The organism is Candidatus Laterigemmans baculatus (genome assembly GCF_010367455.1).
Classification (GTDB): domain Bacteria; phylum Planctomycetota; class Planctomycetia; order Pirellulales; family Pirellulaceae; genus Laterigemmans; species Laterigemmans baculatus.
On sequence record NZ_WRPR01000019.1, the window covers coordinates 1 to 48,953 of the forward strand.

Annotated in this window: 43 protein-coding genes; 36 read left to right on the forward strand and 7 right to left on the reverse strand. The window is 64.8% G+C overall.

The genetic code is table 11. The annotated features are described in order from the left end of the window. Nucleotides 1–145 precede the first annotated feature (145 nt). Nucleotides 146–1,123, reverse strand: coding sequence for a threonine dehydratase (locus GNK13_RS03960; RefSeq protein WP_164101147.1), 978 nt, complete (start codon nucleotides 1,121–1,123; stop codon nucleotides 146–148). 47 nt (nucleotides 1,124–1,170) lie between these two features. Between GNK13_RS03960 and GNK13_RS03965 the strand changes: the two genes are divergently transcribed. Continuing rightward, on the forward strand, nucleotides 1,171–1,380 hold the full coding sequence (locus tag GNK13_RS03965; RefSeq protein ID WP_164101148.1) for a DUF542 domain-containing protein: 210 nt from the start codon (nucleotides 1,171–1,173) through the stop codon (nucleotides 1,378–1,380). Nucleotides 1,381–1,540: 160 nt separating this feature from the next. Here the strand turns inward: GNK13_RS03965 and hmpA are convergent, their stop codons facing one another. Further along, complete coding sequence (hmpA, locus tag GNK13_RS03970; RefSeq protein WP_164101149.1) at nucleotides 1,541–2,791, reverse strand: NO-inducible flavohemoprotein; 1,251 nt, start codon at nucleotides 2,789–2,791, stop codon at nucleotides 1,541–1,543. A 90-nt stretch (nucleotides 2,792–2,881) separates the two neighbouring features. On the opposite strand from hmpA, the gene GNK13_RS03975 reads away from it, so the two are divergent. The 7 genes from GNK13_RS03975 (at nucleotide 2,882) to GNK13_RS04005 (ending at nucleotide 18,953) form a co-directional block, all read left to right on the forward strand. After that, on the forward strand, nucleotides 2,882–3,319 hold the full coding sequence (locus GNK13_RS03975; protein WP_164101150.1) for an Rrf2 family transcriptional regulator: 438 nt from the start codon (nucleotides 2,882–2,884) through the stop codon (nucleotides 3,317–3,319). 234 nt (nucleotides 3,320–3,553) lie between these two features. Then, a complete protein-coding gene (locus GNK13_RS03980) occupies nucleotides 3,554–4,696 on the forward strand; it encodes an Lpg1974 family pore-forming outer membrane protein (protein WP_164101151.1) in 1,143 nt (380 codons plus the stop codon). Between the two features lie 321 nt (nucleotides 4,697–5,017). After that, nucleotides 5,018–5,629 carry a lysophospholipid acyltransferase family protein gene (locus GNK13_RS03985; RefSeq protein WP_164101152.1) on the forward strand — a complete coding sequence of 204 codons (612 nt, stop codon included), beginning with the start codon at nucleotides 5,018–5,020 and terminating at the stop codon, nucleotides 5,627–5,629. Next, nucleotides 5,626–6,696 (forward strand): phosphatidate cytidylyltransferase, encoded by a 1,071-nt coding sequence (locus GNK13_RS03990; RefSeq protein ID WP_235934763.1) that lies wholly within the window; start codon nucleotides 5,626–5,628, stop codon nucleotides 6,694–6,696. Before GNK13_RS03985 ends, GNK13_RS03990 begins: the two co-directional genes overlap by 4 nt. Nucleotides 6,697–6,730: 34 nt before the next feature. Then, a complete protein-coding gene (locus GNK13_RS03995) occupies nucleotides 6,731–7,507 on the forward strand; it encodes a TatD family hydrolase (protein ID WP_164101153.1) in 777 nt (258 codons plus the stop codon). Nucleotides 7,508–7,815: 308 nt separating this feature from the next. Next, the gene (locus tag GNK13_RS04000; protein WP_164101154.1) at nucleotides 7,816–11,403 is read left to right on the forward strand and encodes a hypothetical protein; all 3,588 of its coding nucleotides are present in this window, start codon (nucleotides 7,816–7,818) and stop codon (nucleotides 11,401–11,403) included. Between the two features lie 479 nt (nucleotides 11,404–11,882). After that, nucleotides 11,883–18,953 (forward strand): hypothetical protein, encoded by a 7,071-nt coding sequence (locus GNK13_RS04005; RefSeq protein ID WP_164101146.1) that lies wholly within the window; start codon nucleotides 11,883–11,885, stop codon nucleotides 18,951–18,953. Nucleotides 18,954–18,987: 34 nt separating this feature from the next. Here GNK13_RS04005 and GNK13_RS04010 read toward each other — a convergent pair whose 3' ends face one another. Further along, complete coding sequence (locus GNK13_RS04010; protein ID WP_164101155.1) at nucleotides 18,988–20,424, reverse strand: phytoene desaturase family protein; 1,437 nt, start codon at nucleotides 20,422–20,424, stop codon at nucleotides 18,988–18,990. 278 nt (nucleotides 20,425–20,702) lie between these two features. Here GNK13_RS04010 and GNK13_RS21625 point away from each other — a divergent pair, with 278 nt between their 5' ends. Then, a complete protein-coding gene (locus tag GNK13_RS21625; RefSeq protein WP_235934764.1) occupies nucleotides 20,703–21,059 on the forward strand; it encodes a hemin uptake protein HemP in 357 nt (118 codons plus the stop codon). A 143-nt stretch (nucleotides 21,060–21,202) separates the two neighbouring features. On the opposite strand, the gene GNK13_RS21630 is transcribed toward GNK13_RS21625, so the two are convergent. After that, nucleotides 21,203–23,917, reverse strand: a complete 2,715-nt coding sequence (locus GNK13_RS21630; protein WP_235934765.1) for a DUF5722 domain-containing protein — start codon at nucleotides 23,915–23,917, stop codon at nucleotides 21,203–21,205. 264 nt (nucleotides 23,918–24,181) lie between these two features. Here GNK13_RS21630 and GNK13_RS04025 point away from each other — a divergent pair, with 264 nt between their 5' ends. The 3 genes from GNK13_RS04025 to GNK13_RS04035 all read left to right on the forward strand — a co-directional run bounded on the left by GNK13_RS04025 (nucleotide 24,182) and on the right by GNK13_RS04035 (nucleotide 29,903). After that, complete coding sequence (locus GNK13_RS04025) at nucleotides 24,182–25,744, forward strand: DUF3375 family protein (RefSeq protein ID WP_164101156.1); 1,563 nt, start codon at nucleotides 24,182–24,184, stop codon at nucleotides 25,742–25,744. Next, complete coding sequence (locus GNK13_RS04030) at nucleotides 25,741–26,382, forward strand: DUF4194 domain-containing protein (protein ID WP_164101157.1); 642 nt, start codon at nucleotides 25,741–25,743, stop codon at nucleotides 26,380–26,382. The genes GNK13_RS04025 and GNK13_RS04030 overlap by 4 nt, the downstream gene beginning before the upstream one ends. 92 nt (nucleotides 26,383–26,474) lie before the next feature. Further along, the gene (locus tag GNK13_RS04035) at nucleotides 26,475–29,903 is read left to right on the forward strand and encodes an ATP-binding protein (RefSeq protein ID WP_164101158.1); all 3,429 of its coding nucleotides are present in this window, start codon (nucleotides 26,475–26,477) and stop codon (nucleotides 29,901–29,903) included. 23 nt (nucleotides 29,904–29,926) lie between these two features. Here the strand turns inward: GNK13_RS04035 and rlmN are convergent, their stop codons facing one another. The 3 genes from rlmN to GNK13_RS04050 all read right to left on the reverse strand — a co-directional run bounded on the left by rlmN (nucleotide 29,927) and on the right by GNK13_RS04050 (nucleotide 33,646). Next, entirely contained in the window at nucleotides 29,927–31,021 is a 1,095-nt protein-coding gene (rlmN, locus tag GNK13_RS04040; protein ID WP_235934766.1) for a 23S rRNA (adenine(2503)-C(2))-methyltransferase RlmN, read from the reverse strand. A 311-nt stretch (nucleotides 31,022–31,332) separates the two neighbouring features. Then, the gene (locus GNK13_RS04045) at nucleotides 31,333–31,866 is read right to left on the reverse strand and encodes a DUF1269 domain-containing protein (protein WP_164101160.1); all 534 of its coding nucleotides are present in this window, start codon (nucleotides 31,864–31,866) and stop codon (nucleotides 31,333–31,335) included. Nucleotides 31,867–32,086: 220 nt separating this feature from the next. After that, complete coding sequence (locus GNK13_RS04050; protein ID WP_164101161.1) at nucleotides 32,087–33,646, reverse strand: bifunctional GNAT family N-acetyltransferase/carbon-nitrogen hydrolase family protein; 1,560 nt, start codon at nucleotides 33,644–33,646, stop codon at nucleotides 32,087–32,089. Nucleotides 33,647–33,943: 297 nt separating this feature from the next. On the opposite strand from GNK13_RS04050, the gene GNK13_RS04055 reads away from it, so the two are divergent. From GNK13_RS04055 to GNK13_RS04170, 24 genes are all read left to right on the forward strand, one after another. After that, a complete protein-coding gene (locus GNK13_RS04055) occupies nucleotides 33,944–35,146 on the forward strand; it encodes an RICIN domain-containing protein (protein WP_164101162.1) in 1,203 nt (400 codons plus the stop codon). Nucleotides 35,147–35,603: 457 nt separating this feature from the next. Next, nucleotides 35,604–35,930 carry a 30S ribosomal protein S10 gene (gene rpsJ, locus GNK13_RS04060; protein ID WP_164101163.1) on the forward strand — a complete coding sequence of 109 codons (327 nt, stop codon included), beginning with the start codon at nucleotides 35,604–35,606 and terminating at the stop codon, nucleotides 35,928–35,930. 343 nt (nucleotides 35,931–36,273) lie between these two features. Next, nucleotides 36,274–36,927 carry a 50S ribosomal protein L3 gene (gene rplC, locus GNK13_RS04065; RefSeq protein ID WP_261345388.1) on the forward strand — a complete coding sequence of 218 codons (654 nt, stop codon included), beginning with the start codon at nucleotides 36,274–36,276 and terminating at the stop codon, nucleotides 36,925–36,927. A gap of 65 nt (nucleotides 36,928–36,992) precedes the next feature. After that, complete coding sequence (gene rplD, locus GNK13_RS04070; protein ID WP_164101164.1) at nucleotides 36,993–37,676, forward strand: 50S ribosomal protein L4; 684 nt, start codon at nucleotides 36,993–36,995, stop codon at nucleotides 37,674–37,676. A 119-nt stretch (nucleotides 37,677–37,795) separates the two neighbouring features. Beyond that, nucleotides 37,796–38,137, forward strand: a complete 342-nt coding sequence (gene rplW, locus GNK13_RS04075; RefSeq protein WP_164101165.1) for a 50S ribosomal protein L23 — start codon at nucleotides 37,796–37,798, stop codon at nucleotides 38,135–38,137. A 35-nt stretch (nucleotides 38,138–38,172) separates the two neighbouring features. Further along, on the forward strand, nucleotides 38,173–39,033 hold the full coding sequence (gene rplB, locus GNK13_RS04080; RefSeq protein WP_164101166.1) for a 50S ribosomal protein L2: 861 nt from the start codon (nucleotides 38,173–38,175) through the stop codon (nucleotides 39,031–39,033). Nucleotides 39,034–39,116: 83 nt separating this feature from the next. Then, nucleotides 39,117–39,386, forward strand: a complete 270-nt coding sequence (gene rpsS, locus GNK13_RS04085) for a 30S ribosomal protein S19 (protein WP_164101167.1) — start codon at nucleotides 39,117–39,119, stop codon at nucleotides 39,384–39,386. A gap of 84 nt (nucleotides 39,387–39,470) precedes the next feature. Further along, the gene (gene rplV, locus GNK13_RS04090) at nucleotides 39,471–39,827 is read left to right on the forward strand and encodes a 50S ribosomal protein L22 (RefSeq protein WP_164101168.1); all 357 of its coding nucleotides are present in this window, start codon (nucleotides 39,471–39,473) and stop codon (nucleotides 39,825–39,827) included. 101 nt (nucleotides 39,828–39,928) lie between these two features. Beyond that, nucleotides 39,929–40,639 (forward strand): 30S ribosomal protein S3, encoded by a 711-nt coding sequence (gene rpsC / locus GNK13_RS04095; protein WP_164101169.1) that lies wholly within the window; start codon nucleotides 39,929–39,931, stop codon nucleotides 40,637–40,639. Then, nucleotides 40,587–40,994 carry a 50S ribosomal protein L16 gene (gene rplP, locus GNK13_RS04100; protein WP_261345389.1) on the forward strand — a complete coding sequence of 136 codons (408 nt, stop codon included), beginning with the start codon at nucleotides 40,587–40,589 and terminating at the stop codon, nucleotides 40,992–40,994. The genes rpsC and rplP overlap by 53 nt, the downstream gene beginning before the upstream one ends. A gap of 51 nt (nucleotides 40,995–41,045) precedes the next feature. After that, a complete protein-coding gene (gene rpmC / locus GNK13_RS04105; RefSeq protein ID WP_164101171.1) occupies nucleotides 41,046–41,264 on the forward strand; it encodes a 50S ribosomal protein L29 in 219 nt (72 codons plus the stop codon). A gap of 39 nt (nucleotides 41,265–41,303) precedes the next feature. Then, the gene (gene rpsQ, locus GNK13_RS22050; protein WP_164101172.1) at nucleotides 41,304–41,693 is read left to right on the forward strand and encodes a 30S ribosomal protein S17; all 390 of its coding nucleotides are present in this window, start codon (nucleotides 41,304–41,306) and stop codon (nucleotides 41,691–41,693) included. A 10-nt stretch (nucleotides 41,694–41,703) separates the two neighbouring features. Further along, complete coding sequence (rplN, locus tag GNK13_RS04115; protein WP_164101173.1) at nucleotides 41,704–42,072, forward strand: 50S ribosomal protein L14; 369 nt, start codon at nucleotides 41,704–41,706, stop codon at nucleotides 42,070–42,072. A gap of 133 nt (nucleotides 42,073–42,205) precedes the next feature. Then, nucleotides 42,206–42,553: a 50S ribosomal protein L24 gene (rplX, locus tag GNK13_RS04120; RefSeq protein ID WP_164101174.1), complete on the forward strand. Its 348-nt coding sequence runs from the start codon at nucleotides 42,206–42,208 to the stop codon at nucleotides 42,551–42,553. A 77-nt stretch (nucleotides 42,554–42,630) separates the two neighbouring features. Next, entirely contained in the window at nucleotides 42,631–43,209 is a 579-nt protein-coding gene (gene rplE, locus GNK13_RS04125) for a 50S ribosomal protein L5 (RefSeq protein ID WP_164101175.1), read from the forward strand. A gap of 67 nt (nucleotides 43,210–43,276) precedes the next feature. After that, nucleotides 43,277–43,462: a type Z 30S ribosomal protein S14 gene (locus GNK13_RS04130; protein ID WP_164101176.1), complete on the forward strand. Its 186-nt coding sequence runs from the start codon at nucleotides 43,277–43,279 to the stop codon at nucleotides 43,460–43,462. 20 nt (nucleotides 43,463–43,482) lie between these two features. After that, entirely contained in the window at nucleotides 43,483–43,884 is a 402-nt protein-coding gene (rpsH, locus tag GNK13_RS04135) for a 30S ribosomal protein S8 (RefSeq protein WP_164101177.1), read from the forward strand. Between the two features lie 107 nt (nucleotides 43,885–43,991). Then, nucleotides 43,992–44,537 carry a 50S ribosomal protein L6 gene (gene rplF / locus GNK13_RS04140; protein WP_164101178.1) on the forward strand — a complete coding sequence of 182 codons (546 nt, stop codon included), beginning with the start codon at nucleotides 43,992–43,994 and terminating at the stop codon, nucleotides 44,535–44,537. A gap of 117 nt (nucleotides 44,538–44,654) precedes the next feature. Beyond that, the gene (gene rplR, locus GNK13_RS04145) at nucleotides 44,655–45,023 is read left to right on the forward strand and encodes a 50S ribosomal protein L18 (protein ID WP_164101179.1); all 369 of its coding nucleotides are present in this window, start codon (nucleotides 44,655–44,657) and stop codon (nucleotides 45,021–45,023) included. Between the two features lie 40 nt (nucleotides 45,024–45,063). Next, complete coding sequence (gene rpsE / locus GNK13_RS04150; RefSeq protein WP_164101188.1) at nucleotides 45,064–45,555, forward strand: 30S ribosomal protein S5; 492 nt, start codon at nucleotides 45,064–45,066, stop codon at nucleotides 45,553–45,555. Nucleotides 45,556–45,620: 65 nt separating this feature from the next. Beyond that, on the forward strand, nucleotides 45,621–46,121 hold the full coding sequence (gene rplO / locus GNK13_RS04155; RefSeq protein ID WP_164101180.1) for a 50S ribosomal protein L15: 501 nt from the start codon (nucleotides 45,621–45,623) through the stop codon (nucleotides 46,119–46,121). Nucleotides 46,122–46,286: 165 nt separating this feature from the next. Further along, nucleotides 46,287–47,660 carry a preprotein translocase subunit SecY gene (gene secY / locus GNK13_RS04160; RefSeq protein ID WP_164101181.1) on the forward strand — a complete coding sequence of 458 codons (1,374 nt, stop codon included), beginning with the start codon at nucleotides 46,287–46,289 and terminating at the stop codon, nucleotides 47,658–47,660. Between the two features lie 89 nt (nucleotides 47,661–47,749). Next, on the forward strand, nucleotides 47,750–48,322 hold the full coding sequence (locus tag GNK13_RS04165) for an adenylate kinase (protein WP_164101182.1): 573 nt from the start codon (nucleotides 47,750–47,752) through the stop codon (nucleotides 48,320–48,322). 46 nt (nucleotides 48,323–48,368) lie between these two features. Next, on the forward strand, nucleotides 48,369–48,842 hold the full coding sequence (locus GNK13_RS04170) for a TfoX/Sxy family DNA transformation protein (RefSeq protein WP_164101183.1): 474 nt from the start codon (nucleotides 48,369–48,371) through the stop codon (nucleotides 48,840–48,842). Nucleotides 48,843–48,953 lie beyond the last annotated feature (111 nt).

Consider the following 48,953-nt stretch of genomic DNA (forward strand, 5'->3'; position numbering starts at 1 on the left):
CCTTCGGCTTGCCGTTAAACGACTTGGTAGCCAACTGCTGGGCACTGCTGACTTTATGGCAATTCAGCGTAAGAAAGTGGCGCTGTCCAGTTAGCGCCCGGCGGCTGATGAATAATCCGGACTAACGCGTTGCGGCTGATAACAACTAGCGTGAGCCCTGCCGTTCGTGGAGGATTGCGTGCAGGGTGGGCATGTCGAGATTCCCGCCGGAGAGAATCCCCACGACGGTTTGGTTCTGGAACCGCGTGCGTTGCTGATAAGCCGCCGCAAGGGCCGCGGCCCCGGCGGCTTCGGGCAGGTTGTGGGTTCGCTGCAGAATCTCATACACCGCATGCCGCATTTCTTGGTCGTCGACCAGGATCACGTCGTCCATCAGCTTCCACATGATCTCGAGGGTCATCTCTGCGGGAACGCGAGTGGCGATTCCTTCGGCGCAGGTGTCGACGCGGGGGCGAGTGACGATTTTTTTTGCCTGCCAGGAGGCGGCGACGGCATCGGCCCCGGCGGCCTGGACGCCGATGATTTGCGTTTGGGGGCGGAGATGCTTGGCGACGATACAGGTGCCACAGACTCCACTGCCGAGTCCGATCGGAACGAGAATCACGTCGGGTGCGGGGAGGGTTTGGAAAATCTCCCAGGCCATCGTGCCGACGCCGGCGACCAGCAGGGGCTCGTTGGCCGAATGCACGTAGCGGCCGCCCCGCTGGCGAACGATCTCCTCGACGCATTCCCGCGCCTCGTCAAAATCGTCTCCCGCTTCGATCAGCTCCGCGCCGAGGGCACGAATGGCGGAGTTCTTGTCAGGGTTGTTGCCTCGAGGGACGACGATCGTGCAGGCGACTCCTGCACGCCCCGCGGCGTAAGCAAGCGATTGCCCATGGTTTCCGGTAGAGACGGCGAGAATCCCCGCTTCCCGCTCCCGCGCGCCGAGCGTGCCGACGAGGTTCACTCCGCCGCGAATCTTGAACGCGCCCGTCGGTTGGTGGTTTTCGTGTTTCAGATAGAATGGAAAGCCGAGCAGCGAACCGAGACCGGGCCAGCGATAAAGAGGCGTCTGCGGGAGCAAAGCATGGACTCGCGGCAATGCGTCGAGCACATCGCTGTAGCGGACCGGTAACTCCATCGTGACTGCTCCCTTTCAAAGATTGCGTTTCGTCTTAGCCGCCGCGCATGAACGACCTCGACCTCCACTCCAACATCATCGACTGGTGCATCGAGCACCCCGAGTCGCTGTCGCTATTCGAGCGACTCGGGATCGACTATTGCTGCGGTGGAAAGTCGCTCGCCTACGCCTGTGAGCAACGCGAATTGGATCCCGAAGCGGTCCTCATCGAGCTCCAAAGAGTGATTGCATCCGGCGAGCAAACCGACGCGTCCTGACCCAATGCCGCCATCACCCTCCCCCCGGGAGGGTCGCGAGGAACGAGCGGGGAGGGCGCGGGAGATGAAGCCGAAGGAGCGTACGTCGCACTGAGGTTTCGCTGCCCCTCCCCGGGCCTGAGAGCCCGACCCTCCCGGGGGAGGGTAAAGGTGGGGGGACTCAAACCGGACAAGCCGCCGATTCGGAGGTCATGTCCTGCAGCGGGCCGAAGAATTCGAAGTTCAGCTGACTCTCAGGCACGTCGGCGTGGCGAAGTGCATTGTAGAGTCCCGCCATGAACGGCTTGGGCCCGCACAGATAGTACTCGCAATCGAGCGACGGCAGAATTTCGTTCAGCAAGTCCACGTTGATGAAACCTTGGCTGTCGCAGCGGTTTTCCGCCACGTCAGGCTCGCGCGGCTGGCTGTAACAGAAATGGGTCTGCACCCGGTCGTGCTGGGCCGCCAACGCTCGGGCTTCGTCGCCGAACGCATGCAGCCGACCGTTGACCGCCCCATGGATGAAGTAGATATCCCGCTCGAGCTTTGCCTCGACCGCCTCGTGCAACATCGACAGCACGGGCGTAATCCCCACCCCGCCGGAAAGGAACACCAGCGGGCGAGACTCTTCGGCGGCCGCTTTGACATCCAAAAAGAACTCGCCACAGGGCGGTCCCACTTCCACGATTCCCCCCTCCTGCACGTGGTCGTGCAGGTAGTTTGAGACGTGGCCGGGCTGACCTTCCGGCGTGAGCGGCCCTTCGCGTTTGACGCTGATCCGGTAGTAGCCCACGCCGGGTCGCGCCGAGAGACTGTAGTTTCGCATCGTGGTGTACGCCTCTTGGCCGGGCACGCGGATCGTCAGGTACTGCCCCGGGCGGTGCGGTGCGAGCGGACTGCCGTCGGCCGGTTTGAGGTAGAACGAAGCGATGCAGTCGCTCTCGACCACTTTGCGATCGACCACAAAATCCTTAAAGCCCTCCCAGCCGTGCTGCTCCCGATGACTCTCGTACAGTTCCCCTTCGCGGCCGATCAGCACGCCCGCCAAAAAACCATACGCCTCGGCCCAAGCGTCGATCACCTCGTCGGTCGCGGCCTCCCCGAGCACCTCGCGAATCGAAGCCAACAAGTGTTCGCCGACGATCGGGTAGTGCTCGGACTTGATGCCCAGCGAGACATGCTTCTGCGCGATCAACTCCACCGCCGGCCCGAGGACCGTCAGGTTGTCGACGTTGGCGGCAAACGCGCAAATCGCCCCGGCCAGCGCTTTTTGCTGCGTTCCTTTGACCTGGTTGGCGGGGTTGAAAAATTCCCCCACCTCGGGGTTGCCCGCGAACATCCGGCGGTAGAAGTGGCGGGTCAGTTCCTCGCCCCGCTGGGCCAAGACGGGGGCGGTGGCTTTGACGGTCGCGATCGTTTCGGGAGTCAGCATCGTGGCCTCGAGAAAGCAAAGCGGTATTTGAGATACCCGTTTTATTCGGTATGTTAAATACCTATTCTGAAGTGTCAAGCGGAGAGTTCGATGCACCTGACCACCCATACCGATTACTCGCTGCGGCTGTTGATCTACCTGCAGGCCTTGGCCCCCGAAGCGGCCTCGGTCCGACAGGTCGCCGAAGCCTACGGGATCTCGGTGAATCACTTAGCCAAAGTCGCCCAGCGGCTGACGCAACTCGGCTGGATTAGCAGCCGCCGGGGGCGAGGCGGAGGGTTGGTTCTGGGACCAAATGCCGCAGGGCTCAAGCTCGGCCAGCTGATCCGCACGCTCGAGCCGTCGACCGCCCTGGCCGAGTGCCATACGGCCGACTCGCACTGTCCGATCGAGCCGGTCTGCCACTTGAAATCGATCCTCAGCGAAGCCCAGCAGGAATTCTTTGCCGCGCTCGACCGGTACACGCTCGGCGACCTCGCCCAGCAGCGCGACGTGCTGGTCCCGCTGCTGGTCCCTCAACGTCATTGAGGGGGGCCTCTGTACAGACTGCACGGTCTGTACAACCTAGTGAACGGACGACGGTCGAGCCGGTTGTCGCGGTGCCGACAATTGGAGGCGGTCGGTCGGCGGCGGGGAACCGATTCCCTGAAGACCCCGGATGAGACCCAGCAGGCGAGCCTTCCTGGAGTCCAGACGGGGTTCATGCATGCCGCCACGGATGGCTGCTGCCGGTGCGACCCACGGAGTACGGAGATCCCCCCCTTGAAACGCTTTGCCCTGCTGACGCTCTTGTTCGCTCCCGCGACCGTTGGATTTTCCTTGCAGGCCGTCGCCGAGGAGCCGCTCCCACGAGTGGCTGGATACGCCGCGAGTCCTTCCGACACGGTGCTGCCTCCGCTAGTCGATGACGCCGAGTGCTTTGAATATGCCCCCCCGTCGCAGGCGGGTTGGTTTGGCGACATCGGGTTCTACGTGCTGACGCCCCAGTGGACCAACAACCCGGCGTTCCAAGTCGTCGAAGAACCCGCTCTCGGGGCGGTGGCCGAGGGCGAGCAGATCGACTTCGACCACGATGCCGACTTCGCTCCGCTGGTCTCGGTCGGCTACTCGGGTGACAAAGGGCTGGGAGCTCGCGTCCGCTGGTGGACGCTCGGTTCGGGGACTCGGGTGAGCGATTCGACCGACGATCCCACGACCGATATCCTGCTTCAAACCCCGTCGCTGCTCGGTGCCGGGGGCTCGTTCGCCGGAGCACCGGGAGTCGGTGAAACGCTGTCCGCTGGAGCCACCCACCGGCTCGACTTGGACGTGATCGATCTGGAAGGAATTTGGGACACCGAGCTCGGCCGTACCTCGCTGCTATTTTCGGCCGGGATTCGCTATGCCCACCTGGGGCAGCGGTACGATGCGACGATTGCCGTGAGCGACACGGCCACCGGCACGGTTCTGGATTCCGCTTCGTTCCAGGCTCGCAACACGTTCAACGGAGCTGGCCCCACCACGTCGCTGCAGGCTTACCGCCAGATCGGCCAGACCCAGCTGGCGATCTACGGGCTCGGCCGCGGATCGCTGCTGTTCGGGGAACGGCGGCAGAGAGCGGCCAACCTGAATCCCGCCGGACCGCTGGGCGAATTCTCCAACGAAATCATCAACGATGGCGTGATGCCGGTGGTGGAACTCGAAGTCGGTGCCAACTGGACACGGCGGATGGGCTGCTACGATCTGTTCGTCGAAGGGGGACTGGTCGGCCAAGCCTGGTTCAACGCTGGCAATGCGGCGAACTCCGATAGCCTCGGCTTCGACATCATCGGCATCGGCACCGGCATGGGAGCCACCGGAAGCAACGACGCCGAGCAAACGATGGGGCTGGTCGGGCTGAAATTCACCAGCGGCGTCCGGTTCTAGGGGAGGCGAGGTTTGAGGGAGCAGGTTGCAGGGAGAACCGTGCCGCTCTTGCTCACTCGTACTCAGCGTCAGCGGTACTCGTACTCGTACTCGCACTCGAATCCGGGCCCCTGCTCTGGGAAAACGCCGGATTCGAGTACCGCTTCGCTGAGTACGAGTACTGCTTCGCTGAGTACGAGTACGAGTACTGAGTTCTGAGTTCGAGCACCGGGAGCCTGCTCCCTACCCTCCCGGCTACCCGCTCTTCGCTTGCGGGCTTAAACTCCGGGGGCCTGGTTTGCTGTTCGCTTCGTTCACCGCTTCGCCCCCTGCTGCGCCCGCATGAAACTGACCGGTCACGCAATCGTGCTGCTGGCGCGGCTGTTGAGCGGGTATACGGTGCGATGGGTCGATTGCCAACCGGACACCTGCCAGCGGGTCTACTTCGCCAACCACACCAGCCATCTCGACGCGGTCGTGTTGTGGTCGGCGCTGCCGCGGCACCTGCGGGCAATCACCCGACCGGTGGCCGCCAAGGACTACTGGTCCGGCGGCTGGGTCAAGCCGCGGTTGGCCAAAGCCTTCAACGCGATGCTGATCGACCGCAAGGAGATCAAGGTCCACCAGAGCCCGATCGACTTGATGATCCGCGAGATGGGAGACGTTTATTCGCTGATCGTATTTCCCGAGGGAGGGCGGACGAGCGGCGAAGAGATGGGGCAGTTCAAGAGCGGACTCTACTACCTGGGCAAGAAGCGGCCCGATTTGGAACTGGTCCCGGTGTACATCGACAACGTCAACCGCGTCCTGCCGCGGGGCGAGATCCTGCCCGTCCCACTGCTGACCTGCATCACGATCGGGCCGCCGATCTTTCTCGAAGCGGGCGAGCCGAAAGCCGACTTTCTGAACCGCGCGCGAAGCGCCGTTCGGGCGCTCAAAGGAGATGAGGGGTGAGCGGTGCAAGCTGGACGCTCTGGGCGCAAGCGGTGGACGCGGCGTCTGGCGATGACGGAGCCGTCTGGCTGACGCTCCGCACCTACATCCTGCTGGCAGTCGTCTTCGGCGTGCTCGGGATCGCCACGCTGGTCGGGATCATCCTCGAGCGCCGCGAGCGGCTGGCGATCGAACCGGCGATGCTGCGGCGGTTCAACCATCGCCTGCGGGTGTGGTGGATGATGTTCGCGATCCTGGTGTTCGGTTTCCTGCTGCACCGCGTCGGGGTCGTCGTCCTGTTCGGGCTGATCTCGTTCTGGGCGCTCCGCGAGTTCATCACGATGACGCCCACGCGGCGCGGTGATCACCGCACGCTGTTCTGGGTGTTTTTCGTCTTCACGCCGCTGCAGTACATCCTGATCGGACTCGGCGAAAACGCTCCGGAGTGGCTCACACGGGGCCGCGAAATCGACTTCTACGGCTTCTACAGCATCATGATTCCGGTCTATGCCAGCCTCTTCATCCCGGCCCGGATCGCGATCGCTGGCGACTTCAAACGCTTTTTGGAGCGGAGTGCAAAGATCCAAGCCGGGCTGCTCGTCTGCGTCTATTCGCTCAGCTACGCCCCGGCCCTGCTCGACCTCGATCTGCGGCTGAGCGACGGCGGGGAGTGGACCGGGAGCAACGTCAGCGTGCTGTTCTTTCTGATCCTGATCGCCCAGATCGCCGACGTCCTGCAGCAGGCCTGGAGCCGCGTGGCGGGGAAGAACGTGATCGCGATCGAGATCAACGCCAGCCGCACTTGGGAGGGGGTCGTCGGTTCGATGATCACGACCGGCCTCTGCGGAGCGGCCCTCTCCTGGGCGACGCCGTTCGCCTGGTGGGAGGCCGGGATGATGTCGATGGTCGTGGCCGTAATGGCGTTCGCCGGAGGGATGACGCTGAGCGCGATCAAGCGGGACCGCGGGGTCAACGACACCGGCACGCTCGTCCAGGGCCACGCCGGATTGCTCGACCGGATCGACAACGTCTGCTTCGCCGCCCCGGTCTTCTACCACCTGACCCGGTTCTATTTTTCCGCTGCCTGAACGAGCGGGATTCCCCACACGAGTTGGATGCGACGTGAAATTGTTTGACACCCACGCCCACTTGGACAGCGAGCCGTTCGACGAGGATCGCGAGGGGGTGCTCGAACGGGCCCGCGGGGCGGGGCTGGTGGGGATCTGCGTCGTCGGCTGTACCGTCCCGTCGAGCCAGAAGTGCTGCGAACTGGCGGCGGCTCACCCCGATTTGCTGTGCGCGGCCGTCGGCATCCAGCCCAACTACGTCAGCTCGGTCGAGCCCGCCGCCATGGAAGCGATTGCCGCGCTGGCCGAGCGACCGGAAGTGGTGGCGATCGGCGAGACGGGGCTCGACGGCTACTGGCAGGACGCCCCGATGGACCTCCAGCGGGAGTTTTTTGAACAGCACCTCGAGCTGGCCGCCCAGCTCGACAAACCGTTCATCGTCCACATGCGGGACAGCGGCGAGGAGATTCTCCAAGTGCTCACCCCGCGGGCAGCCGGCGGTCCGCTGCGGGGGATCATGCATTCGTTCACCGGCGACTGGGAGCTGGCCGAAGCGTTCCTGGCGATGGGGCTGCACCTGAGCTTCGCGGGGATGGTGACCTTCAAAAAATCGGCCGAACTGCGGCACGTCGCCTCGCGCGTCCCGGCCGATCGGCTGCTGATCGAGACCGACTCGCCCTACCTCAGCCCCGAACCGCTGCGTGGCAAACGCCCCAACGAACCGGCTCGGGTGGTCCACACCGCCCGCTGCATCGCCGAAGCGCGAGGGGTGTCGCCCGAGAGTCTCGCGGAGCTGACCACGGAAAACGCGGTCCGGTTATTCCGAAGATAACGCCCGGGGCAGTCGCAGCGAGCCATTTCGACCGTTCCTGCGTACTCTCTGCGGAGCTGGTTGCTATTACCGCTTGGGCAGTCTGCTTAGAATAGAGCGGGCCTCATCCTAACCGCCTCTCGCCCCCTTCGGACCAGCCCTGCGCGCAAGCCAGTCCTGCACGCACGGCGGAGTCTGCCGGTATTTTCGACGGAAAAGCGAAACTGACAGTGCCCCACGCACAAGTTCGCCGATGCTCGCGTTTCCCCTCGCCCCGACAGCGATGGCTGGGATGGTCGCTGAAGGTGCGGAAGCATGGGCCCGTCGCGGTGCCTGCCGTCGCGTTGCCTGCCGTCGCGGTGCCTGCCGTCGCGTTGCTCGGGGGCGCCGCGCTGCTCCTGGTCCTCGCAGCCGCTCCCCCGGCCGCGGCCCAGCCTCCTGCGCCCCCGGCAGAGCTGCCCGAAGTGATCGGTGGCGGGATCCATCCCGACGCGTTCTACCTGCTCGACGAAAACGGCAATCGGTTGATGATTCCGGGCGTGGGGTTTGAGGATTTCGAGCGGTGGCGGAAAGTCGAATCGGGTTGGGTCCAGCCCTCGAAGCCCTACACCTTTGAATCGATCGCAATCGAGGGGACCGCTGGCGAGGATCGTGCCGAGCTGTCGGTCACGGTCAAACTCAAAGTCTCGCCGACGCCCGGCCAGTGGATCTCAATCCCGCTGCAGATGGAGGGCTTTCACCGCCTTGGCCCGGCCGACGTGGCGGGCGTTGAGATGTACCAGATGGACCTCGACCCGCAGCAGGGAGGGCATTTGCTGTGGGTCCAGGCCGATCAGCCGCGGAACGTCGAAGTCCGCATGCGGGTGGTGACGCGGGTGATCGCCGACGCCGGCCCGGCGATCGAATTCCATCTGCCCGCGGCGCCCACGACCGTCGCGATGTCGATCCGCGGCGTCGATCTCTCGGCGCTGGTCGTCGGCCGCGGCGACGAAGTGGTCACGGTCCAGCCAGGGGAAGCAGGACGGACGACCGTCGAGGTCGAGTCGGGGGGCGGCAACTTCACCCTCTCCTGGCGAGTCCGCGACGGACGGCGGCCGAGCGACCAGGTGCTGGAAGTCGACAGCCGAGTGCGGGTGACCTGGGACGATCCGCAAGCCTCACCGGCCCTCTCGGTCGAGCTCGACGTCCACAACCGGCGGGGCAACATCGGGCCTTTTGAAGTGACGCTTCCCGAAGGCGCGGAATTGCTCGAGCCGCTGCCCAATAGCGCCACGGTCCAAGTCACCTCCCGCGACATTCGCGACCGCCGCGTGCAGGTCGTGCCAGACGAAGCGCAGCAGCTTTCGCGGGTCAAATTCACGCTCGAGTTCCGGCTCCCCGGACGGCTCTACGACAGCGACGATCCGCTCCTGCTGCGGTGCCCGGTGGTCGTCGGCGCCGCCCGCCAGTCGGGCGAGATCGAAGTCCGCACCGACCGCAATTTCCGCTTGCGGTGGTTGCAGCAGCCGCCGGTCCGCTCGGCCTGGCGGACCGGGACGACCGATCCGGTCGACTTTCGCGTCTACCGTTTCCAGTTCGACCGGGTGCCTTTCGAATTGCCGCTCTGGTTGGCGGCCAAGCAACAATTGCTGCGAGTCAAACCCGAGTACTTGATCCGGGTCGGAGAAACCGCGATCACGATGGAGGCCATCATCCGGGCCACCGGGACAGTGATCGAAGGCTTGCCGCTGGTGGTCGACGCCCCGGGGTGGCAGACGACCGCCGTGACCGACGCCGAGACCGGTCGCAGCCTCGACGCGCCGCTGAGCGAACAAGGCGACGGACTCGAGCTGGAATTGGGCGAACTCGCCGGCAGTGGAGGCTCGTCGATCGGCGTCCGCTGGCTCGCCGCCCGTCCGCTCGATCCGGAGGACGATGCGGTCCGCTTCAGCTTGCCGACGCTCGGCGCGGCCGACGATCGGACCGTCATCTTCGAGGCCGGGACGCTGCGGATCGGTGCCGAAGATGGATTGGCCTTGATCACCGACTTGCAGAGCAGCCAGGGACTCAGCCCGCTGCCGACCGATCCGGCGAGCGAAACCAATGGCGACCGGATGCAGATGTTCCAGGTCAAGCCGGTCGGCCCCGCCCCCGATTATGAAGGCTTTTTAAGCGAGGACCGCACCGAAGCGACGATCGACGCCGCGATCGAGCTGGCCGTCATCGACCACTCTCTGCGGATCACCGCCGATTGGCTCGTCACGCCCCGCGGCAGCCTCCGCGGGCGCTTGCCCATCTCGCTGCCTCGGCTGAATCTGCAGCGGCAAACCGCTTCCTCTTCCAAGCCGCAGGAGGATGCGGAGGCGAGTTCCGAGGGTGACGACGGCTCGGTCGCTCGCGACGATCCCGGGGGTGGGCAAACTTCGGCAGGCGGGCAGACTTCGGCAGGCGGGCAAACTTCGGCAGGGGGCGGGAGCGAGCGAAGCCCTGGCTCCGATCCCGGTTCGGCAACTGGCCCGACCGCCCCCAAACCGAGCGCCCCCAAACCGAGCGCCGCCAAATCGACCGCCCTCGAACAGTGGGACGCGACGGTCGATGGGCGGCCCGGGTTGCTCCGCGAGGACGCCCAGGGCCGAGTGATCCTCTACTCGGACGATCTCGACAACCTGCCCCGCCGCGTGCGGCTGACCGCGATCGTGCCATTGCCCGAGCCGTCCGCCCCGGATCCCGTCCCGCTCGCGGACGGCTCCCCAGTCGGCGCCGCGCCGCTGCCGGACGCGTTCGAGGGCCGGTTCCGCGAGTGGACGTTCACGCCCCCGCGGCCGGCGTTGGTCGGAGGGACGCTCAATGGTCCCCTCGAAATCCGGACGCTCGAATCGGCCGGGTACGAACTGCGGGTCGAGGAACAGCCGGCCGTGGCGGCTGGCGAGGAGGAGGGAGGTCAGCAGCTGACGGTCGCCGTCCGCAGCCATCCGCCCGAGATCCATCGGCGGCAGGTCGTGACCCGCGCGGTGCTGCACAGCGAGATCAACCGCACCCGCCGCTACGATCGCTTGCTGGCCCAGATCGCCGGGGCAGGAGACTCCTTCCACATCGCTTTCGCACCGGTCGACGCGGACGATCCGCAGTCCTCCGAAACGATGGTTCGCGTCTACATCGATGGCCAAGAGACGCTCGATTTCGTCGAGACGCGGCAAGGAATCTCGGTAGCCCTCGATCCGGCCGAATCGCATCTGGTCGACTTGCGTCTCTGGCGAGGCCACAGCGGCGGCCTCTTTGGCGGAGCGATCACACCGGCTTGGGAGCTGCCGGTCAGCAGTGGAAACATCTACTGGGACGTGGTCCTCGCCACCGACCGGCACCTGATTTGGACGGCCCCCGGGACGACCGAGATGATGCACTGGCGATATGCCAAGCTGTTCGTCCACCGCGTCGCCACGCGGTCGTACGCCGATTTGCTGCGGTGGATGGGAGCTCCCGAACGCCCTGAACTGCAGGTGGGCAATCGTTATCTGCTGGTCACCTCCGATCCCGGTTCGCTGCGGTTCTTCGAGGCGGGGCGTCCGCTCCTGTGGGGCCTGGTCGCCACGCTGACCCTGGCGGTGTCGTGCCTCTTACTGTACGTCCCTCGCCTGCGGCATCCCTTTGCGTTGATCGTCGCCGCCCTCGGCGTCGGTGGTTTGGCGCTGCTGACTCCCGCCCTGGCCATCATTGCCGGCCAGTTGCTGATCCTCTCCCTGGGATTGGTCGCCGTGATGCTCGGCGTGCACGCGATCATCACGCGTCGGCCGCGAGCGACCGTATTGGGAGGCGTTCCGGTGATCCGCGATCCCTCCACCCAGAACCTCACCGGTCGGCGGGCGACGACCTCGGGCGATCCGACCTCGACCCGCTTGCAGGAGACGATTTCGGGAAGCGCCGCAGGGGCACGATCGTGACGCGAGGCAGCGGCTTTTTCGGCGTTCTGATCGCCGTGCTGGGGCTCGTCCCGCCCCTCGCACACAGCCAGGATTCCCTCCAGCGCCGCCCGGGATCGCCCGCGGCAGAGGTCGCGTCCCCCGCGTCCACTCCAAGCGGACCCACCAGCGGCTCGGCGACCAGCGGAGCGGCAGCGAGCGGCGGGTCCCCAAGCGGCGGGTCCCCAAGCGGCGGGTCCCCGAGCGGTGGAGGAGCCAGCCGGGGAGCGGCCGGCAACGGGAGCTTGAGTAGCGGGAGCTTGAGTAGCGGAAGCTTGAGCAGCCCGACCGGCAGCGCCCCCGCAAGCCCGGCCGCGAGTGGCCCGGCTGCGAGTGGCCCGGCTGCTGCGCGTGGCCCGGCTGCTGCGAATCGGCCAGCTAGGGAGGGCGGGGCGAGCCTCGACAGCTGGCTACCCCATTTCCGCCGCATCTTCTTTTACGAGTCGCACGCACCGCGGCTGGTGCCAAGCAACTTTTGGCCGGTCGCCCTCGACGATCTCGAAGCGGCGCTGCTCCGCGAAGCGACGCCGGGGCAACCGGGCGAGGAGCGGCCGCAGCTTTCGAGCGCGGTTTATGTCGCCCGCTTTGTCTCCGACGCGCTGGTCAGCGATCCCGATGCGTCGATGCTGGACCTGACCTACCGCGACGACGCTCCGGGTCAACTTTCGCTGGGACCGATGAACCTGGCGCTCGAAGGGGATTCGGCCACCGCTGGTCCGCCGGCCCAGTCCGCCCGGCTCTTGACTGCCGCCGACGGCGGCGTCCGAGCGGTGGTTTACCAAGATTCGCGATTGCGCTTCGGGTGGAGCCGCCGCGGGGTGCTCGGCCCCGACGGGAGCTACCATTTCGACCTCCGGATTCCCGCCTGCGGCCGCACGCGGTTCGTTGTCGGCATGCCCGCCGGAACGCAACTGGAGTCGCTCGACGGGGTGCTGACCGCCTACCCGAGTCCCCCGCAGGAGGCGCGGGGAGTGACCGGGGAAACGGAGCTCACCTGGTATGGGATCGAAGCGGGTGGGCTGACGCGTCTCCGGCTGGTCGTCCATCCCGACGGGGCGGGCGAAGCTCCCCAGCGATTGTCGGTGCGGCAGTTGGGTTTCGACTATGCAGCCTCTCCCGAAGGTCTCGACTGGTCGGCCCGACTGGTGGTCGACCTGCCGCGAGGCCAAACCCTTCCCCAGTTGACGATTTTCGACGGGGGACGGATCACTTCGGTCCGCATCAACGGAGAGGAGGCGCGTTGGAAGGAGACCGCCGACACCTCGGCGGCGGAAGGCGTGGCGGAGGGGGAAGAACCGGTCTCGAGCGACGGTCGCCGCGTACGACTGCAGGTCATTCCGCCTCCGGCCTCGGCTTCGTTGCCGATGCTTCCCATCCGATTCGAGATTTCCGGGTTCGCTCCCCTCTGGGACGCGCCGGACAACCAGCACGGGACGGTCCGGTTGCCGCAGATCGGTTTTCCCGATCGCCAGCCCCGTTTGGCGGTGTCCCAGACCGAGGCACTGCTCCGCGTCGGTTCCCCCCTGCGGCTGGTCGAGATCCTCGATCAGGCCGGGTGGTCGGTCGACGAGATCGCACCGCTTTCCGCCGGAGCTGCCGAAGGTGCAGCCGGCGAAGCCGCTGACGGCGCACCGGCGGGTGAACAGAGGGGTGAGCCGGCGGGTGAGCCGACGCCGCTCCCCGAGCAATCGTTCCGCATCACCGGACCTCCCGGCAGCACCCTACCCGCAGTCCGACTGGCTGCCACCGAACACTGGCCCAAGACGAACGCCGCGCTGCGGTTGGCGGCGTTCCCGAACGAGTTGCGAGCCCGCTGGGAAGCGGCGATCGAGGTCGCTGGCGAGGGCCCGCAGCCGCTGCGATTCGTCTTTCAATCGGGCTGGCAGGTCGATTCGGTGCTGCTCCGCTCCTCGGGACGGATCATCGAGTTGCCGAGCGAAGCGGGCGAGAGCGGTGCGCTGACGGTCTGGCCCGAATCGGGGGACGTGGTCGACGGCGTGCTGCGGGTGCAAATCACCGGCCGTCACGTGGCGCAGCGTCAGGGACAATTCCATACCGTCCCAGCCACGTGGTTCACTCGACTCCGCGGCTCGGTCGTCCGCTGTGTCGCCGCGGTCGTGCCGCCGGCCGACTTCGACTGGGTCTCGGGCACGGCGCTGCGGGGGCGACGGATCAAAAGCGATCAGCTGTCTTCGGCGTTCGCCGAGATGATCGGGCCGGTCAGCGGCAAAACGCTGCTCTTTGACACCGATGAGGGGCTGACTCCCGAGCTGCAGGTGCGTCAACCGCCGCCCGTCTTCAGCGCCGATCTGCACCTCGATTTGCAGCTCGAGGACGGAGAACTCGTGGAACAGCTGCGGGTCACCTGCCGCCTGCCCGCCGGCCGCCTGCCCCAGCTTCGGGTGCGGCTTGGCGCCGCTGGTAACCGTCCGCCGATGCAGTGGTCGCCCGCCGATTCCCCCTCGGGCCAAATGCCTTCGCAGGAGCCGTTCCGAGCCGAGCGGGTGGCCGGGGCACCGGGCGAAGGCGAGATCTGGGAGCTGACGCCGCCGGGAAATGCGGGCGATGAATGGGTCCTGATCGGAAGCCGCCGCTATCCGTTCCCCCAAGCGGAAGCAGCTCCCAACCGCAGCGGTCCGAACCGCAGGGACCGCGAACAGGGTATCGCCGCGGAAGACCGTGCGGCGGGGAGCAGCCCGATTCTCATTCCGCTGCCGACGGTCCCGCTGACCCAGGCCGCACAGACGTCGTCGCAACGGGCGACGGTCTCGATCGGTCCGCGGCTGAGTCTGCTGCGCACCGAGGGGCCGGTGCTCCGCGTCCCCCGGGTGAGTTCGCCGGTGGCGGTGGCTGCTCCCGACGAGAGTGCTCCGCAGGCCCGCTTGGCTGGGCAGGTTGCGCCGGAAGTTTCCTCCGAATTGAGCGGCCGCGGTTCGCTCGGCGGTTCGGCTGCCGTCTCGGGCTCGCAGGGGCGAACCGGCGAGGGTTGGTTGCTCCGCTACGATGCGAGCAACGAAGCCTCGATCGTGCTCCGCGTTGCCCCTGCGGCACCGGCCCCGTCGGTGGTCTGGGACGAACGGGTCGAAGTGCTTGCCGGGCTCGGGGGGGGCGATCGGTTCCGCGCCTCCTATCGGCTCGACGGCCCGCACCCGCTCTCGGTCCGCTTCGATCCCGAAATGCGGGTGACGGAGGTCAACGGACGGCCGCTGGCGAAGGAAGCGGTGCAGCGGCCAGGGGAAGTTCGCGTCGCATCGCCCGAGGGGGGTGGGTGGGTCCACATCGACTTCTGGCGACCGCCGCCGGTGAGCCATCTGGTACGGAAGTTCCGCGCCCCTTCGATCGAGACGTCCGCCGTCGTTCTCCGCCGCAGTTGGCGATTGTGGACGGCTCCGGACACCCTCGCCGTAGCCGCGTCGGCCGAAGGATTGCCACCGAGCTGGATGGAGGATCATGCCGGGGCGGTCGTGACTCCCTTCGCTCCCGGGGAAACGCTGTGGCTGGTCCAGTCCAGCTTCGCCTGGGGGATGGGTGGAGCGGTCGCGCTGCTCCTGCTCGGGCTCAGCTGGTGGTTGTTCCGGCTCGCCCCGTGGATCGTCGTCGCCCCGTTCATCGGCGTGGCGATCGCGGCTCCGCTGGTGCCGGTCTGGACGGCTCCGCTGGTCGGCTTCGTGTTGTTGCCGATGACCGCCGCGGGGCTGCTGGCCAGCGTGTGGAGCGTCCGCCAGGCCCGGGACAGCTCGAGCGTCTCAGTCCAGCGGAGTGGACGGTATTCGAACGGAGGCTCGAGAGATTCTGGCAAACCGGGTGCGGGCAAACCGGGGCAGGCCAAACGGGGGCAACCGCCGTCGTCGGGCAGTCGCACCGCCGCCCCAGTCGAGCTTCAGCCGACCGCCTCGCTCGGCCGCGACTCCTCGCGGCTCGGCGGCCTCTGGTGGGTCATCGCCCTTGGCGGCGTCGTGAGCGCAGCGACGGTCGCCCTCGCCGCCGATCCCTCCAGCGGCTCGCCGCCGGGTGCGGCGGCCGGTCCGCTAGCCGCTTCGCCACTCGACACGAACTTCGAGGTGATGATCCCCGTCACTCCGGAAGGCGAGTTGGCTGGGGACCGCGTCTACATCCCGCAGCGCGTTTACGACTCGCTGTTTCGACCGACCGGCGGGCAGCAAGATCTGGGCGAGATCCAGTTCCAATCGGCCTCGTATCAGGTGCGAGTGACCCCTTCGGCCGACGCGCGGATCCCGGACTCGGTGAGCATCGAAGCGACGTGGCGGGTGGAGATCGAGACGGCGTCGCGGATGGTGCGGCTGCCGATCGATCCGATGTCGCTCGACCGCTTGGAAGTCATCGTCGATTCGGTTCCCAACGAGATTCGCCCCCGCCCCGACGGCGATTCGGTCCTGATCCGTCCCCCGCGAGCCGGAATGAATATCCTCCGCGCCTCGCTCTCTCCGGAGGTGGAACTCACCGCGGCCGGTGGGGTCTGTCGCTTGGCGATGGGGATTCCAGCAGTGGCTCGGGCGAGCCTGTCGGTCGCTTCCGATGGTCCGCTGACCGGCGTCAACTTGCCGAAATGTTTTGGCCGGATCGAGGGGGGCGACTCGGGGAATCGGGTCACCGCGTCGCTCGGCCCGATCGACGACCTGATGCTCCTCTGGCAACACCGTGGGGGGACGCTGCCGCGAGGGACCGACGAGGTCCGCCGACGCTGGTGGGTGCAGGCGAGCGGAGAGCACGTCAGCCGCGAGCTGGAACTGGAGATTGGCGACGTGGCTAGCGCCGGGGCCGTGATCGCGCTCTCCGGCGACTATGGGCCCGAGCCGAGCGTGACCAGCCCCGATTGGATGCTCCAGGAACGGGACGACGTGGAGCCGGCAGCCGGGACGTTGCGTTTGGTCTCGCTGGTCGAAGCTCCGGGACCGATTCGCCTGCTGTGGTCCGAGCCCCAGCCGCTCTCCGGCGGCGGCACGATCGAATTGCCCGACGTCCGTCCCGAGGGGCTGCTCGGCGGTCTCGCGACGCTGCTGGCGATCGACGTCCCCACCGGCTGGTCGATCGCGCCGTCGGCTTCGAGCACGCTCGAGACGAGTCTCGAGGCGGGCGACTTCTTCGAGCTCTGGCAAGGCTTCCAAGGCCCCGCCGACCGCGTCTGGGAGGCGCCCGAAGCCGCCGAACTGAGCGTCCAGGTTCTTCCGCCTCCACCGCAATTGGTCCGCGGCAACGAAGCCCATCGCTTGGTCGCCGCCCGCGACCATTTGCGGCTGGAATATCTCGCCACGATCCAGACGATCGGCGATCCGGCCCAACCGCTGCGGCTCCTGTTGCCCCCGGAGATGCGGATCGAGAGCCTCCAGCTCAATGGCGAACCGACCGCGGCAATCGTCGTTCCCCCGGCGAGCAACGCCCTCGAGCTGCTTCTTCCTCCCACCGCCGCGAGCGAGCCGACCGAGGTGCAAGTCGTCGGTACGCTGCCGGTTGCAGCGGACAAGAACTTTGCGCCACCGCGATTGCGACTGAGTGGCGTGGAAATCGAGACCAGCCGCTACCAAATGTTCCGCGGTGAGCGGTTGCGAGTTCGCGAGTTGGCCGCCCCGACGGAGGTCGCCGAGACCGGTCCGCCGATCGACTACGATCTGACCGCCGGAACGGTCCCGCTGCGTTCCTGGGTCCTCGCCGCGGCCGAATCGTCCACCGCCACGCGGCTCGCCGGCCGTTATCAGATCACCGATGTCGCCTCGCGGTTTGCGGCGACCACCCTCACCACGCTCCGCTGGGAGGACGGATTATGGACGCTCGAGGCGACGATCGATGTCGATGACTTTGGCGGCTCAACCGACTTCCTCACGGTCGAAGTTCCCACGCGGTGGATCGAAGGACTGGATGTCGAGCCGGCCGCCAAGTGGTCGAGCCAACCGGCGATCGATCCGGCGACCCAGCTGATTCGCATCCTCCCCCAGGACCCCACGACTGGCTCAGCGAGAGCCCCGTCCAGCGGAGCGGCAAGCTCGAACATTCGCGTCCGGATCACGTCGAGCCTGGAGAGCGCCGGCGAAGGGGGAATATCGGTCCCCAGCATCCGCTTGCTCGGAGAAGGTCCGCGGCAGCGCTTCTTCGCCCCGCCGCGGCGGCTGACCAATACCCAAATCGACTGGCAAACCCGCAACGCTCGCTGGGCTGCCCCGCCGACTTCGCTGCAGGATGTCGCCCCGCCGCCGGCCTCCCACCTGTTCTACGAAATCGCCGGCGAGTCTTTTTCGGCGACTCTCCGCCAAGCGGATGGGAACTCCGATGCGGCCCGCTGTCCGCTGTTGGACGTTGCGCTCTTTCCGAGAAAAGACGACTCGCTGCTAGCGCTGATGCGGTGGGACCTGCTGCCAGGCAACCGCGACCAGGTCGAATTCCAGATTCCGCCGGGGGCGCGCGTGCTGGGAAGCTGGGCTTCGGGAACGCCGAGCGAAGCCCGCCCGGACGACGATTCGCGACGGGTCACCGTCGCGGTGGGCCTCAGCCGCTTGGCCCAGCAGATCGTGCTGCTCGTGGCGCTGCCGGTCGCCGAACCGGGAGCCGATCTCGCCCTCCCGTATCTCGTCGATATTCCCGTCACGCGAACCTGGGTCGCGAGCTACGACGACGCCCTCAACCTCCACACCGGTGAAGCGGCTCCCACGCTCGCCGACGCTGCCGAGGGAGAGGCGCGGGGAAGTTCGCTCGATCGGCTGCTGCAAGCCGAACGCCTGCTGGCCGCCCCCGACCTCTCCCAAGGCCCTTGGCAGACCGCCGACGCGGACGCGTACCGGCGAGCCCTGGCCGGGGCAATGATGGACGCCCTCGATGCGTCGGTCGACAACGTCGCCGAACGGCCCACAGCGGAAAAACGGGAATGGTTGCGGCCGTGGTTCGCGCGGCTCGAGGAACTCGGCTGGCACGGGCTGGAACCCGCCACTCCGCCGCTCGGGGCGGAGGAAGCCGAAGGGGATGCGGCGGAAGCAGGCGGCGAGGGCCCAGCCGATGCGGACGGGGATGCCGATACGGACGGGGATGCCGAGCCGGGCGGGGACGCCGAGCCGGGCGGGGATGCCGAGCCGGGGGGGAACGATCCCGCGACCGGGCGCTCGGTCTGGACCGCGATCGACGCCTGGGCCCCCCGCTTCCTGCAGCGCGTCCTCGGGGGCGAATTCGACTCCCGAGTCGCTGCGGGGGGCGTCTCCAGTTCCAGTTGGTGGATTCCTCCTCCGACCTGGACTCCGTCGCGACTGATCTCGGCTCCCGGTGGAGTGGAAAACATTCCCGCCGCGATGGCTCCTCGGCAAGTCGTCCAGGGAGACCCTAAAATCCGCGCGATCCGCGTGCTCTGGCTGGGGATCTTGGCGTGGATGATCGCTTCGATCTGCCTGCGGTTGATCGGTGCCCGCTACCTGATGCGGCCGGCGCTCTGGCTCGCTGTGTTCGGCCTGCTCTCGCTCACGCTGATCCCGCTGCCGCTCTCGCTGGCGATGTGCGGAGTGGCGGCCGCCAGCCCGCTGCTCGGCCGCCGCTGAGCCGCCGCAGGACTCAGGACTCAGGACCCAGGACTCAGTTGCTGCGGGTGGCCGCTTTCATCAGCTGTTGGTCGACTTCATTGGCCACGATCACACCGTAATTGATCGCGCCGAGCCAGCCGCTCATGATGATCCCGACGCTCCCGGCGTGATACAGGCCATCGATTTGCTGGGGCAGAGCGCGGCTCACTCCGAGCCCCTCGAACTTGGTTCCAAAGCTCGCGCCCATTTGGTGCATCGTGTAGTGCTGGAAAGTCCGCGGCGTGGCGGCTTCGACGCGCTCGACTTTGTCGCGGATTCCCGGCACGAAGCGGTCGAGGGCGTCGAGGGTGGTCTCGATCAGATCCTGTTTGCTCGCTTCGTACTCGGCGTCGCCGAGCCCGGCCCAGTCCGACCAATTCGCGTTGGTGCTGCTGACGATCGCGTGCCGGCGATGCTTCGCTTCGGGACGCGTCCGCGGGTAATAGAATGAGAAGGTGCGGCTGGTGATGTCGCGGCTGAGCAGCAGATCGGTGCGGAACTCCTCGGCGGTGCTGGTGAACAGTAGATCGCCGCAGGCTTCATCGATCTCCACCTCCGGCTTCATCGCCATGTAGACCTGCGTGCTGCTGTTGTTCAGCCGCACCTCCCGGGCCTGGTCGACGAAGTTCCGATCAAAGTGCTCCTCGCCGACCATCTGGAAGATCGTGGAGCGGAGATTCGAGTTGCTGATCACGCACCCGGTCTCGATCCGCCGCCCAGCCACCTCGACCGCTTCGACGCGCCCGCGACGCACCTCAATTTTGTCGACCGCACAGTTGATGCGGATGTCGACGTTGTTCGAGAGCAGCTCGGATCGCATCTTCTCGATCAGATCCTCGGTCCCGCCCTCGTAGATGAAGACCCCTTTGCTCATGAAGTTGCTGAATACGATCCCGTAGGTGATCGCCGGGTCTTCGAGCGTCGAACCATTGGCGTAGGTGATCGGTTCCATCAGCAGCCGCACGATGTCGCTGCGGCCCGGAAAGAATCGCTCAAAAAGCTCGCCCGTCGTGGTCGACTGGTCGTCGTAGAAATTCATTCCCCGCGCGGTGTCGAAGAACGCTTCGACCGTCGCCGGTTCGACGCCGAACCGCTCGACGAGCAGGCGGGTGAAGTCGGTGCGGTTGAAGGTCGTCGAGAGCGAGAACATCGGGTTCTCGAAGCGAATGTTCTTGAGCTGCACGATCCGGTCGGCGATCTCGCTCGACCAGTACCGGCGGCAGCTTTTGATCATCCCGTGCGGGAACCCGTGCAGCGAGATGTCGAACACGTGGCTCCCCGGGCGGCGGAACCACGTCGCCAGTCCCCCAAGCTTGTAGTGCTGTTCGAGCAGCAGCACGCTGTGCCCGGCGCGCCCCAGAATATTGGCGGCGGTCAGCCCCGCCAAACCGCTCCCGATGACGACGACATCGTAGCGGGAACGAGCATCTTTCAAAAAATCGCGGGGCATGGGCACTCAGCAAACGGCAGGTCGAGCAAACGATGATTCGAAGCCAACAGGCACCCCGGATGATGACGCGGATCGCCCGCAAGCGCAACCCCCCGAGTCGAGCTGCGGTCGCGGTGCCGATCGACGGCAGCGGCGAGCCCCCCACCTCTCCCACAACCCGGCTTGATACTGAGTCTCAATATTGCACCGATCGCCTTCTTCGGCGAGAATCGAGCGCCACCGCGGCTCGGTCCGAGCAGCGGTGACGGCCTTTTGCTCGCTCGCCCCCGACTCCCGGGATGACTCCCTTGCCCACCGACGACGAGAATCGCACCGCCGAATCCCGCTCCTCCTCTGCGCCCCACGCCTCCTCAGCGCCCCACGCCTCCTCAGCGCCCCGCACCCCCTCGGCGCCCGCCTTCCCCGCTGCGCCCGCCTTGCCCGCTGCGGCCCCATCGGGCACCGAACCATCGCGAGACGGTTTGCACGAAGCGGGCGAGGCGATCGACGCCGCACCGCTGCCAGCGACCGCGTTCCCCAAAGTCGTCGCGTTCTCCGCCCTGGCCCGCTGCGGCGACGAAGTCTGGATCGAGAACGGCGGCCAGATCTATCGCCTCCGCCGCACCCGCCAAGGCAAACTGATCCTCACCAAGTAGCGCTAGCCTCGGGCCCCTTGAGCCGCAGGCGCTAGCCGCGGGCCCCTTGAGCCGCAGGCGCTAGCCTCGGGCCTCGCAGCCCCGAAATTTTCGCTGTAGCACCCGCGGCTAGCGCCGTCGGCTCAAAAATCGGTCGCGGGCTGCTAGAGCTCCTTGAGTCGAATGTTGCGGTAAGACGCTTCGGCGGGAGGGCCGCCGTGAATTTGCAGTGCGATCACGCCGCGGCGGGCGATCGCTTCATCCGCTTCGCGATAATCGACCGTCTGCCGATCGTTCAGCCAGATCTGGATCCGCGGGCCCTCGCAGCGAATCCGCAGCCGGTTCCAGTCGTCCTTTCGCAAGATGTCGCGAACCACTTCCGGGTCTGCCTCGACGAGCATCTTCCGCCGCCGCGATTCGTCGTACAGCGACCCCCAAACCGGTCGCCCGCCGGCCGAGCCCATGTCGGCTTGATAGCCCGAGACTTCGTGGCTGCCCGCGATCCGCTCGGTTCGAAACTGGACTCCCGCGTTCTCGCCGGGTCCCACCAGCTTGACTTCCAGCCGCAGCTCGAAGTCCTCAAAGCTCTCGTCGGTGCACAGGAAGACGTTGTGCGGGATCGGCTTTTCGAGCGAGCCGGCGACGATCGCTTGCTCTTCCACGCGAAACCACGCTGGGTCGCCGTTCCAGCCGCTGAGCGAGCTGCCATCGAACAGCGGCTTGAACGTGTAAACCTCCTCGAGTCGCTCCCGCCACTTGGCTTCTTCGCTCGTACCGATCGCCCGATAAACTTCCCAGCCGAGCTTCTTGCCGCCGGCCGGTTTCCCGCGGCTACCAAGTTTCCGCAGCCCCAACAGCAGCCCTCCTTCTCCCGCTGCGTCCACCCAGCGGTGGTAGTCGTACGCCAGCACCGTGTCGATCGAGCGCAGCCGGTCCCACGTATAGAGCAAGGCAGCGGCCTGCTCGCGCTGGGTCTGCTCGCTGTAGCCCTCCTCGGTGTGGTATCCCTGCTCGCTCAGCAGAACTGGGCGCACCCGGCCTTCGGCGTCGCGATTCTCGGGCAGCTTCACGAACCGATCGAGGACCTGGATGTTCTTCATCGTGATCAGCGGCGTGTCGAAATCGTCCTGGATCTGCGTGTCCTCCCACGTCCGCGAGTCCCAGAGACTCTCGGGGTAGGGATGGTAGGCGATGCCCCAGCCAAAATCCCCCTCCGCTGCAGTGAACTGGGCCAGCCGCCGCAGCATCTCGCGGGGCGGATACGTCTTCCACTGCTCGTCGCGCGGCACGTTCCAGCGGTGCGTCAGCGAGATGAAAACTTTGGCGTGCGGATTGAAGCGGCGGGCCTGTAGATAAGTCATCCGCATCGACCGCACGTAGGTCCCCAAAAAAACCTCCAGCGGTTGCTTGCCCATGTTCGTCCAGGTCCAGCCGTAGTCGACTTCGTTGTGGATGATCCAGTGATCGACGCGGCCTACCGAGCGTTGACCCCCACTCGCAGTCGGGCGGCCCGAATATCGCTCGGCCAACAAAGCCAGCACCGCTTCGTACTTGTCGGCCGCCTGCGGGTCGTCCAGGTTCGGCATCGCGTAGACCCCCGCGCGATTCGCTTCGGGGTGGAGCAAGATGTCCGCATCGCGGGTCGGCAGCAGCAGAATCAGAGCGACCGTGATCCCGTGCTCGGTAGCGAAGGCGATCGAGCGGTCGGCGTGAGCGAGCTGCCGGGAGTTGACTCGCCAGGTGCGACCGTTGTGGATGAAGGTCTCACCGCTACCGCCGGCCGCATCTCGGGCCTCTTCGCCCGGGGAGGGGAATTCGCTGAGCAATTTGCTGAGGACGATGTTGACGGTGATGTGCCGGACCCCCAACTCGTTCAGCTCTTCGAGCCCGAACACGGGCGAGACGCCTCCCAGCCCTTTGGCGTTCTCGAGCCGCGGTGGGGGAGGCAGCTCGGGCGCTCCGAGCCGGCTCAGGTCGGTCGCATAGCAAGCGTGGCTGAGCGGCTCAAAAATTTCAGCCACTTCGGTCGCCGCCACGATCTGCCAGCGGCTGCCGAGCCGATCGCGGCCGGCCTCCTCGCGGGGCAACTCGATTTCAAAACGGCCTTCGGCGTCGCAGTTCTCCTCGCCGAGCCGCACGACGACGTGCCGCGGCCCGGGGCGGACGGCGTCGGCATGCCAGGGGAGTTCGGCCAAGGCGACCCGCGTCTCACCCTCGGGGGACTGGCCCCTCTCGGGGCATTGGCCATGGATGCGGATCGTGGTTGCCTCGACGGCGACGGCTGAAATCGAACCGGGAAAGTCGGCCTCGAGATAGGCTGCGATCTGGTCGGCGTGCTGCTGCTTTTGAAGCCGCTCCTGAGCTTGCTCCTCCTCGCTCCGCAGTTCCTCTGCCGAGCGAGGGCGGAGCGCCAGCTGCCGGACCCGCAGATTCACTCCCTCGACGATCCCGAAATCGATCCGCAGCCGCCGCGGTTTTCCCTCCTCCCAAAACCGGTTCCCTTCCACCGACAAAGGCAGCCCCGCCTCGCTCCAGCCCTCGGCCGGACGAAGTCCCTCGATGTCGATCGGCGGGGTCCATCCCTTGTCGGCGGCAAGGCGGATTTCCATCCCCACGACGCCCTGGGGGGAGAAGTATTCGAAGGCGAGGACCGGGGTTTGCGCGGCTGCGGCGAGCTCCGGCAGGGGAATTTCAATGAACGGATCCCCCCCGGTCGTGCGTAGTTCCCATTGCCCCTGGTCACGTTGCTCGATCTCCAGGTAGTTGGTCACAGCCCCCTCGAGCGACAACGGGACGCGAGCTTCGTCGGCCGTCGCGGCGAGCGGCAGTGTTCCAAGAGTCAGGACCAGGGCGAGGAAACCCACCATGTACTTGCGCATTGATGTTCACTCGAAAGGAAGGTTCTGGATTCAGGGCACGAGCTCCTACGCGTACTCCTACTCGAGCCGACGCACCGACGGTAAGCGTGGGACGCGAGTACGAGTACGAGTACCGCTTCGCTGAGTACGAGTACGAGTCATGCACCCACTCGCCACTCGCCTCCGTCTATGGTGAATAGCGGGGCTCCTGCCTGTTTTGAAGGTTTTCAACGTTTGCGCGCAGCTCCCATCCTATCCTCATCGACCTCCGCTCGGGCCACAGGCATGCAGCTGGAACGACTCGTCGAGTACTTTGAGAAAAGCCCGGCGATCCGTCTGTTCCGGTCCCCCCAGGCGCCCTACGTGATCGATTTTTTGCACCAGCGGTTCAAAGCCTCGAACTCGATCGTCGCGGTTCATTCGGAGCTGGTGGCCGAGCTGGCGGCGTATCAGGAGGAGCTGCACCAGAGGGACGTCGACGAGCCCCGCGATCGGGCTCATCGCGAACGAGCTCTTCGCGATCGGCCCGAGACCTACCTGACCGCTTGGTCGACCGGGCCGACGCGGTGGCTGCGACGGTTCCTCGAGGCGGGGCAGAGCGAGGCGAGTTACGAGCTGACGCCCGAAAGCGAAGCGGTGCTCAAGTTCCTCGGCGAGGTGCTCGACCGCGAACGGCTGGGGTTCGTGGGGACCGAATCGCGGCTGCGGCGAATCATCCAGACGCTCTCCGATCTCGTCGTCCGCGGCTCGGATGATCGCGAGCGACGGCTCGAATATCTTCGCAGCGAGCGAGAGCGGATCGACTCGGAGATCCGCAGCATCGAGACCGACGGCGTGGTGGCGACCTACAGCCCGACGGCGATCCGCGAGCGGTTCGCCGAAGCGGTCCAGGATCTTTCGCAATTGCAGGGCGACTTTCGCGCGGTCGAGGAATCGTTCAAACGACTCACCCGCGACGTCCAAAAACGCCAAAGCGATGCCGAGCGGACGCGGGGCGAGATCCTCGGCTACGCGCTCGACGCCGAGGAAGAGTTGCGGGCCGAGGACCAGGGAGTCAGCTTCGACGAGTTCGTGCGGTTGGTGCTCTCGCCGAAGAAGCAAGAGGAGCTGGAACGAGTGATCGCCGAACTCGCCGAGCTCTCGGAGCTGGCCGACCAGGACGAAGGGCTGCGGCGGATCCGCGGGATGATCCCTTCGCTGTTGGCCGAAGCTCAAAAAGTTCTGCGGACGACCCAGCGGCTGAGCGTCACCCTGCGACGCTTGCTCGACTCCCGAACGGTCGCCGGGCGGAAGCGATTGGGGGAAGTGCTGGGAGAGATTCGCACCCTGGCCACGCGAATGGCCGAGGCCCCGCCGCGGGATGCCGTGAGCCTCGCGATCGAAAGCGAGCTGCGACTGGGGAACGTCGCCGAACGTGGGTTCTGGACTCCGCCGGTCGAGTTCCACGCTCCGGAGCTGGCCGACCATGCGCCCGACGAGGACGAACGGTTTGCCGCCTTTCGCCAACTGGCTGGAATGCGACGGCTGGACTGGACGGGGATGCGACGCAGCCTCTCGCGACTGCTTGCCGATCGCGCAAGCGCCTCGCTTGGCGAATTGCTCGACGCCCATCCGCCGCAGGGCGTCATCGAAGTCCTCGGCTACATGCAAATCGCCCACGAAGACGGGCACCGCGTCGACCCGCAACACACCGAGACGATTCGCATCCCCCGCCCTGCCACGAGCGACCACGAGCCGCCATGGCTGGCGATCGATGTGCCGCGAGTCACGTTCTTGGCCACCGCGGCCCGCAAGCGAGCTCGCGCTGCCGCCGACCGAGAGAACCGCAACGAAGGAGCCTCGCAGTGATCGATCTGGGTCCCGATGATTCGCTCCCCGGCTATCGCCCGTGGAGCCTCCCGGCCGTGCACCTGTTGCGCGGGGTGCTGTATGCCGACGAGCTGCCGGCGTGGGAGATTCTGCTTTCGCATGCTTCGGAGCTGGCCGACTATTTCGCTCGCGTGGGTTTGATCCTGGTCGTCGACGAAGCGGACGGCTTGGCCTACCTCCGCCAGATGCAGGAAGACGAACAGCGGGAGGGTTACGAACAGCTCCCACGCTTGTTTCGCCGCACGAGCCTCGGTTATGAGCCGACGCTGCTGTGCGTTTTGCTCCGCGATGAGTTCCGCCGGTTTGAGGACGAGGACCTCGACAACGAACGCTGCGTGGTCGAGACCGAAGCGCTGTTCGACGCTTGGAGGACCTTTTTTCCGGCCACCGAGGACGAGCTGCGGTTGCGGAAGTCGCTCGCGTCGGCGGTTCGCAAGCTCGAAGCCCTCAAATTCGTTCGCCGCTTCGCTAGCGAGCCCGAGTCGTGGGAGGTGCGGCGGATTCTCAAAGCCCGCCTGCCGATCGCCGAGCTGGAGAATTTAAAAGCGCAGCTGATCGCCGCGGCCGAAGCCGCGCCACACTCACCCTCCCCCCGGGAGGGCGGCGCAACCCCGTAGTTAACAGAGTCGAGCAGCGGAAGACGTCGGGGTCGCGAGGCCCGAAGCTAGCGCCTGCGGCTCAGAAGAATAGAATACGGAAGGAGCGAAGCATGATCGATAGCCTCTTCGAGCTGCGTCCAGAGCGGCCTGGTTACCGGCTGCAGCGTCTGGAGCTGTACAACTGGGGAACGTTCGACAGCACCGACGGGCGGGTCTATACGATCGAGCCCCATGGTCGCACCGCGCTGTTGGTCGGGCAAAACGGTTCGGGAAAATCAACGCTGGTCGACGCGGTGCTGACGCTGTTGGTGCCTGCGGCGATCCGCAACTACAACGTCGCCGCCGGCGCCAAGAAGACCGAGCGGAGCGAGAGAAGCTACATCCGCGGCGCCTGCGGTCAGGGGAGTGACGATGGTCAGGCCGCTGTCACGCGGTACCTGCGGCCCGGAGGCAAACACTACTCGGCTTTGCTGGCCGTGTTCGGCGACGAGCAGCTCGGCGAATCGTTTTCGCTCCTCCAAGTGCTGTACCTGAAGGCCGACGACAGCGTCGAAAAACTCTTCGCGATGGCCGATGGCTCGCGGCGACTGGCCGACGACCTGCTGGGGATCGAGCGGGCCGAACAGGTCCGCGTGCGGCTGCAATCGAATGGCTACCGAACGAGCAAAAAATTCAGCGAGTACCACAGCTGGTTCGCCCGCCACACGCACGTCCGCGGCAAAGCGATGGACATGTTCAACCAGACCGTGGCGGTCAAGGATATTCAGAGCCTGAATCGATTCATCCGCGACCACATGCTCGAGGCTCGCGACTGGCGCGACAAAGTCCAAAAACTGCTGGGGCACTTTAGCGACCTGAGCACGGCTCACCGCGAACTGGTCCGCGTCCGCGGCCAGCAGGAACTACTCGAGCCAATCGAGCAACTCGCGGCCAAGTATCGCAAGCAGGCATCTCGGCTCGAGCGGGCCGAGCGCGAGCAAGCGGCGATCAACGCCTACTTCCGCGTGCAAACGATCCGCCTGCTCGAACCGGAAAACGAGCGTTGTCGGCGGGAGTGGGAGGAAGCGACTGCCGCCAAGACGCAGCTCGCCGCGCGATTGAGCAGCGTTCGCGAGGACTGCCGGCAACTCCGCAACGAGATCGAGCAAGCCGGTAGCCAGCGGCTGCGGACGATTCCATTGTGGATCGACCGGGAGCAGGTGGCGGCGGAAGCCAAGCAAAAAGAGCACGACCGCTACCACGCGGCGCTGCGGCTGGCTGGAATCCCGGAGTCTGTCGATACGCCTTCGCAGTTCTCCGCAACCCGCGGAGCCCTCGCCGCGATTGTCCGCCAAAGCGAAGCTCGCGCCGCGGCGGTCAACGAAGAGTACGAGTCGTTGCTCGGCGAACGCGATCGGCTGCGCGGCCAGCGGCGAGCGGATGCCGACGAGCTCGAACAGCTCGCGCGGCGGCGGTCGAATCTGCCGGGCAACTTGGCGACGCTGCGAAGCCGGCTCTGCGAGGACCTGGGGCTGAGCGAAAAGGAGCTTCCGTTTGCCGCCGAGCTGATCGCAGTACTTCCCGAGGAGCGTGCTTGGGAGGCCTCGATCGAGATGGTCCTGCGGCCGTTCGCTCTCAGCCTCCTGGTCCCCGAGCCCTTGTACCAGCGAGTCAGCAAGCATGTCGAACAGAACCGTTTGGTCGACGCTCAGGGGACTGGTCAGCGGCTGGTCTATTTGAAAGTCGCGGGTTTACCCGAGGAGCCGAGCAAGCAGGATCGGTTCCACCCCCAATCGCTGCTCCGCAAGCTGCAGTTTCGCAGCGGACATCCACTGACGCCGTGGGTCCGCGGCGTGCTCGGGCGGCGATTCGATTACCAGTGCTGCGTTTCAATGGAGGAGTTCGCCGCAGCTCGGCGATTTGCGCTGACCGCGAATCGACACGTGAAGACTGGGGGCGAGCGGCATGAGAAGGACGATCGACCGCGGGCTTCGGCGTCGCGGTATTTCGTGCTCGGCTGGGACAACCGCGAGAAACGCCGCAGCCTGAGCGAAGCAATCGCCGCTCTGGATCGCGAGCTGCAAACGCTCGCCGAGCGACTCAGCGACTTGGCGGACGAACGCCAACACCAGCAAGATGTCCTCCACGCCAGCCGCACGGCGCTCTCGATCGAGCAATTTGAGGAGATCGACGCGGGACGACACCGTCGCGAGATCGAAGCCCTCGAGCGGGAACGCGCGGAGCTGGAAGCGTCCAACGACACGATCCAAACGCTCCGCGGCCGGCTGCAAGCGGCAGAGCTGGAGGGAGTGCGGCTCGAGCAACAACGGGACGAGGCGGTGGCTCGCGAGCGGGAGCTGCAGCGTGAAATCGAACAGGGCGAAAAGGTTTTGGAGCAGGCTCGCAGTCGCCTCGAAACGTTTCGCCGCGAGCAGTCGTTGCGGCATTACGAGGCCGTCTTTCCCGATCTCGACAAGCGGCTGACGCGTTCCGCGTTGACCGTTGAGAATCTGTTCGCGAAAGAAGTTGAATGGAAGGACGCGAGCGTGGCGGAGATTGCTCGGCTCCGCGGCAAGCTCGATCCGCTGACCGAACGGCTGCTCCGCGCGATGGGGCAATTCCTGCGGGAGTTCAAGGCCGAACGGGACGATCTGCAGGCCGAAGTCGGTGCGATCGACGATTTCCTCGGACTGCTCGAGCAGATTCGCCGCGAGGACCTGCCAAAACACGAGCAGCGTTTCAAGGACCGGCTGAACGACAAAGTCACCCAAGAGGTCGCTCTGTTTCATGCCGCTCTGCAGGACGAGTGCAAGCAGATCGAAGAGAAAATTCGGCAGCTCAACGTGGCCCTCGGGAGCCTAGCGTATCGGCCGGGGACTTTCATGCGGCTCGAGCCACGGCAAGTCAACGATCGGGAGATTCGCGACTTCCGCCGCGCCCTCCGCGAATGCCTCGACGGTGCGTTCGAAGGTTCGGCCGAAGCGGACGAGGACCGGTTCGTGCGGATCGAGCGGCTCGTCCAACGGCTGGGAGACCAAGAGAACACGCGGTGGCGCGACAAAGTCATCGACGTCCGCCGCTGGTACGATTTCGCCGCTCGGGAGATCGAAGCCGAGAACGGGGAAACTCGCAGCTTCTACGAAGACAGCGCTGGCCAGTCGGGAGGCGAAAAAGCCAAGCTGGCGTTCACGATTCTGGTCGCCGCGATCGCCTACCAGTACGACCTCGATCCCACCGGCCGGATCGCCGGACGGTTCCAGTTCGTCGTCGTCGACGAGATGTTTTCCAAGGTCGACGACCGCTACGCCGAATACGCGCTGCGGCTCTTCGAGCAATTCGGATTGCAACTGATGATCGTCGCTCCGCTCGATGCCAAAGCCCGCGTCACCGAACCCTTCGTCCACTCCTTCTTGCACGTCGTCAAAGACGAGCGAACCAACCGCTCGCAAATCTACAGCATGACAGCGCAAGAGTACGAGCAAGTCCTGCAAGGCTTCGACGACCTCCCCCAGCCCAAGCTCTCAGCAGAAAATCGCGGCAGACCGAGAACGGCCAAGTAGCATTTTCCAGAGCCGCCTCCAGTTCACTCTCCCGCTTGCGGGAGGGTCGGGCTCTTAGGCCCGGGGAGGGCCCCTCCTCGCGGATGCCTCTCCAGCCGACGGACCAACTGACCGCAGGCGGCTTCGATGTCTTGCCCGAGCGAGTACCGCATCGTGGTTTTGATTCCGGCTGCTTTGAGCCGCGCGGCAAACGCCTCCCGCCGTGGTCGATCGCTCGCGGTCAGCTCGGGAGCTCCATCGATTGCGTTGAACGGGATCAGGTTCACATGCACGTCGAGCCCCTCGATCCAGGCCATCAACTGTCGCGCGTCTTCGTCCCCATCGTTCACGTCGGCCAGCATCAAGTATTCGATCATTACGCTTTTCTGCTGAATCCGGTTGACCTCCGCGACCGCTTCCCGCAGCGCATCGAGCGGATACCGTTTGGCCAGCGGAATCAGCTGCTCGCGAACTTCCTGTCGAGCACTGTGCAGGCTGAGCGCGAGGTTGATTTTGGGAAACCGCTCCGCAAACCGGACCATCGCCTCGGGGATTCCCACGGTCGAGACAAGAATTTTCGTGGGCGCGTGGTTGAAAAACTCGGGAGAGGTCAGCGTCTCAAGCGCCGGATAGAGATTTTCCTCGTTGTGGAAAGGCTCGCCCATCCCCATGAACACGATGTTCCGCAGCGAGCGGTCTTCCTCCCGCAGGATCTGCCCGGCCCGCAGGATCTGGTCGAGGATCTCGGCGACCGAGAGCGGGCGGGCGACGCCCATCTTGCCGGTGGCACAAAATCGGCACGCCGCCGCACAGCCGACTTGGCAGGAGATGCAGAGCGTCGTGCGGCCCGTGGCAATGCGGAGGATCACCGCTTCGACGAGCATCCCCGCCGAAGTCCGTAACAGCAGTTTGGTAGCACCATCGACGCCGGAATCAAACCGCCCGTGCTCGGCCAAGGCGTGCACGGCGAGCCGATCGGCGGGAAAATCGACCAGTGCCTCCTCCGCCGGCAGGAATCGCTTCAGCAGCGATGTCCGCCAGCGTCGCACGCGCTGGGGATCGAGACGCAGTTCTCGTCGCAGGAGCTCGACGCCAGACGAATCGTAGATGCTGATCGGCTCGGAGACGACACTCGGCACGGGCGGATTGGGGAGGAAGGGAAGAGAGACAGAAGCCGCCGAGAAATTGTAAGTGCAGCCCCAGCAGCGTCCACTCCTGATCGACCGCATCCGCCCTTGAGCCGTAGGCGCTAGCCTCGGGCCTCCTTCGCTCCGCAACATGAGAAAACGTTGCGTTGCAGTGGCGTTTAAATCCAAGCTCGAGCCAGCCGGGCAGCGTGACGGAACCCGCGGCTAGCGCCGTCGGCTCACCCGCGGCTAGCGCCGTCGGCTCACCCGCGGCTAGCGCCGTCGGCTCACCCGCGGCTAGCGCCGTCGGCTCACAAGGCGGTTCAATCGGCCGTGGGTTTGCTGAAGGAAAAGCGTTCGAGGTTGACGACGTTGGTCGTCTTCAGACCGTGCTCGGCCTGCGAGACGCGGTCGGGCTCATCGGTGACGATCACCAGCACCGAACCGGCTTCCACCCGTTGCTGGTACGTCCGCCGCGATTCTTCGTTGACGCCCCAGCGACCGGCTCCCCCGAGGGCAGCTCCGGCCACGGCCCCGACCGCCATCCCGGCGAGGGGACCGGCGATGAACAGCGGTCCGACCATCGTGCTCGCCGCGATCGGGGCGGCTACCACTCCGCCGAGCAGCGTTCCGAGCCCTGCTCCTTTGCCCGAAGAGTGCGCCGCTTCCACCTGGTGGTCATAGCGACCGAGTTGCTGCACCGCTTCGTCCCCCATCACTTCGCCCGCCTCGCGAGCCACGACCGAAGCCGACGCGGTAGTAAAGTCGTAGGTGTCGAGGACTTCGAGCCCGATCCGAGCATCTTCCCGCGTCTGGAACTCCGCGATCAAGCATTCCCTTTTCGTGTCCGCTTCCATCGTTCTGCTTCTTCTGTAAGGGGCTCTGGTTCGGCTGCCCCCGTTCCATCAGCCGCCACGCGCTAGCGTCCGGTTTCCCCGGAACTCGACGAACCGGACGCTAGCGCGTTTCGGCTGATGGAATGCACGCGAATGCAAGGTCGCAGCCAAGGGTTGGAAAGCGACGCGACTGAAACGCAACGCCCGTGCCAACGACTCCTCTCGCCGCCCCCATCCCGGCTCAGATCTCGTTCCACTGATCTCCTCGGCGGTACCGCAGCCGGTAGAAATCGGTGCGGCGGTCCCGCCAGTTCTGCACGCTGCCGGTTTCACGGTGGCGACGGAGCAGTTCGAGGTCGACGTCCTGGATGATCACGGTCTCGATATTGGGGTTGGCTTCACCGCTGATCCCGTCGCGGGCGAACATCACATCGGACGGGGTCAGGATCGCCGTCTGGGCATAGTGCACGTCGGCATTCTCGACGAAGGGCAGATTGCCTGTGCAGCCGGCGATCGCGCAGTAAACGTGGTTCTCCACGCACCGAGCCGCCGCGCAGCTCCGCACCCGCAGGTAGGCGGCCCGCGAGTCGGTGTTGTAGGGGACGAAGATCAGGTTTGCCCCTTGTGCCGCGGCCATCCGCCCAAGCTCGGGGAACTCGACGTCGTAGCACACCTGGATCGAGATCGGTCCGCAATCGGTTTCAAAAATCTCAAACGTGTCTCCGCCGGTCACGCCCCACCAGCGACGCTCCGACGGGGTGATGTGAAGCTTCGACTGCCGCCCGATCGTCCCGTCGCGACCGAAGAAAAAGCTGACGTTGTAGAGGGCATCGTCTTCAACGACGAACTGCGAGCCGCCGATGATGTTCGTGTCATATTTGACCGCCATCTCGGTGAAGAACTCGAGATACTGCGGGGTGAAGTCGGCCAGCTTGCGAGCCGCTTGCCCCGGCCGATCGGGCTCGATGCAGGAAAGGAGCTGAGTCGTGAACAGCTCGGGGAACAGCAGAAAATCGCACTTGTAATCCCCCGCAACGTCGACAAAGTACTGCGACTGGCGGGCGAACTCGTCGAAATCCGCCACCGGCCGCATCTGATACTGCACTGCTCCGATCCGGACCGGCTCCACCGAGCGATGGAACCGCTTCCGCTTGCCGCTGCGATAATCGAGGTTCTTCCACTCGAGGAACGTGGCATAACCGCGGGACTCGTGGTCGCTCGCCAAATAGTCGGGAATCAGTCCCTGCAGTGCGAACCCGTTGGCCAGCTGGGCGGTGAGCACCGGATCGTAGAGCGATTTGTCCATCACCCGCTCGACGTACTCGCGGGCTGACATCGCGTCGGCATACTTTCCGTAGCCCGGGATTCGCCCGCCGATCATGATCCGCGCGAGATTCCGCTGGCGACACAGTTCCTTCCGCTCGTCGTACAGCCGGCGGGAGAGTCGCATCCCGCGGTACTCCGGATCGACCATGATCTCGATCCCGTACAACGTGTCGCCGTCGGGGACGTGATTCCGGATGTATCCCGAGTCGGACATCTTTTTGTAGTTATGCCACTCGGTCTGCTCGTCGTAGCGGAGAACCAAGCTGCTGCTGCTGGCGACCAACTTGCCGTCGCACTCGATCCCGATCTGCCCCTCGGGAAAATGCTTCAGCTGGCTCTCGACCTGCTCGCGACTCCACGGGTGCATATCGGGAAAACATTTCTGCTGCATCTCGACCATCGCCGGGAAGTCGTCGATCGAGAGGGGGCGGACGACGATGTTCCACTCGAATTCTTTGAGGTCGATTTCTTGCATCGGGTTGGTCGGCTGGGAGCGAGTGCTGAAGAGGGAAAGTGGGATAAAATTCGCGCGGCCGGCATAGCGACTGCATCAAAGAGCATGCCACGCCGCCAGCGAGCGCAGGCGACCTCTTCAACTTAGGGAGCACCGCGTCGTGCTGGACAGGGGCCCGGTCCAGAGGGGCCCGGTCCAGAGGGGCCCGGTCCAGAGGGGCCCGGTCTAGAGGGGCCCGGTCCAGAGGGGCCCTGTTTAAGGGCACGTTGTGCAAGGGCACGTTGTTCAAGGGCAGGTTCTCGTACAGGGCAGATCCCCATGCACTTTCACATGGCCTTGATGACGCTCGTCGGACTCTGCATCGGGCTTGGGCCCAGCAGCAGTTGGCTGACCGAGGCCCAGGGGCAACCGCCGCTGCCCGTTCCCCCGCTGCCCGTTCCCCCGCCCCCCGAAGCCGATCTGGGGCGGCCGGAGCTGGGCCTGCCGGCAGCGAGTCAAACCGAGGTGCGGGTGCTCACGACAGCCGACGCGGCGGAGCGGCGGCTCGTGCTCACGGCCAGCGGCGAAGGGGCAGTCCGCATGGGACCCGATGTTTCGAGCGAAAGTCAGTTTTGGGTGTTGGGCCCGATCGGCCGCGATCTGTATCGGCTGCAATCGCTCGTGGGGGACCGGCTGTGGTCGCTCTCGGCCCGTGGACCAGCCGGGGCTGCGGTCCTCGTCCCCACGTCGCGCGACTCCCAGCAGCTATGGCGGCTGGTCCCCTCGCTGGCGACCGACCGGGCGGTGCGACTCGAGAGCGTGGCCTATCCGGGCCGCTCGCTCGCCGGCTCGCGGGACACGCTGGTCACGCTCGAGCGGACCAGCGGCGGACCGGCCCAGGACTGGCTGCTCGAAGCCCGCGCGGTCCCTCCGCGGCTCGACCTCCCGCGGGTGCGGATGACCGAGCACGCCCTGCGACCCAAATCCGCCCTCCCCCCGGTGACGGCGACGCTGCTCAATTCCCACGACGAAGAGCTGTGGGTGGTAATTCGCGACCTCCGCGGCTTGCACCACCCGGCTGGCGGGCCCGACCTTTCCGGGACTTTTGGCCGCCCCTTGCGGATCCGCCCCGGTGCGGCCGTGGAGGTCGAACTCGAGCGAGACCCGGGAGCGACGTTGGTCGAGACTTACGAAGTCGTCTCCCCGTTCGGCGGCTTTTACCGAGAGGAGTTGGTCACCGCGCTCCCCCCGGCCCAGCTCTACGACATTGCGGTGTACGAACGTTTCCTTCAGTCGATCGCCATCGACCGCACCGGCAAGAGCCCCAATCCGATCGAAGACGTTAACTACCAACCGAAAGGCTTGGGCATCTTCCCCATCCCTCCTGGCAACCAATTCAGTGGCGGCGTCGTCGACGTTTACCGATTGGCTAAGCAAGCGAACAACCCAGGAGGCGTCCCGCACCTGGTCCCGGTCGATCCGCCCCCAAGCGAAACCAGCCGCGACCCGTTGCGCGAACTGCTCCGCGAGTTCCAGCCCTAACGTTCCCTACCATCCGCCGCTAGCCCCTGTTGCGTCCGGTTTCCGTCAAACCATCAGCCGCCACGCGCTAGCGTCCGGTTTCCGCCAAACCATCAGCCGCCACGCGCTAGCGTCCGGTTTCCGTCAAACCATCAGCCGCCACGCGCTAGCGTCCGGTTTCCGCCAAACCATCAGCCGCCACGCGCTAGCGTCCGGTTTCCGTTGAGTTCGGCAAAACCGGGGGCTAGCGCCCGGCGGCTGATGGGGAAGAGACCTCCGGCCCGCGGGACACCGCTTCCGGGAGCAGGTTCGCGAAGATTCTGTGAGAATTCTGCATGACAGCCGTTGACCATTCCTTCGGCGATCCGTAAATTCTGACGCTCCCCACCGGGGAAACCGCAGAGAGTGTGCGTACCACGAACACGCCTCCCCTGCGGTCGGTTGTTTCGCACTTACGTATGACAGCTAGGAAGTCGCCGTGTCGGCTGGCGCTAACGAAGTTATCCGCATCCGAATGGAAGCTTACGACCATTCGATCCTGGACCAGAGCGCTCAGGATATTGTCGACACCGTGAAGCGAACTCACTCGGAAGTGCACGGCCCGATTCCGCTGCCCACGCGGATCGAGCGGTACACCGTGCTCTCTGGGCCGAACATCGACAAGAAGGCTCGCCAGCAGTTCGAGATCCGCACGCACAAGCGGCTGATCGACATCGTGCAGGCGACCGCCAAGACGATCGAGGCGCTGAATAAGCTGAGTTTGCCGGCTGGCGTTGATATCAAAATCAAAGCCACGGCTCGCTGAGCTCGTAGTCGACCGAAACACACAACGGCACCCCTGCGGGGCGAACCGCAGGGCCCGCCGTCGAAGGCCTGCCAGCCGCGGCTCTCCGCGAGCAGCCGGCCTGAGAAACCACGTTCTTCTCTCTTGGCGATTGCCGCGGCGATTTGCTTGCCGCGGACTCACCTGGCCGAGAGCGAGTTCATTCGCAACCAATCCCTTTGGGTTTTATCAATTCACTGGATTTCGCCCGGATAACCACCGCGGCTCCGCTCTTTGGAGTCGCTGGCAGGATTCGGCGAAGACGCACCAGGCAGCATAAGGCATGACCGCTATGGCACCGGGTATCCTCGGCAAGAAAGTCGGGATGACGCAGGTTTATTTGGAAGACGGAACCGCTGTGCCGGTGACGGTCATTCAGGCTGGACCATGCCATGTGTTGCAGGTGCGGACCGTCGAGCGTGATGGCTACGAGGCGGTCCAGCTCGGATTCGGTGACAAGCCGCGTCGCTTGGCCGCCCGCAGCGAGCGGGGACACGTCGCCAAGCTCGACAGCAAGGGCCAGAAGAAGCGGGCCGCCGCGGGCGTCGAGCCCCTCCCCAAAGCGGACTGCGAGCCCCAGCGTTTCATCCGCGAATTCCGCGGCAGCTCGGACCTCGAAGTGGGCGCCACCGTCGGTGTCGACAGCTTCGCCGAAGTCAAGGCGGTCGACGTCGTCGGTACCAGCAAGGGCCGTGGCTACTCGGGCGTCATGAAGCGGCACAACTTCGCCGGCCAGCGAGCCACGCACGGCGTTAAGAAAGTCCACCGCCATGCTGGCGGCACCGGTGCCAGTGCCTATCCGAGCCGCGTCTTCAAGGGCCGCCGGATGGCCGGACAGTACGGCAACGCCCGGATCACGATGCGGAACCTGCAGCTGGTCAAGGTCGACACCGAAAACCACCTGATGCTGGTTCGCGGCGCCGTCCCCGGCCCCAACGGCGGCTATGTGATCGTCAGTCAAACCAACAAGGTCGGCTGAGCGGAGTCGTCGCGACTGGCCCGCCGCCCCACTCGAGCACAAATCCCAACGCCTGAACAATTCCCATGGTTAGTCTGCCCATCTACGACGTCTCCGGTAACGAGGTCGGTCAATACGAGATCGACCCCGAGGCGCTCGCTTCGCGGATCAACAAGCAGCTCCTGCACGATGTCGTGGTGATGTACCAAGCGAACCGTCGTCAGGGGACCCACCAAGCCCGCACTCGCGGTCAGGTGAGCGGCTCGACCAAGAAGATGTACCGCCAGAAGGGCACGGGGAACGCCCGCGCCGGTAGCCGCCGCACGAACATCCGCCGTGGCGGTGGCGTGGCCCGCACGATCACGACCCGCGACTACAGCTACCGCTTGCCTAAGAAGGCGATTCGCCTGGCCACGCGGATGGCAATCGCCAGCAAGATCATCGATGGCGAAATGGTGGTCATCGACAACTTCGGGCTCGACGCTCCGAAGACCAAGACGATGGCCGGCATCCTCAAGGCCGTGGGACTCGAGAACACCACCACCTTGATCACCACTGCCAGCTACGACACCGCGGTCTACAAGAGCGGCCGCAACATCCCGGGCGTCGACGTGCGTGCCGCCCACGATCTGAACGCTCTCGACATCCTCCGCCCCAAGCGGATGCTGGTGACCCGCGAAGCGCTCGACCGGATCAAGGACGGGACGTTCAACCAGTCGCCCGGTGCGGCCGGCAAGAACGAGCCGGAAACCGCCGAAGCGGCCGCCTGAGCCCCCCCAAAAAAAGAACTGCCGCGCCGAGCCCCGGAACCGCTTGCCGAACTCCGCTGCTCGACGCCCACACCGCCTGAACCATACCCATCGCACCCACGCCGAAAACGCTACCGGTCATGGCCGCTAAAGCATCCAAACCCACGCCGCCGTCCGCCGGTGACTCCACTTCGGGTCTGCAGCTGGAGCCGCATCACGTGCTGCTCCGCCCGCTGGTCACCGAGAAGGGAGTTCACCGCGCCGCTCGCAACAACCAGTATGCGTTCGAGATCCATCGTCAGGCGACGAAGGAAGACGTCCGCAAGGCGGTTGAGAAGCTGTTTGACGTGAAAGTCGTCAAGGTGCGGACCCAGAACCGCAAGGGCAAGAATCGCCGCTTCAAATTCCGCGTCGGCCGCACCGCCGATTGGAAGAAGGCGATCGTCCAACTCGATGCCGAACACCGCATCGATTTCTTCTAGGCCAACAGTCAACACTTCCAGATCAGACGAGATCCATGGGCATTCGCATCTACAAGCCGACCAGCGCCGGTCGACGCAACGCGTCGGTCAGCGACTTCGTTGAGCTGACGCCGGGCGCCACGCCCGAGAAGAGCCTGCTGCGTCCGAAGAAGAAAAAGGGCGGTCGCAACAACCAGGGCAAAATCACCGCCCGGCACCGCGGCGGCGGACACAAGCAACAGTACCGCATCATCGACTTCCGTCGCACCAAGGACGGCATCCCGGCCACGGTCGACAGCATCCAGTACGACCCGAACCGCTCCTCGCGAATCGCGCTGCTCAAGTACGCCGACGGCGAGAAGAGCTACGTGATCGCTCCCGACGGACTCAAGGCCGGCGACAAGCTGGTCAACGGTCCCGATGCGGCTCCCAAAGTCGGCAACTGCATGCCGCTGCAGAACATCCCGATCGGCACGACCGTCTGCTGCATCGAGCTGCGTCCGGGCCGCGGGGCTTCGATCTGCCGTTCGGCTGGCACCAGCGCCACGCTGATGGCTCGCGAAGGCGACTGGGCTCAGCTATCCTTGCCGAGCGGTGAAATCCGCCGCGTCCCGAGCCTTTGCCGGGCCACGATCGGCATGGTCGGTAACAGCAGCCACAGCAAGGTTCGGCTCGGCAAAGCCGGCCGCAGTCGGTGGCTCGGACGTCGCCCGCACGTTCGCGGCACCGCGATGAACCCGATCGACCACCCGCACGGCGGTGGTGAAGGCCGGACCAAGGGCGGTCGCCACCCGGTCAGCCCGCAGGGCAAGAGCGCCAAGGGTGGCAGCACTCGCCAGCGTCGCAAGCCGAGCAACAGCTCGATCGTGCGTCGTCGCAAGAGCCGCCGCTACGGCCAACTGAAGCTCCACCGCTAGGTCCACTGAGTACTGAGTACTGAGTACCGCACCCCGAGACACCCTTACAGCGTTACCTAAATCAGCAGCCAGCGAATACCGTTATGAGTCGAAGCAGCAAGAAAGGGCCTTTCGTCGATCCGAAAGTGTTCTTCAAAGTTCAGAAGCAGGCCGAAGCGGGAACGCACGAGCCGATCAAAACCTGGGCGCGTCGCTGCACGATCGTTCCGGAGTTCGTCGGCGTGACGTTCATGGTCCACGACGGCCGCAAGCACCAGAAGGTGCTGGTCACCGAGGACATGGTCGGTCACAAGCTGGGCGAGTTCGCGCCGACCCGCACCTTCCGCGGTCACGGCGGCAAAGGCAAACGATAATTGCAGCTTCGCGACCGGCTTTGGTCGCGCGGTTGCTCCCCGAGAGACAACGTTTTCAGCGTCGAGACACACGGACACAACGTTATGGCGATGCGAGCCACCCACAAGAATGCCCGGATCAGCGCCCGCAAGGTGCGGCCGGTCGCGGATCTGGTCCGCGGAAAGTACGCTGACGAAGCGCTCAACATCCTCAAGTTCCAGCCGCAGCGCGGCGCCCGGATGCTCGAGAAGGTGATCCTCAGCGCGGTCGGCAACGCTCAAGACCCCGAACAAAACGGTGGTCGTAGCTACAACGTCGAAGACCTGGTCCTGACCGACGTCCGCGTCGACGGGGGACCGATGTTCAAACGCATCCGCCCCCGGGCTCGGGGGATGGCGTTCATGATCAAGAAGCGGACCAGCCACATCTCGGTCGGGATCAGCCCGATCGACGAGCTCTAGTCCACGCCCCCTCCGGTTCCTCGTCACTCGTACGCTCCAATCCTCATACGGCAAACGTGCACCGCGCCCCTGAAGCGGTGCGGCTCAAACTGAGATAAGCAATGGGTCAAAAAGTCAATCCGATCGCGTTCCGCACCGGTGTCACCCGCGGCTGGGCGAGCCGTTGGTACGCGTCGAAACAGGACTTCGCGGAATTGTTGATGGAGGACTTTAAGGTCCGCAACTTCATCAAGAACCACCCGAAGAAAACCCAATACAAGAACGCTGGTATCGACCGCATTGAGATCGAGCGAACTCGCGATGAGGTTCGCGTGATCCTGTACGTCGCTCGCCCCGGTCTGATCATCGGCAAGAAGGGCCAAGAGGTCGAACTGCTGCAGGAAGAGCTGCAGAACCTGATCGGCCGCCGCGTCAACCTGAAGATCGAAGAGATCGGTCGGCCCGAGATCATGGCTCAACTGGTCGCCGAGGACATCGCCCAGCAGCTCAGCAAGCGGGCCAGCTTCCGGCGAACCATGAAGCGGTCGATGGAACAGACCATGGATGCGGGTGCCAAGGGCATCAAGATCCAGATGGCCGGCCGCCTCGGCGGATCGGAGATGGCACGGCGTGAGAAACAAAGCAGCGGCTCGATTCCGCTGAGCACCCTGCAAGCGAAAATCGACTACGGGTTCACCGAAGCGATGACCGCTCAAGGGCATATCGGTATTCAAGTTTGGATTAACCAGGGCACTTACGGAGACGACACCGATGGCGCTGATGCCTCGACGGGTCAAGCATCGAAAAAGCCAAAGAGGTCGTATAAAAGGTAGTGCGACTCGCGGTAATACGGTCGTGTTTGGCGAATTCGGCATCCAGTCTTTGGAAGCCGGCTGGATCAAGGCCACCACGATCGAAGCGGGTCGTATTGCTGCTCAGCAGTACGTTCGCGGCGAAGGCAAGCTCTACATTCGGATCTTCCCCCACAAGTCGGTGACCAGCACCCCGCTGGAAACTCGAATGGGTAAAGGTAAGGGTGAGCCGGACTTCTGGGCCGCGACCGTCAAGCCGGGCACGATCCTTTACGAACTCAGCGGCGTGACTGAACAACAGGCCAAGGTCTGTTTTGCGCGACTTGCCAGCAAAATGCCGGTCAAGGTACGGTTTGTTCGTCGGCGGACGGCTTAACAGGCGTCGCCCGGCGATTATGTTTACGCAGGTTTGTGCACGCAGCGAAATATGAAAGTCAAAGAACTTCGCGAGATGAGCGACGAGCAGCTCGAACTGACCGTCAAAGACGCGTCGGAGAAGCAGTTCCGGCTTCGCTTCCAATCGCAATCCGAACGCCTCGATACTCCCAGCGAGATCCGCGCTAATCGGCGGTTGATCGCTCGCATCAAGACGATCCAGACCGAACGCGCCAAGGCCGCGCAAGCCGCCTCCGGCAGCGCTTCGTGACCCCGTCCACGCCGTCCACTTAGACACCGATTCACCGTTATGCCGAAGCGCGTCCTCACCGGAACCGTGACCAGCGATAAGATGCTCAAGACCCGCCGGGTCGAGATCAATCGCGTGGTGCAGCACCCGAAGTACAAAAAGTTCATTCGCAGCCGAACCGTCTGCTACGCCCACGACGAAGACAATGAGTCGAACGCCGGGGACCTGGTCGAAATCATCGAGTCGCAACCGCTCAGCAAGCTGAAGCGGTGGCGGTTGGTGCGGGTCATCCAGAAGAGCACGGCGGTCGACCTCACGGCGCTGCGGGCAGCCCGCAAGGGAGCCAGCCAAGCGGAAGCCGAAGCGATCGAAGCGGCGCGGGCGGGTGACAGCGAAGGTGGGAACGTCGCCGGTGGCGCATCGGCAGAGAACAAGCCGGTAAGCGAATAGAGATAACGCCATGATCCAACAAGAAACCCGGCTCGACGTAGCCGACAACACCGGCGCCCGCGAGGTGATGTGCATTAAAGTCCTGGGCGGCTCGCGGCGCCGCTTCGCCGGCCTCGGCGATGTGATCGTGTGCAGCGTCAAAAGCACGATTCCCGGGAGCGAAGTGAAAAAGAAGGCGGTCGTGCGAGCGGTGGTCGTCCGCGTCAAGCAGCCGACCCGCCGCCCCGATGGCAGCTACATCCGCTTCGACAGCAACGCCGTCGTGCTGATCGACAAGGACAAGAACCCCCGCGGCACCCGGATCTTCGGGGCGGTCGGTCGCGAGCTCCGCGATCGGGCGTTCATGAAGATCGTCAGCCTGGCGAACGAAGTCGTCTGAGCGGCGGTTCCGAAGAGACAACCCGCAGCGAAAACCAGCGTGGCCCCCGGCCCGCTTTCGCCGCCCCCCACTGGTCGCCCCGAGATGGGGCGACAAACCCGCAACACAGTCATTCCCGTTTGGATTCCGTTCGATGTTGATCCGCATTGACGACCAGGTCGTCGTGATCGCCGGTGCCAGCAAAGGCACTCGTGGAAAAGTTCTGAAGGTCGACCGCGAAAAGAACAAGGTCGTCGTCGAAGGAGCTGGGCGAGTGTGGAAGCATGTTCGCCGCAGCCAAAAAAACCCGCAGGGCGGGCGGTTGAACGTCGAGATGCCGATCGACGCTTCGAACGTGATGGTGATCTGTCCCAAGACCAACCAGCCGACGCGGGTCGGGGTCCGGTACTTGGAAGACGGCAGCAAGGAACGTTACGCCAAGAAGAGCGGAGCGTCGCTCGGGCAGATCAGCCCGCCGCGTGCCGCCTACGCGGCCAAGTAGAGCGGGCCGCCCCGCCGCTCGACTCTGCCTCTCCCATTTGAATCGAAACCAGACAACGCGACACGGACCCTGCCCCGATGGCACTGCCAGAAATCCCCCGGCTCCAGACCAAGTATCTCGAAGAGGTGCGTCCCGCCTTGGTCGAGAGATATGGCTACAAAAACCCGCACCAAGTCCCCCGCCTGCAGAAGATCACCCTCAACATGGGTGTCGGCGAAGCGGTCGGCGACAAAAAGGTGCTGGACACCGCCGCCTCGGCGATCGCCGACATCACCGGCCAACGCCCGGTGCTCACGGTCGCTCGCAAATCGATCGCCGGTTTTCGGCTTCGCGAGGGGATGCCGATCGGCTGCATGGTGACGCTTCGCCGCCAGCGGATGTACGAGTTCATGGATCGCCTGATCTCGATCGTGCTGCCGCGTGTCCGTGACTTCCGCGGAATCAGCCGCAAGGCGTTCGACGGCCGCGGCAACTACAGCCTCGGCTTGGCCGAGCAGCTGGTGTTTCCGGAGCTGAACCCGGACAAATACACCAAGCCGCAGGGCATGAACATCGCCTTCGTGACCACCGCGCTGACCAACGACGAAGGACGCGACCTGCTCGAGTTGATGGGCATGCCGTTCCGCCACGTTCAGAAGAAAACGGATGCCGCGTAGGCACCAGCAGACAGTTTTTATCCACACATCAATTCCGGCCTAAACCAGAACCGACAGGTACCGACGCGTGGCCAGCAAGTCCAAGATCGCGAAAGCAAAACGTACACCCAAGTTTTCGTCGCGGCGTGAAAGCCGCTGCCAGATTTGTGGGCGCCCGCGGGCCGTGTACCGCAAGTTTGGTCTTTGCCGGATCCATTTCCGCGAGCTGGCCAACGCCGGCTTGATCCCCGGTGTCCGTAAGGCCAGCTGGTAGAGAAAGGGGAGCCCACCGCCATGATGACCGATCCAATTGCCGACATGCTGACGCGGATTCGCAACGCCGTTCGCGTCGAACGCCCCTTTGTGGATATCCCCGCCAGCCGTGTCAAACGCGGTATCGCCGAGGTTCTCAAACGCGAAGGCTTTATCTGGGACTACGAGGAAGTGCAGGAAGAGGGCGCGCCGGTGGCAGTGCTCCGCCTGGAACTGAAGTACGGCCCCAATGGCGAGCAGATCATCCAGTCGATCCGCCGTCGCAGTAAGCCCGGACGCAGGCTGTACGCTCGCAGCCGCGAACTCCGCCCAGTCCTCGGCGGACTCGGAATCAGCATTATCAGCAGCAGCCAGGGCGTGATCAGCGATCGCGAAGCCCGCACGAAAAACCTCGGTGGTGAAGTGCTGTGCGAGGTGGCGTAAGTCGCCGGTCGACTCTCTCCCACGCACAGCCGCTTCGCGTACCACCAACCACGCCAGCGCGGCGGCGGTCCGTTTACGATCAAATATTTATTCTGTAGCAGCCAGTCATGAGCCGCATCGGTCAAAAACCTGTCAAGATTGTCGGCGGAGCCAAGGTTTCCGTCTCGAATCGGACCATCAATGTCGAAGGTCCGAAGGGCAAGCTCGCGTTTGAGCACCGTCCGGAAGTCTCCGTGGCTGTGGACGATGCGGCTAACGAAGTCACCGTCTCCCGCCGCGACGACGAGCGCGAATCGCGGGCCTTCCACGGGCTGACCCGAGCGATCGTCGCCAACATGATCGTCGGCGTGACCGAGGGCTACGAACGGAAGCTCGAAGTGGTCGGCGTCGGTTACCTCGCCTCGATCCAAAGCGGCACGCTCCAGCTCCGCGTCGGGTTCGCCAACGAACTGCAAGTCAAAATCCCGTCGGACCTCGACGTGACCTGCCCCGACCAGACCCACATCACCGTCAAGGGCTGCGACAAGCAGCGGGTCGGCCAGTTCGCCGCCCAGGTCCGCTCGCTCCGCAAGCCCGAACCCTACAAGGGCAAGGGGATCCGCTACCAGGGCGAGCAGGTCAAGCTCAAGCCTGGTAAGGCAGCCTCCAAGTAATTCCGCGGGGCTCTCGAGCACCGACGCTACCTTCCGACCGCAGGGCGGGGAGCCACCGCCCCGACCTTTCCAAGCCATCCTTCCAAAATCGATCAGCGCCGTTAGATTGGTGCCGCTATGGACAAGAACAAGAAACTCAACGAGCAGCGGACGCGCCGGCGTCACCATGTTCGCAAGCCGCTGCGTGGAACCCCGGATCGGCCGCGGCTCTCGGTCGAGCGAACGCTCAAGCATTTCGCTTGCCAGCTGATCGACGACACCGCCGGACGGACGATCTGCGCGGCCAGCACCCGCCAAGCCGACCTCAAGGGGTCGATCCAAAACGGCGGTAACTGCGACGCAGCCGCCGCCGTCGGCAAGAAGCTGGCGGAACTCGCTCAGGCCGCCGGCGTCACCGCCGTCCGCCTCGACCGTGGCCACAATCGCTATCACGGCCGCGTCAAGGCGTTCGCCGACGCGGCTCGCGAAGGCGGGCTGCAGTTCTAGTCGCTTCCCTTTCAATCAATCCAACGCTCGTAGGAAAGTTATCGTGTCGACCACCTTACAACAGGGCGACTTGCTCGACCGCGTCGTCAAGATCAAGCGCTGTGCTGCGGTCGTAAAAGGCGGTCGCCGATTCAGTTTCGCCGCGATGGTCGTCGTCGGCGACGGCAAAGGACGCGTCGGCTGGGGCTATGGCAAAGCCAACGAAGTCCCCCCCAGCGTCAGCAAGGGCCAGAAGCAAGCCTCCCGCAGCATGATCGAAGTGCCGCTGGTCGAAGGCAGCATCCCGCACCAGGTGTGGGGCCAGTTCGGTGCGGCTCGCGTGCTCCTCCTGCCGGCCGGTGCCGGTACCGGTATCATCGCCGGCCAAGCGGTGCGTGCCGTCTGCGAAGCCTGCGGGATCCACGACATTCTGACCAAGAGTTACGGAACCAATAATCCGGTCACTCTGGTCAAGGCGACGATCGACGCGCTCAGCAAACTGCGGACGCGGGAAACCATCGCCGCGCTGCGTGGCGTCGACCTGGATATCTAAGTCGTCGGCGTCGCCGATTGCTCTCCTTCGCAATTGAAACCCATTCATTTATAGAATCCGTAGCCATGCAACTCGACGATGTCCATCGCGGGATAAATAAGAATAAGAAGCGCCGCCGCATCGGCCGAGGCCAAGGCTCGGGTTACGGCAAGACCGCCGGCCGCGGCCACAAGGGTCACAAGAGCCGCAGCGGTTACAGCCGCAAGCCCAACTTCCAGGGCGGGGCGATGCCGATGTTCCGTCGGATCCCGAAGCGAGGTTTCAACAACCAGTTCGCTCGGACGATCTTCGCGGTCAACGTCGGCGACCTCGACAAGGCGTTTGAGGACGGCACCGAGGTTACCCTCGAGCTGCTCGCCCAGCGGGGCCTCGCCACCGGGATGTTCGACGAGCTGAAGATCCTCGGCGACGGCGAGCTGACCAAGAAGCTCACCGTCAGCGCCCATCGGTTCAGCAAGAGCGCTGAGGAGAAGATCACCTCCGCCGGAGGGACGGTCAACAAGCTGGTTGCTCGCCGCACGCCCGATGAACGCGTCGCCGCTCTCAAGGCGGAAGCTCAGGGCTAGGCTCGCCGCTCCGCCGGAAGCGAGGAATCTCTCTCGCTCCGCTCGACGAATCCCAGTACATTTCAGCGGCGATCCCAAACCGATCGCCGTTTTTACTTGCCAGCCGCTTCGGCGAATCTCGCCGCCGCATTCTCTCTCGGTCCCCAACGTGGACGTGAGTTGTTTATGTTCGAAAAACTTCGCATCATTTTTTCGATCCCTGAACTGCGGCTGAAGATTCTGATCACGCTCGCGCTACTAGCCCTCTATCGGATCGGATTTCATATTCCGCTGCCGATGATGAACGCGATCCCCGAAACATCGGCTGGCGAGGGAGGAGCCTCGGAGTTCTTTGAAAAGGTCAGCCTGTTCGCCGCCTCCGACCTGCGGCAGGCCACGATCTTCGGTCTCGGGATCATGCCGTACATTTCCGCCTCGATCATTTTCCAGTTGCTCGGCAGCGTCTGGAAACCGATCGAAGAGCTGCGGAAGGAAGGTGAGGCGGGCCGCAAGAAGATCAATGAATACACCCGCTACCTGACCGTGGCCATCTGCTTGGTCCAAAGCTGGATGTATCTGCGGTTTTTCATCATGGCCGGGGCAGCCGGGGCCAGTAAGGTAAACCCTGACTTCTTTGCCGCCGGGACCGATACGCTCGCCTTTGGCTGGCAGATCGTCGCGGTGCTCGTGATGACCTGCGGGACCGTGTTCCTGATGTGGGTCGGTGAGCAGATCGACGAGTACGGGATCGGCAACGGGATCAGTCTGCTGATCATGGCCGGGATTCTCGCTCAGATGCCCCAGGCTCTGTTCGAGTTGGTCCGCAACATGGAGCCGAAGCTGGTCGGTTTGGCCAAGGGAACGGTCGGCGTCGAGACCCTGATCATCCTGATCGTCCTGTTCATATCCGTTGTCTTTGGGGTCGTGTTTATCACCCTCGGGCAGCGGCGAATCCCGACGCAGAGCGCCAAGTTCACCCGTGGCCGTCGCGTCTACGGCGGGACGCGCCAGTTTCTGCCGCTGCGGATCAACCAGGCGGGCGTGATGCCGATTATTTTCGCCAGCAGTCTGCTGATGATCCCCGGTGTCTTGTTCGGATTCCTCGCCGGCTGGGCCGAGACCGACAGCACGACGTTCCGAACGTTGACCGGTCTGAGCACGTTGATGAGCAGCGGAACCAGCTTCATCTACAACTTGCTGTACGTCGCCCTGATCTTCTTCTTCTGCTATTTCTGGACGGCGATCACCTTCAATCCTAAGGAGATGTCGGACCAGTTGCGGGAGTCGGGAACCTTCATTCCGGGGCACCGGCCGGGTCGGCGGACTTCGGATTATCTCGAGAAAGTGATGGTGCGAATCACCTACGTCGGCGCAGCTTTCTTGGCGATTGTTGCGATCGTTCCCACGATCGTTTACAGTTCGCTCGGCGTCTCCTATTCGATTGCCGGCTTCTATGGCGGCACCGGATTGCTGATCGCCGTGAGTGTGGCCTTCGACCTGATTCAGAAGATCGACAGTCACTTGGTGATGCGGAACTATCGTGGCATGCTAGAGAACTAGTTTGCTTTCTTGCTACAGCGGCGGGTAACGTGAGCCGACTCGCAGCGGATAATCAGCCTAACGCCGTCGTTTCTGGGGCCAAGCCTTCGATGCGGATCGTGTTTATCGGACCGCCCGGGGCCGGCAAGGGTACGCAGTGCAAACGGCTGACGGAGTTCCTGGGGATCCCCCACCTCTCGACTGGCGATATGCTCCGCCAGACTCGCCGCCAGGATTCGGCCCTCGGCCGCCTGGTTGCCGAGCATCTTGATACCGGGCGGCTCGCCCCCGATTATCTCGTGATGCGGATCGTGACCAACCGGATCCGACAGCCCGACTGCAAAGGGGGCTGCCTGTTCGACGGTTTCCCGCGGACGATCATCCAGGCCCAATTGCTCGACGAGCACCTCGCGGAGAAGGAAGACCGAGTCGATATGGTGCTCGACTTGGCCGTTCCCCAGGAGGAACTCGTCAAGCGGATGCTGCATCGGGCGAAGATCGAGAACCGCAGCGACGATACCCCCGATACGATCGACGCGAGACTTCGCGTCTTCTATACGCAGACGGCGCCGCTGCTGACGTACTACGCCGATCAGGGGAAGCTGGAGACGATCGACGGGATGCGCAGCCCCGATGATGTCTTCGAGGATATCCGCCAGCGAGTGCTGGCGAAGCGCGGTTGAACGAAGCAACCGCCTGCGGTCCTTCGCGATCGGCAAGGGGTTGGAAATGGCGGATCCCAAAGGGGACAAGCTGCTCGTCAACGTGGCGGCGTCCGAAGCTCGCCGGCGGCTCAAGGGTTTTGGCCACGGGGTTCGCAAAATCCAAAGCGCCGGGCGGAACCAGGCGCTTGTCATCCACACCGCCACCGATCGCCATCTGGCGGAGCTCGAGTCCCAGTTCGCCGACGTCGGTTTCACCAGTGGCGAAGGGGGGCTGAGCGAGCCCGTTGCCAACCTGCGAAATCTCGGAGCCACAGGTGCGCAGTGGCTGCGTGACGCCGGCGTGCGGAGCCGCGCCGATGCCGAGCAACTCGGTCCGGTCCTGGTCTACCGGATGGTCGAACAGCGTCACCCGGAAGCACGCCTGCATTTTCTCTATGCGCTGGCCGCCGGCCTGCAAGACCGCGCTGTGAATGAGCTGAGCGAAGCAGAAAAAGCGCAGCTCCGCGCGCAGCTGGATTCGCCATCCGCCGGACGCTAGCTGGACAGCGCCACTTGGGATTGGTTCGGAGCAGGACGGCTCGCGGAAAAATCGTTTAACGGCAAGCCGAAGGCGACTGCTTTTTAAAACACAGTCGCCTTCGGCTTGCCG

What these genes read in the sequence shown, in the direction of transcription:
- GNK13_RS03960 (WP_164101147.1), bottom strand. Translation starts at nt 1,123, where the DNA reads ATGGAGTTACCGGTCCGCTACAGCGATGTGCTCGACGCATTGCCGCGA.
- GNK13_RS03965 (WP_164101148.1), top strand. Translation starts at nt 1,171, where the DNA reads ATGAACGACCTCGACCTCCACTCCAACATCATCGACTGGTGCATCGAG.
- hmpA (WP_164101149.1), bottom strand. Translation starts at nt 2,791, where the DNA reads ATGCTGACTCCCGAAACGATCGCGACCGTCAAAGCCACCGCCCCCGTC.
- GNK13_RS03975 (WP_164101150.1), top strand. Translation starts at nt 2,882, where the DNA reads ATGCACCTGACCACCCATACCGATTACTCGCTGCGGCTGTTGATCTAC.
- GNK13_RS03985 (WP_164101152.1), top strand. Translation starts at nt 5,018, where the DNA reads ATGAAACTGACCGGTCACGCAATCGTGCTGCTGGCGCGGCTGTTGAGC.
- GNK13_RS04010 (WP_164101155.1), bottom strand. Translation starts at nt 20,424, where the DNA reads ATGCCCCGCGATTTTTTGAAAGATGCTCGTTCCCGCTACGATGTCGTC.
- GNK13_RS21625 (WP_235934764.1), top strand. Translation starts at nt 20,703, where the DNA reads ATGACTCCCTTGCCCACCGACGACGAGAATCGCACCGCCGAATCCCGC.
- GNK13_RS21630 (WP_235934765.1), bottom strand. Translation starts at nt 23,917, where the DNA reads ATGCGCAAGTACATGGTGGGTTTCCTCGCCCTGGTCCTGACTCTTGGA.
- GNK13_RS04025 (WP_164101156.1), top strand. Translation starts at nt 24,182, where the DNA reads ATGCAGCTGGAACGACTCGTCGAGTACTTTGAGAAAAGCCCGGCGATC.
- GNK13_RS04035 (WP_164101158.1), top strand. Translation starts at nt 26,475, where the DNA reads ATGATCGATAGCCTCTTCGAGCTGCGTCCAGAGCGGCCTGGTTACCGG.
- GNK13_RS04045 (WP_164101160.1), bottom strand. Translation starts at nt 31,866, where the DNA reads ATGGAAGCGGACACGAAAAGGGAATGCTTGATCGCGGAGTTCCAGACG.
- GNK13_RS04050 (WP_164101161.1), bottom strand. Translation starts at nt 33,646, where the DNA reads ATGCAAGAAATCGACCTCAAAGAATTCGAGTGGAACATCGTCGTCCGC.
- GNK13_RS04055 (WP_164101162.1), top strand. Translation starts at nt 33,944, where the DNA reads ATGCACTTTCACATGGCCTTGATGACGCTCGTCGGACTCTGCATCGGG.
- rplC (WP_261345388.1), top strand. Translation starts at nt 36,274, where the DNA reads ATGACGCAGGTTTATTTGGAAGACGGAACCGCTGTGCCGGTGACGGTC.
- rplD (WP_164101164.1), top strand. Translation starts at nt 36,993, where the DNA reads ATGGTTAGTCTGCCCATCTACGACGTCTCCGGTAACGAGGTCGGTCAA.
- rplW (WP_164101165.1), top strand. Translation starts at nt 37,796, where the DNA reads ATGGCCGCTAAAGCATCCAAACCCACGCCGCCGTCCGCCGGTGACTCC.
- rplB (WP_164101166.1), top strand. Translation starts at nt 38,173, where the DNA reads ATGGGCATTCGCATCTACAAGCCGACCAGCGCCGGTCGACGCAACGCG.
- rpsS (WP_164101167.1), top strand. Translation starts at nt 39,117, where the DNA reads ATGAGTCGAAGCAGCAAGAAAGGGCCTTTCGTCGATCCGAAAGTGTTC.
- rplV (WP_164101168.1), top strand. Translation starts at nt 39,471, where the DNA reads ATGGCGATGCGAGCCACCCACAAGAATGCCCGGATCAGCGCCCGCAAG.
- rpsC (WP_164101169.1), top strand. Translation starts at nt 39,929, where the DNA reads ATGGGTCAAAAAGTCAATCCGATCGCGTTCCGCACCGGTGTCACCCGC.
- rplP (WP_261345389.1), top strand. Translation starts at nt 40,587, where the DNA reads ATGCCTCGACGGGTCAAGCATCGAAAAAGCCAAAGAGGTCGTATAAAA.
- rpmC (WP_164101171.1), top strand. Translation starts at nt 41,046, where the DNA reads ATGAAAGTCAAAGAACTTCGCGAGATGAGCGACGAGCAGCTCGAACTG.
- rpsQ (WP_164101172.1), top strand. Translation starts at nt 41,304, where the DNA reads ATGCCGAAGCGCGTCCTCACCGGAACCGTGACCAGCGATAAGATGCTC.
- rplN (WP_164101173.1), top strand. Translation starts at nt 41,704, where the DNA reads ATGATCCAACAAGAAACCCGGCTCGACGTAGCCGACAACACCGGCGCC.
- rplX (WP_164101174.1), top strand. Translation starts at nt 42,206, where the DNA reads ATGTTGATCCGCATTGACGACCAGGTCGTCGTGATCGCCGGTGCCAGC.
- rplE (WP_164101175.1), top strand. Translation starts at nt 42,631, where the DNA reads ATGGCACTGCCAGAAATCCCCCGGCTCCAGACCAAGTATCTCGAAGAG.
- rpsH (WP_164101177.1), top strand. Translation starts at nt 43,483, where the DNA reads ATGATGACCGATCCAATTGCCGACATGCTGACGCGGATTCGCAACGCC.
- rplF (WP_164101178.1), top strand. Translation starts at nt 43,992, where the DNA reads ATGAGCCGCATCGGTCAAAAACCTGTCAAGATTGTCGGCGGAGCCAAG.
- rplR (WP_164101179.1), top strand. Translation starts at nt 44,655, where the DNA reads ATGGACAAGAACAAGAAACTCAACGAGCAGCGGACGCGCCGGCGTCAC.
- rplO (WP_164101180.1), top strand. Translation starts at nt 45,621, where the DNA reads ATGCAACTCGACGATGTCCATCGCGGGATAAATAAGAATAAGAAGCGC.
- secY (WP_164101181.1), top strand. Translation starts at nt 46,287, where the DNA reads ATGTTCGAAAAACTTCGCATCATTTTTTCGATCCCTGAACTGCGGCTG.
- GNK13_RS04165 (WP_164101182.1), top strand. Translation starts at nt 47,750, where the DNA reads ATGCGGATCGTGTTTATCGGACCGCCCGGGGCCGGCAAGGGTACGCAG.
- GNK13_RS04170 (WP_164101183.1), top strand. Translation starts at nt 48,369, where the DNA reads ATGGCGGATCCCAAAGGGGACAAGCTGCTCGTCAACGTGGCGGCGTCC.